The 57671-nt window shown below is 50.7% G+C and carries 40 protein-coding genes and 1 pseudogene (1 of these 41 running past the window's edge); 18 read left to right on the forward strand and 23 right to left on the reverse strand.

The genetic code is table 11. From position 1 onward, the window contains the following. Nucleotides 1–551 precede the first annotated feature (551 nt). Complete coding sequence (locus ACSIPU_RS11075; protein ID WP_032728844.1) at nt 552–1676, forward strand: ribosomal protein uL16 3-hydroxylase; 1125 nt, start codon at nt 552–554, stop codon at nt 1674–1676. A 66-nt stretch (nt 1677–1742) separates the two neighbouring features. Here ACSIPU_RS11075 and surE read toward each other — a convergent pair whose 3' ends face one another. Beyond that, nucleotides 1743–2618 carry a 5'/3'-nucleotidase SurE gene (gene surE / locus ACSIPU_RS11080; protein WP_004108710.1) on the reverse strand — a complete coding sequence of 292 codons (876 nt, stop codon included), beginning with the start codon at nt 2616–2618 and terminating at the stop codon, nt 1743–1745. Between the two features lie 494 nt (nt 2619–3112). Between surE and ACSIPU_RS11085 the strand changes: the two genes are divergently transcribed. Both ACSIPU_RS11085 and ACSIPU_RS11090 read left to right on the forward strand, forming a co-directional pair. After that, nucleotides 3113–3892, forward strand: coding sequence for a histidine phosphatase family protein (locus ACSIPU_RS11085; protein ID WP_032728842.1), 780 nt, complete (start codon nt 3113–3115; stop codon nt 3890–3892). An 84-nt stretch (nt 3893–3976) separates the two neighbouring features. Next, nucleotides 3977–5320, forward strand: a complete 1344-nt coding sequence (locus ACSIPU_RS11090; protein ID WP_049593823.1) for an OprD family outer membrane porin — start codon at nt 3977–3979, stop codon at nt 5318–5320. Between the two features lie 41 nt (nt 5321–5361). Here ACSIPU_RS11090 and ACSIPU_RS11095 read toward each other — a convergent pair whose 3' ends face one another. Then, nucleotides 5362–6726, reverse strand: a complete 1365-nt coding sequence (locus ACSIPU_RS11095; RefSeq protein WP_024273671.1) for an MFS transporter — start codon at nt 6724–6726, stop codon at nt 5362–5364. Nucleotides 6727–7290: 564 nt separating this feature from the next. On the opposite strand from ACSIPU_RS11095, the gene ACSIPU_RS11100 reads away from it, so the two are divergent. The 6 genes from ACSIPU_RS11100 to ACSIPU_RS11125 all read left to right on the forward strand — a co-directional run bounded on the left by ACSIPU_RS11100 (nt 7291) and on the right by ACSIPU_RS11125 (nt 13866). Further along, nucleotides 7291–8940 carry a signal transduction protein gene (locus tag ACSIPU_RS11100; RefSeq protein WP_032728841.1) on the forward strand — a complete coding sequence of 550 codons (1650 nt, stop codon included), beginning with the start codon at nt 7291–7293 and terminating at the stop codon, nt 8938–8940. Nucleotides 8941–9084: 144 nt separating this feature from the next. Next, complete coding sequence (locus tag ACSIPU_RS11105) at nt 9085–10536, forward strand: MFS transporter (RefSeq protein ID WP_004117633.1); 1452 nt, start codon at nt 9085–9087, stop codon at nt 10534–10536. A gap of 52 nt (nt 10537–10588) precedes the next feature. Then, complete coding sequence (locus tag ACSIPU_RS11110; RefSeq protein WP_004108723.1) at nt 10589–11692, forward strand: mandelate racemase/muconate lactonizing enzyme family protein; 1104 nt, start codon at nt 10589–10591, stop codon at nt 11690–11692. A 23-nt stretch (nt 11693–11715) separates the two neighbouring features. Next, the gene (locus ACSIPU_RS11115) at nt 11716–12543 is read left to right on the forward strand and encodes an SDR family oxidoreductase (protein WP_004108725.1); all 828 of its coding nucleotides are present in this window, start codon (nt 11716–11718) and stop codon (nt 12541–12543) included. Then, entirely contained in the window at nt 12537–13448 is a 912-nt protein-coding gene (locus tag ACSIPU_RS11120; RefSeq protein WP_023320264.1) for a dihydrodipicolinate synthase family protein, read from the forward strand. The genes ACSIPU_RS11115 and ACSIPU_RS11120 overlap by 7 nt, the downstream gene beginning before the upstream one ends. Beyond that, a complete protein-coding gene (locus ACSIPU_RS11125; RefSeq protein ID WP_023320263.1) occupies nt 13435–13866 on the forward strand; it encodes a GlcG/HbpS family heme-binding protein in 432 nt (143 codons plus the stop codon). The genes ACSIPU_RS11120 and ACSIPU_RS11125 overlap by 14 nt, the downstream gene beginning before the upstream one ends. A gap of 136 nt (nt 13867–14002) precedes the next feature. On the opposite strand, the gene ACSIPU_RS11130 is transcribed toward ACSIPU_RS11125, so the two are convergent. Together ACSIPU_RS11130 and ACSIPU_RS11135 are read right to left on the reverse strand one after the other, a co-directional pair. Continuing rightward, entirely contained in the window at nt 14003–15016 is a 1014-nt protein-coding gene (locus ACSIPU_RS11130; protein ID WP_004117622.1) for a LacI family DNA-binding transcriptional regulator, read from the reverse strand. A 210-nt stretch (nt 15017–15226) separates the two neighbouring features. Then, nucleotides 15227–16258, reverse strand: a complete 1032-nt coding sequence (locus ACSIPU_RS11135; RefSeq protein ID WP_196557840.1) for a DUF1176 domain-containing protein — start codon at nt 16256–16258, stop codon at nt 15227–15229. A 383-nt stretch (nt 16259–16641) separates the two neighbouring features. Between ACSIPU_RS11135 and ACSIPU_RS11140 the strand changes: the two genes are divergently transcribed. From ACSIPU_RS11140 to ACSIPU_RS11155, 4 genes are all read left to right on the forward strand, one after another. Further along, complete coding sequence (locus ACSIPU_RS11140; protein ID WP_023320261.1) at nt 16642–17436, forward strand: DNA/RNA non-specific endonuclease; 795 nt, start codon at nt 16642–16644, stop codon at nt 17434–17436. A gap of 288 nt (nt 17437–17724) precedes the next feature. Then, nucleotides 17725–18048: an endoribonuclease SymE gene (gene symE / locus ACSIPU_RS11145; RefSeq protein WP_014227722.1), complete on the forward strand. Its 324-nt coding sequence runs from the start codon at nt 17725–17727 to the stop codon at nt 18046–18048. 146 nt (nt 18049–18194) lie between these two features. Next, nucleotides 18195–18629 (forward strand): VOC family protein, encoded by a 435-nt coding sequence (locus tag ACSIPU_RS11150; RefSeq protein ID WP_154971536.1) that lies wholly within the window; start codon nt 18195–18197, stop codon nt 18627–18629. Nucleotides 18630–18794: 165 nt separating this feature from the next. Beyond that, nucleotides 18795–19538, forward strand: coding sequence for a hypothetical protein (locus ACSIPU_RS11155; RefSeq protein WP_196557838.1), 744 nt, complete (start codon nt 18795–18797; stop codon nt 19536–19538). A gap of 226 nt (nt 19539–19764) precedes the next feature. Here ACSIPU_RS11155 and ACSIPU_RS11160 read toward each other — a convergent pair whose 3' ends face one another. From ACSIPU_RS11160 to ACSIPU_RS11205, 10 genes are all read right to left on the reverse strand, one after another. Further along, on the reverse strand, nt 19765–20772 hold the full coding sequence (locus ACSIPU_RS11160) for a restriction endonuclease (RefSeq protein WP_049017154.1): 1008 nt from the start codon (nt 20770–20772) through the stop codon (nt 19765–19767). 258 nt (nt 20773–21030) lie between these two features. Then, nucleotides 21031–21372: a TA system toxin CbtA family protein gene (locus ACSIPU_RS11165; protein ID WP_032728834.1), complete on the reverse strand. Its 342-nt coding sequence runs from the start codon at nt 21370–21372 to the stop codon at nt 21031–21033. 20 nt (nt 21373–21392) lie between these two features. Next, nucleotides 21393–21734 carry a type IV toxin-antitoxin system YeeU family antitoxin gene (locus ACSIPU_RS11170; protein ID WP_243069284.1) on the reverse strand — a complete coding sequence of 114 codons (342 nt, stop codon included), beginning with the start codon at nt 21732–21734 and terminating at the stop codon, nt 21393–21395. 10 nt (nt 21735–21744) lie between these two features. Next, nucleotides 21745–22287 (reverse strand): RadC family protein, encoded by a 543-nt coding sequence (gene radC, locus ACSIPU_RS11175; RefSeq protein WP_190286931.1) that lies wholly within the window; start codon nt 22285–22287, stop codon nt 21745–21747. A 12-nt stretch (nt 22288–22299) separates the two neighbouring features. Next, complete coding sequence (locus tag ACSIPU_RS11180; protein ID WP_047667661.1) at nt 22300–22743, reverse strand: antirestriction protein; 444 nt, start codon at nt 22741–22743, stop codon at nt 22300–22302. A 30-nt stretch (nt 22744–22773) separates the two neighbouring features. Beyond that, on the reverse strand, nt 22774–23595 hold the full coding sequence (locus tag ACSIPU_RS11185; protein ID WP_265768289.1) for a DUF932 domain-containing protein: 822 nt from the start codon (nt 23593–23595) through the stop codon (nt 22774–22776). A 120-nt stretch (nt 23596–23715) separates the two neighbouring features. Beyond that, complete coding sequence (locus ACSIPU_RS11190; protein ID WP_435322001.1) at nt 23716–24189, reverse strand: hypothetical protein; 474 nt, start codon at nt 24187–24189, stop codon at nt 23716–23718. 70 nt (nt 24190–24259) lie between these two features. After that, nucleotides 24260–24712, reverse strand: coding sequence for a hypothetical protein (locus ACSIPU_RS11195; RefSeq protein WP_265768286.1), 453 nt, complete (start codon nt 24710–24712; stop codon nt 24260–24262). A gap of 35 nt (nt 24713–24747) precedes the next feature. After that, nucleotides 24748–25464, reverse strand: a complete 717-nt coding sequence (locus ACSIPU_RS11200) for a helix-turn-helix transcriptional regulator (protein ID WP_265768284.1) — start codon at nt 25462–25464, stop codon at nt 24748–24750. 243 nt (nt 25465–25707) lie between these two features. After that, nucleotides 25708–26583, reverse strand: coding sequence for a GTPase family protein (locus ACSIPU_RS11205; protein WP_265768282.1), 876 nt, complete (start codon nt 26581–26583; stop codon nt 25708–25710). Nucleotides 26584–27169: 586 nt separating this feature from the next. Between ACSIPU_RS11205 and ACSIPU_RS11210 the strand changes: the two genes are divergently transcribed. Beyond that, the gene (locus tag ACSIPU_RS11210) at nt 27170–28864 is read left to right on the forward strand and encodes an AAA family ATPase (RefSeq protein ID WP_435322003.1); all 1695 of its coding nucleotides are present in this window, start codon (nt 27170–27172) and stop codon (nt 28862–28864) included. A gap of 305 nt (nt 28865–29169) precedes the next feature. Here ACSIPU_RS11210 and ACSIPU_RS11215 read toward each other — a convergent pair whose 3' ends face one another. After that, entirely contained in the window at nt 29170–30087 is a 918-nt protein-coding gene (locus ACSIPU_RS11215; protein ID WP_048291789.1) for a hypothetical protein, read from the reverse strand. A gap of 416 nt (nt 30088–30503) precedes the next feature. On the opposite strand from ACSIPU_RS11215, the gene ACSIPU_RS11220 reads away from it, so the two are divergent. The 4 genes and pseudogenes from ACSIPU_RS11220 (at nt 30504) to ACSIPU_RS11235 (ending at nt 32728) form a co-directional block, all read left to right on the forward strand. Beyond that, complete coding sequence (locus ACSIPU_RS11220; RefSeq protein WP_435322005.1) at nt 30504–31082, forward strand: YagK/YfjJ domain-containing protein; 579 nt, start codon at nt 30504–30506, stop codon at nt 31080–31082. Between the two features lie 107 nt (nt 31083–31189). Then, nucleotides 31190–31396, forward strand: a complete 207-nt coding sequence (locus ACSIPU_RS11225; RefSeq protein WP_071996437.1) for a helix-turn-helix transcriptional regulator — start codon at nt 31190–31192, stop codon at nt 31394–31396. Nucleotides 31397–31491: 95 nt separating this feature from the next. Next, nucleotides 31492–32115 carry a hypothetical protein gene (locus tag ACSIPU_RS11230; protein ID WP_058771415.1) on the forward strand — a complete coding sequence of 208 codons (624 nt, stop codon included), beginning with the start codon at nt 31492–31494 and terminating at the stop codon, nt 32113–32115. Nucleotides 32116–32282: 167 nt separating this feature from the next. Continuing rightward, nucleotides 32283–32728 (forward strand): annotated as a pseudogene (locus ACSIPU_RS11235) (rolling circle replication-associated protein). Between the two features lie 423 nt (nt 32729–33151). Here ACSIPU_RS11235 and ACSIPU_RS11240 read toward each other — a convergent pair. From ACSIPU_RS11240 to ACSIPU_RS11275, 8 genes are all read right to left on the reverse strand, one after another. Next, a complete protein-coding gene (locus tag ACSIPU_RS11240) occupies nt 33152–35806 on the reverse strand; it encodes a DEAD/DEAH box helicase family protein (protein WP_435322008.1) in 2655 nt (884 codons plus the stop codon). After that, on the reverse strand, nt 35796–37697 hold the full coding sequence (locus tag ACSIPU_RS11245) for a hypothetical protein (protein WP_031518861.1): 1902 nt from the start codon (nt 37695–37697) through the stop codon (nt 35796–35798). The genes ACSIPU_RS11240 and ACSIPU_RS11245 overlap by 11 nt, the downstream gene beginning before the upstream one ends. Next, nucleotides 37694–39076 carry a hypothetical protein gene (locus ACSIPU_RS11250; protein WP_306586630.1) on the reverse strand — a complete coding sequence of 461 codons (1383 nt, stop codon included), beginning with the start codon at nt 39074–39076 and terminating at the stop codon, nt 37694–37696. Before ACSIPU_RS11250 ends, ACSIPU_RS11245 begins: the two co-directional genes overlap by 4 nt. 180 nt (nt 39077–39256) lie before the next feature. Next, the gene (locus ACSIPU_RS11255) at nt 39257–41380 is read right to left on the reverse strand and encodes a 3'-5' exonuclease (RefSeq protein ID WP_435322010.1); all 2124 of its coding nucleotides are present in this window, start codon (nt 41378–41380) and stop codon (nt 39257–39259) included. Further along, nucleotides 41377–47718: a DEAD/DEAH box helicase gene (locus tag ACSIPU_RS11260; protein WP_435322012.1), complete on the reverse strand. Its 6342-nt coding sequence runs from the start codon at nt 47716–47718 to the stop codon at nt 41377–41379. The genes ACSIPU_RS11255 and ACSIPU_RS11260 overlap by 4 nt, the downstream gene beginning before the upstream one ends. Next, nucleotides 47718–52640: a hypothetical protein gene (locus tag ACSIPU_RS11265; RefSeq protein WP_435322014.1), complete on the reverse strand. Its 4923-nt coding sequence runs from the start codon at nt 52638–52640 to the stop codon at nt 47718–47720. The genes ACSIPU_RS11260 and ACSIPU_RS11265 overlap by 1 nt, the downstream gene beginning before the upstream one ends. 2 nt (nt 52641–52642) lie before the next feature. Further along, nucleotides 52643–55501, reverse strand: a complete 2859-nt coding sequence (locus ACSIPU_RS11270) for a DEAD/DEAH box helicase (RefSeq protein ID WP_435322016.1) — start codon at nt 55499–55501, stop codon at nt 52643–52645. 252 nt (nt 55502–55753) lie between these two features. Further along, nucleotides 55754–57671 carry the 3' portion of a hypothetical protein gene (locus ACSIPU_RS11275; RefSeq protein WP_435322018.1) on the reverse strand. Its footprint extends 314 nt past the window's final position, so the window shows 1918 of its 2232 coding nt (coding positions 315–2232); its start codon lies off the right edge, out of view; it ends in the stop codon at nt 55754–55756.

Consider the following 57671-nt stretch of genomic DNA (forward strand, 5'->3'; position numbering starts at 1 on the left):
GAGACTTGGTATTCATTTTTCGTCCGAAGACGTTAAGAATCCATGTCACTTTGAGTGCCCACACAGATTGTCTGATAAATTGTTAAAGAGCAGTGCAACGCGGCTTTCGCTCACCGTTGCGAGGTGGCGTATATTACGCTTTCCTCTTTCAGAGTCAACCCTGTTTTTCAGGATTTTTTCTCTTCAACCAACCGGCTGTTTGTGTGAAGTGATTCACATCTGCCGTGTCAGTGGGAGCGCATTATAGGGAGCTGCCGGGATATAGCAACCCTAAAAATACAAAAAACTTATCAAGCGCTCATAATTTAAACTTTTCACGATTAACCTTTGCTACGAAAAACCGTAAGAACCCAGGAACTACAAGGCCTGCAGCGCATTTTAGCCAAAAATGAGATTTTGCAAAAAACGGCGTTACCCACTTCAGGTTTTCCCTCTTTTATGGTGCCGTTAGTTCAGATGATGAATTAAGCATCAGCCTTGACCCATGACAAAGCGGCTTGAGGGTGCATATTTCTATAATCAGGCCCGTTTCTTCTTATTGGTATAAACCTATGGCTTATCAACTCAACATTAACTGGCCCGAGTTTTTAGAAAAGTACTGGCAAAAGCAGCCGGTGGTATTAAAGAAGGCTTTCGCGAATTTCGTCGATCCGATTACCCCGGATGAACTGGCCGGGCTGGCCATGGAACCGGAAGTCGATAGTCGACTGGTGAGCCTTAAGAATGGTCAATGGCAGGCCAGCAACGGGCCGTTTGAACATTTTGATGGCCTGGGCGAAACCGGCTGGTCGCTATTGGCTCAGGCGGTAAACCACTGGCACATGCCCGCCGCTGAGCTGGTGCGCCCTTTCCGCGTACTGCCGGACTGGCGTTTAGACGACCTGATGATCTCCTTTTCCGTACCGGGCGGCGGCGTGGGCCCGCACATCGACCAGTACGATGTCTTTATTATTCAGGGCATGGGTAGCCGCCGCTGGCGCGTGGGCGATAAGCTGCCGATGCGTCAGTTCTGCCCGCATCCCGCGCTGCTGCACGTCGACCCGTTCCCGCCGATTATTGATGAGGATCTGGAGCCCGGCGATATTTTGTACATTCCGCCGGGATTCCCGCACGACGGAATCACTCACGAAACGGCGCTGAACTACTCCGTTGGCTTCCGCGGGCCAAACGGCCGCGATTTGATCAGCAGCTTTGCCGATTACGCGCTGGAAAACGATCTCGGCGGCGAGCACTACAGCGATCCGGATTTAACCTGCCGTGAACATCCAGGCCGGGTTGAAGAGTATGAACTGGAACGTCTGCGCGGCATGATGATCGAGATGATTAGCCAGCCGGAAGATTTCCGCCAGTGGTTTGGACGTTTTGCTACCACGCCGCGCCACGAGCTGGATATTGCGCCAGCTGAACCGCCTTATGCAGAAGAAGAGATTGTCGACGCACTCGAGGGAGGCGAAATGCTGACTCGCCTGAGCGGCCTGCGGGTACTGCACATTGGCGATGACTTTTTTGTGAATAGTGAACAGCTTGAGCCAACCGAGCCTGCGGCACTGGACGCGCTTTGCCGCTATACCCTGCTGGGTAAAGATGAGTTAGGTGAGGCCGCACTGCGCAATCCGGCCTTTATCGCCGAGCTGACCCGTTTGATTAACCAGGGCTATTGGTTCTTCGACGAATAGCGCTTCATCATCTGTTCATATAAAGAAGGCGCGAATAGCGCCTTCTTCTTTTATATCACTACGACGTTATTTTCCGAGCAGCGTCTCATACTGCGCCTGGAACTGCGGCGCGTTCCATGAACCATCAAACAGGGTGTAAGTAATATATCCTTTGTTGAGCCAGCCCGAGTCATTATCCCCTTCCGCCGGTTTTATCGCTTCCGGATTCATCGTCTGTTTTGCAGTGCCGTCCGCCAGCAGTTCATAACCAATCTGCGGCGCGGGGAACTGTTCATTCTCAATATAATGAACGCCCTTAATTTCAGCCGACGGCAGCGGCGGATAGTTAATGCTCAAACCGGACCCTTGCGGCAAAATCGGGCTTCCCGGTTTATGCGCGGCGTTAAGTTTATCAACCAGCGAGACAACGTAATCCACCGAGTCAGGCCAGTACTTATGCGTGCTCGGCCATTTGTTCTTCATCTCTTCTTCCGTGAATCGGTAGCCAATACTGGCGGCAATCGCCGGGAAGCCATAGCGAATGGCGCGGGCTGCAGCGCTAACGGTACCGGAGTTAACCTGCGCCATACCGGTATTGGGGCCGTCGTTAACGCCCGAGATCACCAGATCCGGCGGCGCGTCTTTCAGCACGCCCCACAGGCCGAAATCCAGCGCGTCGGCGGGCGTTCCCGGGAAGCAGTAGCGTTTGTCAGCGGCTTTTTTGACATCAAAGACCTTACCCGTCTTAAAGGTGATTGCCGACCCGATCCCGCTCTGATTCGTTGCCGGCGCCACCATCCAGACGTCATATCCTTTGGCCGCCAATTTTTCCTGCAGCGATGTGGTTCCCACAGACTGGCAGCCATCGTCGTTAACCAACAGTATTTTCAGCGGTTTTTCAGCAGCCTGTACGCCAGCGGCAGATAACGCCAGAATGGCGGCAGTCAGAATTTTCGTTCTCATCATCACTCCTTGTTAGGTAGCAGAGGTATTTATCAGGCGCAAAAAAAAACCTAAGACTCCTGCCGCACGCCAAATTGGCGGACAGGAGTCTTAGGTTTTGCCTGTGGTCAGTAACAATCCCAGAGTGAAGCGAAAATAACGCCAGTGCGCGGCAGAGTCCAGAGCGGACATCATTATTTTGTGACGGAGATCAATCCCCAATAATTATTTAAGTCAAAAACTGCCAATTATTCTGAAAATTAAACTTAAGATACATCTCAACCAGCAAAATTACCTTCATGAAGACGATCACATTTATTGACAATAACAATAAATAGAGGGTGTCTTTTTGCATAATTAGTGCTAACGTCGCCACTGTTGGATTGTTACTGTCAAGAACAGGCGAAACCTACGTCATAGAGTTCGAGCGAACATAGCTTTATTTATGCTTCGCGTCGAATATCTGACGTAGGTTTTTTTTTGCTTATAAAAAGACCATTCAGGTGGAGCGTTATATGAAGAAGTGGCTTATAGCATTAATGATAGCGGCAGGTGCGGCAACCTGCTCGGCAGCGGAAGTTAAAAACGACGATGGCGTGAATATCTATTTCGCTCGTCACGGCAAAACGCTGCTGAATACGTTTGACCGCGTACAGGGTTGGGCTGACTCCCCGCTTACTGAAGACGGCATTCGCGTCGCACGTTATCTCGGCGAGGGACTAAAAGGCATTCCATTTGATAGCTTCTATTCCAGCGATGCCGGACGTCAGCGTGAAACCATGCAGGTGATACTTAAGCAAGCCGGAGTAAGTGATTACAAACTTACTGAGCTAAGCGGCCTGCGGGAAGCCTTCTTCGGCGGTTTTGAAGGCGGCTATAACAAAGATATGGCCGACGCCGGCGCCAAACAGCTGGGGCTTAAAGATGGCGCTGCGCTGTTCAGCCAAATGAAAGCGGGCACCCTGGCCGTTGATACCAACCAGAATGCGCTGGCTGCAGCCGATCCCAAAGGCATGGCGGAAAACTATCAGCAGGTAAAAACCCGCACCCAGGCAGCGCTGCATACCATCGTTGAAAACGCGCAGGCCCGGGGCGATAAAAACGTGCTGGCGATTTCATCCGGTACCGCAATGCAGATCATGATTTCCGACTTAACGGACGATAACGCGAAAAACAAACCGCTTGCCAATGCCGCGGTGGTTAAAATTGTTTATAAAGACGGCAAATATACCGTTCCTGAAATCGGCACTATGAAATATGTCGAAGCCGGAAAACAGGCTCTCGATAAAAAATAATACCCACGCTTAATTATTTATTACGGCAGACTTCAGGCGAAAACACCTCGCCTGGATCGCTGCGTCCCTACTCTGGGGTTTATTATGAAAATCAATACTACAACAGTCGCCATTATGCTGCTGGCTATTCCCGCCAGCGCCTGGTCAGCTTCGACCACTAACAGTCTGAAGGAGCGCGATTATATCGATACCGTGCTCAACGATCCGTTATTCAGCCAGTCTCATCTGAATTTATCCTTTAAAAACTACTGGAAATATCTTAAGGAAGAAGAGACCGAGCCGAAGAAAGTCCATAATGCCTGGGGTCAGGGCGTCGCCGTCGATTATCAGTCCGGCTATTTTGCCGATATTATTGGCTTTGATGCCACATACTACGGGGCGGTAAAGCTCGGCGCCAGCGATTACTTTAACTCCCGCGGCGTACTCTATAACAACGGCAGCGGAAATAACAAAAGCAACGCTGAAGGCTTTTCCAAATTTGGTCAACGCAATATCAAGCTGCAGTATCGCCTGGCGGACACTCATCTGAACGCCCGCTGGGGCTGGCAGACGATGAAAAACTTTGGCGTCATCTCCAACTCGACCCGCCTCTCTCCAACCACCTACCTGGGCTGGACCGGCGCGGTGAACTACGGTCCCTTCACGCTGCGCGGCGCGTACATCGAAAGCGCGATGGATCGTAACTCGCCGGATAAGAAACGCTTCCAGACCAACAGCGGACAGTACATTAACCATATCGCCAGCGGCGATATTCTGTGGCAAAGCGAGCACCTGAACATGCAGTACGGCTATGGTGAAAGCGACAACTATCTGCGCCGCCATATTCTGTTTACCAATATTAAGCCGATAAAAGCGCTGAACATCGGTACTCAGGTCTACGCCACTCACGCGCTGGACGAGTATAAAGCGATGCCGGCAAATAAGCGTGACTTTGACGATGATGCCTGGCACATCGCCATGGATGTGAAGTGGCAGGCGGACAACTGGAGCACCAAGTGGGGTCTGGGCTATACCGATGCGAATAAGGCCAATGAAGTGGGCTTCTACCCGCGCCATATGAGTAAAAACTCGCGCGGGACCTTTATCTCAATGGCTTACGCCGGCAACGACTATATGCGCGACGGTGAACTGGTTCTCTCTAATATGTCGGACTATAACCTGACGCCGGAGCTGGCTATCGGTCTCGCCGGCAACATCGCCCAGTTTAACTACCGCGGCAACCACGTCCGTACCGGGGAAATTAACGCCTTCAGCCGCTGGGTGCCGACGCACCCGAGACTGAAAAATCTCACCGTCTGGGCGATGTTCGGGCCGGGCTGGTCCTATAAGATGAATGGCAAAACGCCGGTGCTTACCGACGGCCATTACAGCCGGGCCAACTCGCTCTCTTCGGAAGTGATTATCGAATATAAATTTAATCTGTTCTGATACGCCCGCCCCGCCGGTCATGGCGGGGCAGCCCTCCCCGGCTACTTCTTCACCTCATTAAGCTCATCGTTATAGCTTTCCCGCGTCACGCAGACGCACAGGATGGTAATTAGCGCCATGCAGGCGAGAAACAGCGAGATGGGCCACGATGCGCCACCGGACCACACCAGCAGTAAGGTACCGATCATCGGCGTTAAGCCGCCGACGATATTCGCCAACTGGAAGCCGAGCGACACGCCGGTGTAGCGCACGCTGGTGTCAAAAAGCTCCGAAAAGAAGGCGGGCTGGACGCTGAACATCATGCCCAGCCCCACGGAATAGCAGAAGGTGGTGGCGAACATAAACATCTTCACCGAGCCGGAGTCGATCATCCAGAACAGCGGGAAGGCAAAGATCAGCGTGATCGCGGCGCCGGCCAGATAGACCGGTCGGCGGCCAATTTTATCGGACAGCCAGCCGAAGAAAGGAAAGGTAAAAATGCCGACAAAACTGGCCAGCAGCAGCCCGTTCAGCGCCGTTTCGCGAGTAAAGTTGAGTTCCCGGGTCACGTAGGACATAAAGAACGCCACCGTCAGCCAGCCCAGAACAATCTCCCCCATGCGCATACCCATCGCCAGGAATACCGCTTTACGGTGATGTTTGAGCACGGTGAGAACAGGAAACTTCTGCTCGGCCGCTTTCGGCGCGTTCTGCTGCTGCTTCTGATTCTCCTGAAACACCGGCGTCTCTTCGATCCTTGAGCGGATAAACATCCCGACGAACAGCAGCGCGATGCTTAACAGGAAAGGCACGCGCCAGCCCCAGGACATCAGGTCATCCTCCGGCAGCATCACCACCAGCGCAAAAACGCCGGTGGCGATAAACAGGCCAAGCACGTTGCCCAACTGAACAAAGGTGCCGAAAAAGCCCCGGCGATGGCGCGGCGCATACTCGGTGATCAGCGTCGTCGCCCCGCCCCATTCGCCGCCGATGGCAAAGCCCTGGCAGAGGCGCAAAAAGATAAGTATCAACGGCGCTGCGTTGCCTATGGTGTCGTAGCTGGGGATTAATCCTATGAAAAACGTCGAAATACCCATAATCATCAGCGACAGAACCAGCGATTTCTTGCGGCCGATCTTATCGCCATAGTGGCCAAATACGATGGCACCGATGGGCCGGCTAACGAAGGTAATCGACAGCGTCAGGAAGGATACCAGCAGCGCCATCAGCGGCGAGAGGTTAGGAAAAAACAGCGACGGAAACACCAGCGCGGCGGCGGTGCCGTAGATAAAAAAGTCATAGAACTCAATCGTTGTGCCAGAAAGACCGGAGCCCAGCACGGTGAGCAGCTTTCTTCTTTCATGGGTTTGTTGCGATGTTTGTTCATTTTTTGCAGGGGCAATGGCGGGCGAGGTAAGCAGGGTCATCATTAAATCCTCTGTCCTGAATCATTATTGTTTAGTCGGGCAGCGCCTGGCTAACATCGTTGGCGAGGGAAAATCACCAACAAGCTAACTCGAATTAGCTAATTATAACAAGATACAGAAATTCACAACGTAAATGCTAAAAGAGTGTGACCAGGATCGGTTAAATTTTAACACTCCTGTCAATCACCCCAGACAAAATGCTCAAACGGAAAAATAAATAATTCAATAATTTCAATTCATTAAATATCAAACCTGAATTTACCGTCCTCGCTGCGCTTCCCGCCCGCCTTTCTGCCCGCCTTTAAACCGCCTCAGCAAACTTTCCTCGTCACTTCACCCCACCTTTTAAAATAATGTTTTTAAAATTAATTAGTTAAAAATTTCACATTGATAGCCATCACAAATCCCCGGCAAAGGGTTTGTCCCTGTCTTTTTTTTATCCTAATTTGCTAATTCGAGTTAGCCATAGAAATCAGTCTGCCTGAAGCGGCTGATGCGGCGCTAATCCCTGCGCAGAACGATCAACGATAACTAAGCGACCTACCCCCTACAGGAGAAATTCACATGTTGAATTTAACGTTACCCGCCGAAGCCGGGCTTATTACCCCGCAGCCAGGCGAAGTCTTGATGGTCACCAATGCGGATCTCCGCGAACCGGCTAACGTCACCTGCTGGCCCACGCAGAAGCTGTTTGAACAGCGTCTGGAAACGGCGCTGGAAACATTAGGCTACCGCCTGCGCCGCGCCCATCCGGTCAACGAACGCCGCGGCCACGGGTTTATCAGCAGCCAGAAAGAGGGTAGCGAGCTGTTTGCCGGGATCGATCCGGATGCGCCGATTATTGTCCTGCTTACCGCCTGGCAATACTCCCATCACCTTGCGCCTTCGCTGGTACATCATCGCGGCCCTATTTTGCTGCTCGCCAATTTTGACGGCACCTGGCCGGGCCTCGTCGGCATGCTCTGTATGGCAGGCTGCCTCACCAGCCTGGAGCGCAACTACTCGCGGCTGTGGTCGGAAACCTTCGCCGACGAGGCGTTTATTCGCGGCCTGGACACCTGGCTGCGCGATGGCCATCTCAGCCATAAGCTCGGCTATCTGCATCCGGTTGCGCCCAGCGCGCCGCTGCTGGCCAGCGAAGCCGGACAGATTGGCGTGAAGGTTGGGCAGTCGATCCTCAAACACAAAGCCATTGTCGGCCTGTTCGATACCTTCTGTATGGGGATGATCAACGGCGTGTTCCCGCAAAAAGCGATGATCGACGTAGGGATTCCGGTGGAGTCGCTGTCGCAATCGGCGCTGCTGGTTGAAATGAACAAAGTGCCGACCGACCTGCGCGAAGCCTGTCTCGACTGGTATGAGACCCGCGGCATGCGCTTCCGGTTCGGCGCCGACGGGACGAAGGAACTGACCCGGGAGCAGGTGCTGGAACAGTGCGCGATGATGATCGCCATGGCGCGCTTCGTGAAGCGCTTCGGCCTGACGGCGGTGGGCGTGCAGTATCAGCAGGGGCTCAAAGACAGCTGCGCCGCCTCGGATTTTGCCGAAGGCGCCATCGGCAACGCGGAACGTTTCCCGATCCCGGATGAGAACGGCGAGATCGTCTGCCCGGACGCGCCGATCCCCTGCATCAACGAGGTGGATATGGGCAGCGCCATCCCACAGGTGATGCTGGCGAAGCTGCTCGGCGCACTGGGCATGGCGAGCGAAACCACCCTTCACGATATCCGCTGGGGTAGCGAATACAACGGCACGTTCTACTGGGATCTGGAGATCTCCGGCGCGGTGCCGTTCGCCCATCTGAAGGGCGGGATCGCCGGGGCCACCGGCTATCGCCAGCCGGCGATGTTCTTCCCCTACGGCGGCTCGACCATTGCCGGTCAGGGCAAAGCCGGACGCTTTATCTGGGCGCGAGCGCATTACGAAGGTACCCAGGTGATCCTGCATATCGGCACCGGCACCGCCGTCGAACTGCCGCATGACGAATTCGAACGCCGCCGCCGGGCAACCAACTACGAGTGGCCATTACTCAACGCCGTTCTCGACGGGGTTTCGCGCGACGATTTAATGGCGGGCCACCAGAGCAACCATCTCAGTCTGGCTTATGTAGAAGAGGAGGTATTATCCGAAGTGCTGAACGCCTTTATTGCCCAGGCGCTGACGCAAAATATGAAAGTCTTTATCGCAGGCGATGCGCATTTATTAATGAAATAACAACTGATTCGCTTATGTAATTTTTACGTTGTTAGCGATCCTGGCAAACATCCGCTTCATTCGTCTCTTTATCGCCCATAAAGAGCGGATTAACGCGCATCTGTCCGGGCGGGCCCTCCGCCTGCCCGGATAAGAGAGGATTATATGTATCAGCAGCAACATATTGAATTTATTATCCAGAAGGCAAAGAAACGGCTCGATCAGCAGGAGGCCCCCGGCTGCACCAAAGCGGGATGGCTAATGATCACCGCATTATTAATTGAGTCATGGGATATTTATTCCATGGCGTTTATTTTATTCGCCCTGAAAGATATTTATGAGCCCAGCAGCTGGCTGCTTGGTTTTACCGCCGCCGGCACCCAGCTTGGCGCGGTGGTCGGCGCGCTGCTCGGCGGCTGGCTGACCGATAAGCTCGGACGGCGTAAAATTTTCCTCTGGTCGATGATCCTGTTCGCGATCTTCGCCGTTCTTCAGGGCCTGGCGCCCAATATGTACTGGCTGGCGATTATTCGCTGCCTCGCCGGGATCCCGGTGGGCGCGGACGTGGCTAACGGCTTTACCTACATCATGGAGGTGATGCCGAAGGGCAAGCGCGAAGTGATGGCTAACCGCTGGCAGTTTATGTTCGCGCTGGGGATTATCGCCGCCATTCTGCTGGTCACCACGCTGGTGGCGCTTGATGTTCACCCGGATATGATCTGGCGCATCGTGCTGGCGGTCCCGGCGATCCCAGCCTGCCTGCTGCTGTTTATGCGTCGGGAGCTGCCGGAGACGCCGGCGTGGTTCGTCGAACGCGGCCGCTTTATCGAAGCGAAACAAGCCTCCCGTGACTATTACGGCGAACAGGATGGCCGTCTGCTGGACGATATTCTGCCCAACGAAAACGTCACCATCGCCGACCCGACGCTCAAAGAGACGCTGCACGATCTGTTCCGTCGTCCCTTTACCCGCCGCACCACCCTGTTCGGCTGGTTCTCCTGCGCCGTGCAGTCGTTTGAAAACTACGCCTTCTCCTTCTTCCTGCCGCTGATCCTCGTCACCATCGGGATTTCCGGGCAGATCCAGAATAACCTCGCCCTGCTGGCGGTGAACTGTATCGCCGCGCTCTCGGCGTTTGTCGGCCCGCTGCTGTTGCCGAAGCTCGGGCATAAGGGACTGAGCAAATACGGCTTCCTGCTGGTCACCATCGGCATCTCAATTTCGGCGTGGGGCGTCTACAGCAGCAGCTTTGGTTTTATCATTTTCGGCGCGGCGCTGATGCTGTGGGGCCATTACTGGGATTCCGAAAGCGGCATGACGGTGATCTCGCTGGTGGCAAAACCGCGCTATCGCGGCGTGGCCTCCGGCATCGGCTACACCATCGTCAAAGTCACCGCCTTCGTCACCACCCTGGTCTTCCCGGCCCTGTTTGAAGCGGTCGGCGTACCGGTCGCCTCAATGATTATCGCTATCGCGCCGTTCTGCGCCTTCCTCGCCTCGATCTTCCTGCTGCCGGAAGTCTTCGGTCATGCGGTGGGCGACGAGAACGATCGAGAACATGATGCCAGCCCGGCAATCGCCCTGGAGGGGCATGAATCCCCGGCCTCCAAACATTAACCGCCCGGGCCGCAGGGGCGGCCCCCGCTGAACCCATAAAGGAAGGAATCAGATGAACAGCACAAAAATGCCCGTGATTGAAAATATCGAACTGATGACCGCCCGCGTTCCGCTGCCGGAAGGCCCGTGGGGAGATCAAATTCACCACGTCACCGATATCGAAGTGGCGATAGTTGACGTCTACGGTTCTAACGGCCACGTCGGCACCGGCTTTAGCCACACTTCCGGCTGGTGCGGGAAAACCATCTCTGCGTTGATTGCCGAGATTATCCCTGACGTTATTGGCCAGCCGCTCTCCCCGCGCGGCCTGTGGCATCGCTCGTATAAACACGTACACGACGTCGGCGGCGCGGGCGTCACCACCCATGCCCTGGCGGCGCTGGATATTGCCTACTGGGATCTGTTAGGTAAAACCCTCAACGCGCCGATTATCGACATTCTTGGCCGCGTGCGCGATCGCGTTCCGCTGTACGGCAGCGGCATCAACCTACATCTGTCCATTGAGGAAGTGATCGACCAGGTCAAGCGCTGGAAAAGCACCGGCTATCTGGCGGCGAAAGTGAAAGTGGGCAAACCGACGTTGGAAGAGGACGTGGAGCGGCTGCGTAAGATTCAGGAGGCGGTGCCGGGCTTCCCGCTGGCGGTGGACGCCAACCAGGGCTGGAACTTCCCGCAGGCGCTGCGCGCATTCAAGCTGTTCGAGCCGCTTAACCTGCTGTGGATTGAGGAGCCGCTGCCCTCCGACGATATCGCCGGCCACCTGCGGCTGCGCGAGCGCAGCGCCACGCCCATCGCGCTGGGAGAAAACGTCTATAACTTAAATCAGTTTACGCAGTACATCGAGAGCGGCAGCGCGGATTACATCCAGGCAGATCTCGGCCGCGTCGGCGGGATCACCGGCTATCTGGATATCGCCGCCGTCGCCCGTGCGCACAACCTGCCGATGACGCCGCATTTTGTTATGGAGCTCAGCGCCAGCCTGCTGGCTACGGTGCCGAATATCTCATACGCCGAGATGACCGACGGCGGGCGCTGGAAAGATCTGCGCATCATCGCCGAAGCGGGCGAAGAGGTGGACGGCTACTACGTACCGAGCGAACGGCCGGGCCACGGCATTATTCTCGATCGTGATTACCTCGCAACCCACAAAATCTAACCACGCAGTGAGGGGAAAGGACAATGGAAGACACGTTATTCTCGGTTAAAGACAAGGTCATCATTGTGACCGGCGGCCTTGGACAGCTGGGGGCGCAGTACGTGAAGACGTTACACGAACGCGGCGCGAAAGTGGCGGCGCTGGCCACCCGCGTCGATGCCGCGCGCGTCGACCGCGTGCTGGGGGCGATTAAGGACTCCGACCGCCTGCTGTGCGCGGAAGTGAATATTACCGATAAAGCCAGCATTAACCGGGTGCTGGACAGCATTGAAGCGAAGTGGGGCGTGCCGGATGGCCTGGTCAACAACGCGGGCGTCGATACCCAGCCCAGCGCGCCGCCGGAAGTCTCCGGGCCGTTTGAGGAGTTCCCGGAAGAGGTGTTCCGCGAGGTGGTGGAAGTGAACCTGGTTGGCACCTTCCTGATGACCCAGCAGGTCGGCAAACGCATGAAGCAGGCCGGCAAAGGCGGCTCGATCATCAACGTCGGTTCGATCTACGGCGTGGTCTCTCCGGTGCAGGATATCTACAGCTACAAAAAAGAGGACACCGGCATTCCGTTCGTCAAACCGGTGGCCTATTCAGCGGCAAAGTCCGGGCTATATAACTTTACCCGCTACTGCGCCACCTACTGGGGGCGCGACGGCATTCGCGTCAATACCCTGACCCTCTCCGGCGTCGAGCGCAGCGATCAGGACCCGCGCTTTCAGAAAAACTACACCCACCGTATTCCCATCGGGCGGATGGCGAAAGCCCACGAGTACAACGGCGCGGTGGTGTTTTTGCTCTCCGACGCCTCGGTCTATATGACCGGTTCCAACGTGGTGGTGGATGGAGGCTGGACCGCATGGTAAGCGATAAATGGCAGCGTTTTCGCGGCATTATCTCCGCGGTGGTGACGCCGATGCACGCCGATGAGTCGGTGAACTACGCGGCGCTGGACGCGCTCGCCCGCGCCCAGCTGGCGCGCGGGGTTGAAGGCTTTTACTGCTGCGGCTCCTCCGGGGAGGGACCGTTGCTGCGTTTCGATGAGCGCAGGCAGGTGCTGGCGACGCTGGTGCAGTCGGCGGGCGGTCAGGTGCCGGTGATCGCCCACGTCGGGACGCCACGCACCCGGGACGCCGTCGAGCTGGCGAAGCACGCCGAGCAGGACGGCGCCAGCGCGGTGTCGCTGGTGCCGCCCTACTACTACAAATATAGCCGCGAGGAGATTATCGCCTACTACCGTCGGGTGCTGGACGCCATTTCGATTCCGGTGATTTTATATAATATTCCGCAGTTTACCGGCGTCGAGCTGGATGCCCAGAGCGCCGACGCGCTGCTCGGCGAAGAGCAGGTTCTGGGGGTGAAGCATACTTCGCATAACCTCTATTCGCTGGAACGCATGATCGCCCGCTACCCGGAGAAAGTCTTTTTTAACGGTTTCGATGAGATCTTCCTTTCCAGCCTCGCGGCGGGCACGACGGCCACGGTTGGCACCACGGTTAACCTGCAGCCGGAGCTGTTTCTCGCCCTGCGCAGCGCTTTCCAGCAGGGCGACATCGCCCGGGCGCAGCGCCTGCAGCAGCAGATCAACGAGGTGGTGGAGCAGCTGGTCGCGCGCGGCGTGTTCCAGTCGGCGAAGTATCTTACCGCGAAAGAGACCGTCGATACCGGCCCCACCCGCGAGCCGTTTGTGGCGCTGACGGCGGCGCAGAAAGGCGAGCTGGATGACCTCTATCTGCGCTTAAGGGGGTATATCGCCGATGCCGGACAATGACGCGTTCTGTCCCCAGGTCCGTCTGAACGATAGCGTTGTATGCCAGCAGGTCGCGCGGTTTTTACAGGAGACGGAAAGCGATGCGCGAACCCGGGGGCTGGCAGTGGCGGTTGTCGGGCCGGAGGGCGAGCTCATCGCCTTTGGTGCGCACGCTCGCTGCCCGCCGCTACCGCGCCAGCTGGCGCAGCGCAAGGCCTGGAGCGCCCTGCGCTTTCGCCGTCCGACGGCAACGCTGGCGCAAGAGGTCAGCGCCGGCGCCCTGCAGCTGGCGGTATTTAACGACCCGCAGCTGCTGGCGATGCCGGGCGGCGAGCCGGTGATCGTCGACGGGCTGGCCATTGGCGGCGTCGGGATCAGCGGCCTGCCGCCAGAGCTGGACGCCGGGCTGGCGGCGCGGTTTGTTCAGCGATTGACTTGATGAGGGATCGTTAAGGGTTCCCGGATTGCGGCGCCCGCGCCTTATCCGGGCTACCAGCGCGCGCAGGATGCGGTATTTGTAGCCCCGGCCAGCATAGCGCGGCCGGGGATTGACGTGTTCACACAAGCCGTGTCATTTACTGGCTCCGCTGCTTCTCTACCGACAGCGGGCGATGAATCAGGGTCATCGGGACGGTGATCTTCACATCGGCATTTTCCCCCTGCAGCTTCTGCTGCATCAGATGAAACGCGTGCTGTGCCCAGGCGTCCTCATCCTGGCGCATCGACCATACTGCGTTCGGCAGAAATCCCAGCATCTGGTGTTCATCGAAGGTGCCGATGGGAATATCCGACGGAATAAAGCCGTAGGTTTCCCGCAGCGCGCTCAGCGTCCCTTCCAGAATGGGCAGGGAGGAGGCGATAAACGCCTTCGGCGGTTCGCGATGCTGACGGAGAAAATCGAGCATCAGCTGCTTGCCCTCTTCCTGACGGTTATGACTGGCGGACAATATCCACTCCTTCCCGGCGGGCAGCTCGCTCAGGTAGCCCTGCAGACGACGCTGGATCGACGGCTGCTGGGTATCCCCGGCGATAAAAAAAATCGGCGAGACGTCCACCGCCTGGGTCATCGCCTGCACCAGCTTTTTGCTGCCATTGTAGTTATCGCTCACCACCAGCGACACGTCGCTCTCGCCAAAATCGCGGTCGAGCAGCACCAGCGGCCGCTTGCGCGCTACCTTCTGGTGATGCAGCTGCGTTTCCCGGGTAGAGGGCACCACGAAGAGCCCGTCAACGTTGCGCGCCAGCAGTCCTTCAACCAGACTGTTTTCATGCTCGCTGTCGCTGTAGGTGCAGGCAATCATTAGCTGATACCCCGCCTGACGGCAGCAGGCTTCGAGCTTTTCCGCCAGGGTGGAGAAAAACAGGTTGGATAAACGCGGGATCACCAGCCCTAAGGTCTCGGTTTTATTGAGCTTCAGGCTGCGGGCGATATGGTTAACGACCAGCCCGTTTTCGGCGATGTAATCATTAATACGCTGCTGCGTTTTGGCGCTGATGCGATACTGCTCAGCTTTGCCACCCAGCACCAGGCGCACGGTGGTAATCGAGATTTCCAGCGCCCTGGCGACTTGCTCAACGGTTTTGGCCATAAACTCATTTTCCATAACGAACAGAACGGCTTAATCATAAACTAATTCGAGTTAGCAATACATTAGCCGCGCTGTTATTTTGAACAAGGCGTCAGTTTTCTGCCGCCTCTGCCGCTCTCGATCGCGATCCTGCTACGCTGGCGATCGTTAAGATCCTTCTCCGCCCTCTCTGTCGACGTCTGTGCCGGGAGAGATTCTGGCCGTGCTATTTCACTTTACCGGTTTAACCTCGGTCACCCAGGTGGGGAGATCCCATGTCCCGCCGAGGCGAAGATAGCGGCACATCCCGGTGGTCGCTTCACGGCTTTTGCGGAACGTTGTGCCATCCCAGAGCCAGCTTGCCGTCCCCCAGCAATCGCCGAGCCCTCGCCCTTTCTGGCTCATAAAAATCTCGCCGTCACCATACTCAGAACCGGAGACCGTGATAAGCGTCGGATTGCCCTCAAGTTTGCTATCCACAACCCAATAGCCATATCCCTCGTTATAGGCCGCCCGCCAGCACAAGGTCGAAATCAGAGAATGGGCGTGATCCAGCGGCGTCAGGCTAATAGTTTCAGCCTTCTCACCCTCCTCAGTCTGGAGGCGATCGCACCAATCATCGTTATTTAGCGTGGCCAGAAGCTTCGGCTTGAGCACCGCCAGCTCAGGCGCGGTTAACGCTCTCTCCTGCGCCTTCTCAGGCATGACCCGGTGAATGACCGGGGCGGGAATCGCCGCCCGGACGCTGCTTTCCGGCCCGTCGCCTTTTTTGGTCAACGCGCCCGGCGTGCCGATTCGCCCCTGAACATCGTCCATTTTCAGCAGTACCGCGTAAGCGCCTTCGCCGGAAAGCTCAAACGGCGCCTCCCCGCCTGTAAATTCGACCTTCCCGCTGCCTTTGATGGCGTTAACGATCGCCCGGGCCTGTTTCTCCGACAGCGGCCAGCTCTCTTTTACGGGCTTCACATCGCCTGCCGGCTGGCCATTGATCCACAGCGTCAGTTTGCCCGGCAGAACGTCGCTGTCGGTCACCTCCGCCAGCATCAGCTCTCCCGAGACGGCGGTGCCCGCTCCGGCCTGGCGGGTCAGCAGCACCGAACCTCCGCTTCCTTCTTCAGCGCTGTATCCCGCCGCCCGGCAGGTCAGCGTGTTATCACACACCACTTCCCAGTCTTTGTGGCTGAATGACACGCCTGTTTTAGCCATCGCGGGGAGGCTAAGTACGGCCAGTGCCAGCACGCCTCTCCAGAGTTCCTTTTTCATACCTTCTCTCCTTAATCGGTCATCCGCGTAGTCTGAATAATCCCCCGCTCAGAGAGAAGCGTTTTCCCCTGCCGCGACATTTTTCAGACAACGTCATGGATGCCGCACCGCTTTACGCTTCGTCGAGCATATTCCCACCCGTTCAGCCCGGCTGAAAATAGCGGGCTTGAGAGTCTGGTCACCTCATTCAACATCATTTCTGGATTCACAAAATAACATCCGCCGTGATGTTAAATCATCTTGTGATATTCCGCGCAGCTGCGACCGGCTAACTCTTTTTACGCTCTCACTTCATCTTTGCGATTCATAGCTGAATTCCGCTCTGGTTATTCAGGGGGTTCTTTTATGCATCGGTTCATCTTTTCTTTGACGTCATCAACAACATGAAGCTATTCAGAATATTCAGCGTTCTGCCGTCGCTATTTTTTACCGCCGCGTGCGCTGCCGGGTTATCCCACGTAGATAATTGTGAAGTGGGCTGTCCGACCGGTGGAAGCGACCAGACGCTGGTTCGCGAAGCCTATACGCTCAATAACAACAGCCACCGCAAATTCGCTAATTGGGTGGCGTATAAAATCACCAAAGCCAGCCTGGCCAGCGGGCGTTCGCGCAGCTGGAAGCGCGATCCGGATTTACCCGCTGCGGATACCCTTGCCCCCGCGGCATATAAAGGGGCCAGCGCAGCATTGGCGGTCGATCGCGGGCATCAGGCGCCGCTCGCCGGGCTCGGCGCCAGCGCAGACTGGCCGGCGTTAAACTATCTTTCTAATATCACCCCGCAGGCCTCCGACCTGAATCAGGGGGCGTGGGCGCGGCTGGAGGATAAGGAGCGCGCCCTCGCCGAGCGCCGCGACGTGGCGGCGGTGTGGTCCGTTACCGGGCCGCTGTTCGAACGGCATATCGCTACCCTGCCCGCCGCGCCCGAGGTGGAGCTTCCCAGCGGCTACTGGAAGATTATTTTTATCGGCTCCAGTCCGGATAAAGGCGAATACGCGGCGTTTTTGCTGGATCAGGCAACGCCCAAAAGCGCCAGTTTTTGTGATTATCAAGTGACGGTGGAGGAGATTGAGCGGCGGACTCATCCGGCGCTCTCGTTCTGGTCCGCCCTGCCGGCAGGTATCGCCCGCCGCCTGAAGTCCCGGAAGGGGACGCTGGCTAAAGAGATGGGGTGCCCGTAATTGGGCATGGCATTCTGTTGCGCGCATTATCTCGCTTTTGTTTTTTGAATCTGCTTTGCGGTTATTTCAGCAATATCAGGAAAGTCATTTTCAACAGGCGCTAATTAATAGCATCACGTATTCTGTTAATTCTTAATTTGCGGTTAAAGGCGTTTATTATGTCCGATTAAAGTCTGGACTTTATTTTTATTACTGGTTAGGTTTACAGGTGTTATTTAGCGCGGTGCGAATGTGCGCCAACACACCCGCACCGCTGATCACAATTACTATTTCGCGAGAATAGCAACCATGACTAGTGCTGATTGTATTGTAGATTCGTTTGATCCAGAAGTGTCGCCGAAAAATAAGCGTCAGTTGACGGTGAGTTATGTGAGACGTTTGCCAGATCGTCGTCTTGTTCCGGCGCTGATCATGAAGGGCGAGTGGCTGGCGGCGGCAGGGTTTTCGACCGGCACCCGGGTGGAGGTGCGGGTGATGGAGGGCTGTATTGTGCTGACGGCGGTTGAGCCGGAACCGGAGCTGGAAGCCGCGATGCGCAGGGTAGAGAAGCTGTCGGCCAGGAAGCAGAAGCAGGTCAGAGAGTTTATCGGGGTGATTGGGGGACGGGGTTGAGGGGTCAGGATTGCGGTGACAGACAGGATTTTAATGCCATGCTCTATATCGCCACTCCGGACCTGTACTCATCCATCAAATCCGTACAACGTTCGTTTTAGATAACGGATAATTACCTGTTAATACGACTGAATGAGGAAACCATCATGGAGACTTACCGATTACATCGCGGCAGGCTTATCGACCATATCCAGCTTGTGGTAAATGATTTCGAGGCCAGCAAAGCGTTTTATACAGCCGTGCTGGCGGTCCTTGAGATCCCTGTCGTGAATACCTACGACGATTATTTTTGGGCTGATGAGCTTGTTGTTTCATCCATTAATAGCCCCGGTTCCGCAGGTAAGCCGACAGGACGCCATCATCTGGCTTTCCAGGCCAGGGATCGTGAGACGGTGGATGCTTTTTACCAGGCAGCGCTGGCACACGGCGGCAGTGATAACGGAGCGCCCGGTGAGCGAACTTATCACCCGGGCTACTACGCGGCCTTTGTACTCGATCCCGATGGTAACAATATCGAAGCGGTTTACCATGGCGAGGGGGAACGCAGTACGGCATCGGTGGAGATTGGCTTCAGTCTTTAAGTATAACGGCCTCCGGGCAGGGGCCGTATTGGGCGGTTGGCATTAAGTCAGACCAGGAGCCAGCCCAGGAATTAGCTATATCGAAGCCCTCATAATAATGAGGGCTACATAAAATAAATTCAGTGTTGTAAATTCATTGCGTATTCATTTTATAAAGGAATAACGATGGGAGCCATTAACGAGATAGATATTGCAAAGCTGGTTTTGCTACCCGCGATTTTATATGTGGCTAAAAAGATCATCGACTGGGCGGGAAAAGTGATGTCCAGCCCGCCAGCAAAGCGAAAAATTCGCTTCGAAAAGGTACCTATTGAAACGAAAATAGAGGTGCTGAATAAAATCGCTGAGATAGCGAACGCTGAAATACCCGACACTAAACTCTCGAGGACGCATCAGACGGTACAAATGAAATTTTTGTATGAGCAGATCGGGATAACGCTTCCTGTCTGGCACGCCCATCAGCTGATCGCGTGTATCGCTGATAAAAATATCGGCTCATATGATATACGATTAATAAGTTTCCTTAAAAACCCATCCTTATATCGTTGTGAAGAAAATCATTTTTCTGTAGATGATAAAAAAATTAAAAATTTTCACATCGTTAGCGGGGGGTTCTGGGTATTTTCAATACTCATTTTTGCTTACGCCTGGTGGACGACAATACAATCGTTACTGGCCAGCGGGGGCGTAAATTCGGCTATCGCATTTTCACTGTTTTACTTTATTTCCGCTATTGTGGTCACTGGCTTTATCTTGAGCCAGGTTGGAGAAACCTGGCAAAGCGCCAGATTCGCCAGGCTGTTTGAAAGGTGGTGTGAGGAGGAAGCGCGGGTGGAAAGTGGGGAACGTACTATGCTAGCCACATCGGAGCCAGAAGAACAGAGGCCTCAACAGGAGGTTTTCACATGATGAAATGCAGATACAAAAAAGTATTTTAGTGGACTGATTGGGGGGGGGGCGAAGGCCGGACTCGAATTTCACACCTAATAGACTGATATCAATGTTTTTTAGAAACAGGGTTAAATAGTTATACCCGCACTTGTACCCACACGTTGTAATCCGTATAAAAAATAGACATTTCGAGTGGGTATAAAGCCATAGCAGTAGAACACTGTTATGGCTGTCGAAGCAAGACTCAGGCAGGCAGGAACGTTTTCTTCAGAGGCACCAAAAGTTTAGTCTCGATATCAACTTGTTCGTAGTTCTCAATAAGCGCACGGACGAGATCATCAAGCGTCCAGAGCGTTAGTGGTATCGTCGAACGGTCGGCTTCATATCGAGCATCTTTTGTAAAACCACCGGTACTGACATAAAGCCCGCGATCATCTTTATGGCGACCTCCGATAAAGCTGCGGATCTGTTGGCTTCCCATTTGCTCCCTGCGATGTTTTACCTCAACGATAATACGTGGATTTTCAAAACCGAATCCATCAGGTGAAGCAATGATATCTTTACCCCGATCGGCTCCCGCAGGTGACACCTGCGTTTTATAACCCATACTGCGTAAAACTCCGGCAACCAGATTTTGCATCTCGTCCCAGTCAAGAGAGTTGATGCGATCTTTGATACCTTCAAACGCGAGCATTTCCATATCGCGGAGCGGATCAGAAACGACCTCATCTTCATCCATCGCAATTGGATTCTGTGTAATCACATCTACAGTGGGTTTCTTATCCTGCAAAAGCTCTTCTAGAGCATATTCTGGAAGCTGGAAAACCGTCAGCGTAGAGCCCAATGTGTTTTTGGTAGCAACAGACAATCGATCGCGATCGATTTCTTCAGTATTCCATTTTACCTGTCGAGCGATTCCCATCCCCTCTTCCACCCATTCAGGGTGGTACTGGAAATCAGATGTAACTTTACCTAGCAGATAAGTACGGTTGGCTGGCGAATAGGTAATAACCCAATCACCCTTTTGGATTTCGTTCACAAAACGCCAGACCTGCGATGCACCAGAACGCGCAGTTCCCAGCTTTGTTAATGGATCTGCCTCCTGGTATAAGGCGAGTAACTGAGCTCGGGACAGGCCGGGTTTGACTAATGGAGCCAGCTGAGACCAACCGATGCCTACAATTTGCTTATCGCGAAAATCGTCATAGAGCTTGCCGCCGTCACCACGGATCATCCACATTCTGTTGCCCATAGCCGTCCCTTCATGAGGAAAAGAAATTAAGCTGGATCATAAGCTTGTTCGCAGTATGCGTCAAAACCATCAATAACGACGGCCCAGCATTCCCGGATTGTGCTTGCGATAATGTGCCCAGTTAAAATTACAGCTTCAATTTGCATGATATTTCGTCCATATAAGCAAAAGCACCGGCCAGTATCGGCAGGTGCTTTCTGGAATGAGTAAATAAGTAAGGAAAGCTGCAGTGTGAATCAGAAAGGTTATTCCCAATGTTCACTGTGCCGCGCTAATACGATTTCTTTTCAATAAACCAGTTGCCTGCCGCGCCCGCAGAATATCGACTGCCCGCAGATATGGGGACTGTTCCTGCCAGTTGAATCCCCTGCGATCGATACGAACCAGTTCGTACTTTTCTACCAAAAAGTTAACGGCATCGGCCAAAGTTATACCGGCATCGATATGTTCCTGAATTACCGTTTCATCACTGAATGGTGTGTCGTTGAGTGTCAGGCCATAATGTTGTTCCAGCAGGCGTGCAAGCAGCATTTGCCACACTGCCACGGGCGATAGACATAGCGTCGCCGCCTGCGGAGTTGTTGCAGGTAGAGTTTTCATATTTGCTCTTGTGGAGTTAGTTAACGTTGAGTGGGGTAAACGGCGATGTATACATAGCCGCAACTGCCAAGTGTATCGGCTTCGCAGGTGAAACCGTTGTGGTACAGGGTGACGCAGTGGGCATAGCGAGGATTCATTTCACTAGTGGTCAACATCGATTCCATCTGGCTGATAAAACGTGGGAATACTTCATCCAACTTCAAAGATTCTGCGTTACTGAATTCACCGGTAATGCTGACCCGGTCAGCCAGATAGTGCAGTTGGTTTCCCTCCTGTACCAGACGAGCGCCAAAGCAAGGCGTCACATCACGATTCAGCCCCCACTGGAGAAATGAATCGTTCTCTGAGCCAGTAGATTTCATTGAAGTACCCTCATATCCAGCCTCGCTCTGCAAACGACACAATGCCATCTGAACCGACAACCAGATGATCGAGTATGTTCACATCAACTAGTGCCAGGGCTTCTTTAAGCCTACCCGTAATGTTGCGATCGCATTGGCTGGGCTCCGGATCACCGGATGGATGGTTATGCGCCAGCACGACAGCTGCAGCATTGAAGCGAAGCGCTGACTTCACTACCTCTCGAGGATGGACCTGGACATGGTTAATCGAACCGGCAAATAGCGATTCACTCTCCAGTAAACGGTGCTGGTTATCGAGATAGAGCACCATAAACACTTCCCGTTCTTGTCCTGCCAGATGTAACCGAAGCCAGTCACGGGCAGCAGTACTAGAGGTAAAGGATATACCGGGCTGGCGCAGATATTTATCCAGCAGGTTGATGGCACGACGAATGGTGCGTTGGGCATAGGGGGTTAATCCGGAGGTCGCGGAGAGCAAACAACCATGCTGGGCCATAATCGCCAGTGGAAAGAGTTCAGGCTGCGATGACTCCGGGGATAATACAGTATTCATGTCAGGCATTCCTTAGTCTATAAGATGCATAATGGCGCTGCATTCCGGATGGTTTAGCGCGTAGTCGCGTAAGCGATAATAGTGTCCAGTCATAGCGTCACACTCGGTGCGGCAGGCGTGGTGGCTGTAAGCCATCAGGCAGGCTACCATCCCTGCAGCTTCACTGGTAAGCTCTGCGCCATTGCCGTTCATGCTGTTGAACAATGTCCACTTCTCATCGTGCTCTGACTCGGGAGCCATAAAAGCACCGCCGTTGCTGAGCGTCGAAAAGTTCCAGATACCACCGTGGTAATCGGCACACAGCCGATCCATCCAGGCGAAAATGCGAGGTTCAAGGGTTATCCATTGTGGGATGGAGCCAAAGTGCTGCGGCCAGAAGCCGATGCGTAACTCGTCCGGGACCACTGAGGCAGTAATTGCGGTATGCTCCGCGAACTGATGATTTTGTGTATTCATTAAACTATCTCCTTATGCCGGAACGGTTGTTTAACGCCCGAAAAAATCGAGCATGTTTTCTGCCATAACCCACAGGGCGCGATTGAGTTTCACATCGCCAGCGATGCCAGTAACGGCACGGGTGCGGCTGCTTTTCCCCTGAGCGGTTCGCCCTGACAGACCACCTTTCATCAGGTTCTCCTGCACGCGCTGGTAAACGGTCCACAGGTCATCGCTGTAGTCCTCCCGACGACGCGGAGTCAGCAACTGCGATACCGTGACCGGCTGGTGGTCTTCACCAAAGCGATACTTCAGCGCGGCATTCGCCAGGGCGTTACGGGCTGGTTCTGGCAGTGCCAGTGACTGCATTGCATCGCGCTTCTCCTCCACCCGGTCAAACACACCGAGCACTTCGTAAGCCCCTTCAATCACCTTCTCGACGACATTGCCTTTATGCGGTACCCGCACTTCTCCGAATGACTGGCCGCAGACCAGACCGTTGGTACAGACGCCTCGAAATAGCCCCGGCAGCATCTGATAGCTTGAGGAGCCGTCATGACTGTTGAGCAAAATGATTTCCGGAACCTGATGCCCGGTCAGTTGACCGGCACGACGCAGGCGAAGCATGTGTTTGGTGTGTTCCCGCTTGCTCTGGTCGCGAACCTTTGTCTGGCAGGCAAAGAACGGCTCAAAGCCTTCACGCTGCAGGCTTTCGAGGATGGTGATGGTCGGGATGTAGGTGTACCTGTCTGAACGAGATTCATGCTTGTCAGTCCCGAACACGCTGGGCACATGACTCATCAGCTCTTCGTGGGTCAGAGGCCGGTCACGGCGTATCTGGTTTATACGGCCGAAGCGGCTGGCTAATCGCATAGCAAACTCCTTATCTGATAATCAAATAAAAACAAAAAAGGCCATGTTCCCGAAGGAGCATGGCCTGTCGCTATCTGGTGTTGGTGCGTAGCGGGCTGGAGAGGTCTGAAATGTGAATAATTAATCGCTGTAGTGTGTGGTCCGACACTCACTGAGGTCAGACAGCTCTTTTTGCGTATTTTTCAGGCCCGGACTAAAGGAGCCAACTTTGTTATTGTTGACGTAGACATCGAAATTAGACGACTGACCCAGCGCGTCAATAAATGACACCCAGGCGTTGTCGCCATTCCTCCAGCCGAGGGATGAAGGTAACGGATACTGGCTGTTATCCATGACCACCGTTATTTCTGTCCCGTCATCGTGAGAATCCAGCATCGTACCATTGGGCAGGGTTACTAATACGCCATGCTGCAGATTGTTTTGCTCATCCGGATTACCGGTGCAATTGAGGTTAAAAATGACCTTCTCGGGGCTACTGATAATGTATTCTGTCACCCCCATCCCAAAACCACTCGTCCACATATTGGGAATAGCCTGTGCTGTTGATGCAGAAGCCAGTATAGCTGCTGTAAATATTACGTAAGGCAGTCGCATAATGTTGTCCTCAAATCATGTAATAAAGCTTTTGTTGTTCAAACAATAAAGTAATGAATAAACAGTTGGGTTATTTTATTTGTTTGTAGCGAAACGCTTCTTTCCCGGCATAAATCCCGACGAGATCGTCATAACGAGGGTCCTTTTTATTCGGGCGGAACGTTACTTTCATATCCGGACTGCACATATCCTTCATGGTGAGATTGAATTCTTTACCTGGAGTAATCGTATAGCCTGTTGCTACACCGTCTTTACTAGGAGTGATCCACCCCCATATGCCACCCGGACAATCTCTGGAAGGTTTTGAGCGGACAACAATAAACCATCCCCTTGAATCCACTTCCGTCGCTGTACATAGTTTTCTGACCTGTCGGTGGGCATCACACCAGAATATATTCCCACTCTTATTATTCACTGCCGCAGGCAGGAACCCGCTATAAGGACGTGCTGCGTGAGCATTACCTGCGATAAGTAAGGGGAGCAACATGATTGGCAGTAAAGACAACAATTTCAATTTTTTCATTACATTAACCTTACATTTAATTATGGAGACCATCTCTAATCAGTTTGTCCAGATTGCCCCCGACTTTCTGATGGAGAAAATGAATTCAGCGACTGTTGAATAAAACGGAAATGAGGTAAGGCTGAGATAAAATGTTTGTCCTCCGACAGCTGATGGAGAAGCTCACTGCGAATAAATGTTTCCCGGGATGGCCTTACCAGATGAATCTCATCCAGCCGGAAGACACGTAATTGCCTGTTATGCTCAGCGACCAGATACCAGTAACCGTCCAGAGCGATTAGCCGGTAAGGTGCAACGGCCTCATGACGCTCCCCTTCAGTCAGAATGGTGATGCGCTGACATCCCGAAATAGCTCTGACCAGCCTGTAGAAGCAGAGCTTTCCTGACGGGGGATGAGGTCTGTCCTGATGCCATACCAGACAGGGTCGCTCATCACAGTCCAGCAGGCTGCTGACCAGTCGCCGGTCAAAGCCCGGGAAAACCCCGGCCAATCCTGTGCGGTGAGCAAAGGTCAGAATATCTATTTCCTGCCGCGTACTGTGAATATCTGAGCGCAGACTGCACTGCCCCTGGTAATAATCCAGGTCGAGATACATTAGACGTTCCCGAAAGTCACGACGTAACGTGCGCTCTGACACCCCGAATTCAGTTGCCAGTTTGCGAATAAACAGAGTTTCACCGGACACCAGACGGCTGATAATCAACGACAACCTGACGGCAAGCCGGTCATGTCGCCGTTCCTGAAGCGTCATGAAAGATTTCTCCTGAGAAGTTAACTCTCTGAATTAATACTGATTACTTTAAAGGAAGGAGTGGACAGGGTATGGACAACATCGGAACTATTTTTTATGAGCAGTCCAGCCTTGTGGGCGCTCGTCTGACAGATAATGATACTTCGCCTGATTTAATTGATGATAAAACGTAGTGGAAAGGACGTGTCCACAATCAACACATCATTAACAACCAGTTCATCATTCGCAGAGAAAATTGCGATATCAGAAGAATATCCAGACCCAGACGGCCCGTGCGACCGACACCACCGCATCACGCACGCTACGAATCACCGTTTTCAGCGATGCAGGCATGAACGAAGATGATTCTGCTGTATCGAAAACCCGGCCCACAGCTTCACCGAAATCGTTACGGGCTTGCGACTTTACCGGCTCTGTGCATAGCCTCCCGTGCAGTTGTGTCGCTACCGGGCTGGTGGCGCGGTCAGGCAGACATCGCATCATGGCTGCCACCATCTCCTCAATGCCCCAGCCAGTGCGGGCTGACACCACACAGACCGGATGATGCGGTTTAAACATCGCCATAATTGCAGCCTGCTTCGCTTTAAGATTTCCCAGTTGGTGCGGTGAAGGTTTGCTGGTGAGGGTATCCCATTCATAACAGGGTTCGATTTTGTCGGCCTGGTTAATCACAAACTGTACCTTTTGCCTGTAAGGTTGCATCACGCCGTGCCAGAACTGCTCGTCCACGGTCAGTGCCCTATCATCGGCCTTAATGATCCACAGCACCAGATCCAGCTCCGGCAGGATTCGACGGTACAGGGCCCGGTACTCATGATCCCGTCGCCCGCTTTCACCTACACCCGGTAAATCGACAATCACCAGACTGTGACAACCGCTGCACAGCCGGAAGCGCAGTACGTCGCGAGTACAGGCGTTCACGTCACTCACCGGGGACACCTCGCCCCGGAAAAGTTCGTTGCAGAGAGAGGATTTACCAGCACCACTTTTGCCCATGATGCCAATCACCGGCTCGTAGTGAGTCAGGTTCTGGATACGTTCAAGAATAAGCTGGCGAAGCGTGCACGGAAGCGACGCGAGCGGTTGTTCAAAGGCCTGAAGGCCGTCAGGTTTATTCATACAGTAGTCTCAGCGCGAAAAATTAAAAACCCCGCGATCCAGTCAGGAAGGCGGGGGGTTCACAGAGATGATATCTATCTGAAATTATTTTGAATTTTAGATTAATACGTAAAGGACTTTGTGTAGTCTAGGGCTGAAAGATGTCCGCTTCGTGCCAAAAGCGGAAGTTGCTTACATCGTTCTATGTGGATTTACTTGAAGAAAGCGGAAACTTAATATTGGAATTTTAATAAGAATATCATATAGTTATTCTTGGAAGTATTGAGAGATTAGGTTAAGTAACAATGAGAATAGGCATTCCTACTAAGAGTGATTTTTTTACAATGGCTGAGCATATAGTAAATGAAGCTTGGGAAAAAATTGCTCATTTAGCTTATGATTTTAGAGAACTCGACATATGGAATAGTTGCTATAAAGAATCCGAATATTTCTCAGATTCAGATGTAAGAAAAATACCTAACACCATCTTTACTCTGATAGGGCTACTATCCATTAGTAAAATAGAAAATCAGTTTATGATTTTGAATGTTAACACCTAAAATGATGAATTAAAGTTTTGCACCTTTCATTAAAAAAGGAAAAGAAAATGTTCATTAAGTCTTTGTCTGTTAGTAAATTCAAAAAAATTGACACAGCAGAAATCACCCTTAGTGATATAAATGTATTAGTAGGAGCAAATGGCTCAGGTAAGAGCAGTATTCTGCAAGCTATACATTTTTCAGTATGCGCAGCTATTGCAGCTCGGCAACAAAGTCAACAAACATTCTCCACTGAACTTTTAATGTATAATATCACCCCGGACTTCACTGTTTTAAAGAACGGCGAACCTTATAAAAACTCGAGGTCGCCTGGCAATCAAAGTGTGTTGAGTCTTTTGGGATATGATGAACTTGCTGATCGACAATTAGAATACAATATAATTATATCTAAGGGACGAAATCATGGAAATATGTCATGTGAAAGGACCGGTGATTATACCGGATTCGGTTCAGTAATCACCGATGAAAAAAATCTCTTTAGTATATATGTCCCTGGTCTGGCTGGTATATCACAGAAGGAAGAATTAAAATCACCAGCAATAGTTAGAAGAGGAGTGGCAAGTGGTGATGCAAATTTATACTTAAGAAATGTAATATATTATCTAAACAAAGACAACCGCTTGGTAAATCTCAATAGTATGCTGCAAGTTGTATTTCCAGATATAGAAATCGAAGTGGATTTCAAAGAGGATAAGGATACTTATCTAACCGTTAATTTTAAAGAAAATGTAAGTGGAAAAACTTACCCTATCGAGTTGGCGGGAACTGGATTACTCCAAACATTACAGATATTTGCATATATAGTATATTTTAAACCTAAATTATTACTCTTGGATGAACCGGATTCTCATCTTCATCCGGATAATCAATATATTCTCACTGACTCATTAAATTTAATATCAGAAAGTAACAAATCAGAAACTCAAGTTATACTTTCCACTCATAGCAAACATATAATTGATTCATTGTATGGTGAGGCGAATTTTATTTGGATGAAAGATGGTAATGTTCAGAGTCAAGGTATGAACTTGGACAAAATATCAATGTTCTTAGATTTAGGAGCTTTAAATGACTTGGATAGAGTAACTGAGGGGGTTGTGGAGAATATATTCCTCACTGAGGATAGAGATAAAAAATATTTCAAGGCCCTTTTGCAGCATAATGGTTTTGATATGGAGAGAACTGCAGTCTATAGCTACAAAACATGCACAAATGTACAAGGGGCAATTGTATCTGCTGACCTTCTTAAGGAAATGTCCCCTAATTGCAAGGTTATAATTCATCGTGACCGCGATTTTATGACTGATGGTGAAGTAGAGATAGTAAAAGCAGAAATTCAAAGAGGCGGCGCCATTCCATTCATTACTGAAGGTAGTGATATTGAGAGTTATTTTACTAGAATAGAGCATTTATCTCATATTACAGGCTCTTCTGTGCAAGATATACAAACATGGATTTCTGATATAGCCACACAAAATCATGTTGTCATCCAGTCTGATTTTCAATCCAAAAGAGATGTGATTAAATATAATTTATATAAGGGGAGGTTGGAAGAATGTCCTCGACACCTAACATTATTTGGAAACCAAATTCCGACATCAGTTGATAACATTAAAGGAAAATATTTATTAAAGAAAATACGCGGAGGAATGCAAGAGAAATTGGGGAGGCAGTATGATTTAACTCAAATGAGCCCCCACCTGCTCATTAACGAATTAAGCTCAATTATAGAGACCGATTAGCAGACCTACTGTTCTGGTAGAATTTCTGTTAAAAGGGGGCAATCCCTTGAATAGCCCCCTTCAAATATAAGTAAAAACACAATAATGTTGATAATGTCTTCAATAGCAACAAGACGTCGTTATCAATGAAAATTGCATTTAAGGACCGCTTTTCGCTCACAGCTGACCTTCAACTCAGTTAGCTTATACGCTTCGAGCCAGAAGCAGACACTCTAGTAAGCATGCAACCGCTCCAACTTCCATACCTCGCCATATTAATCCTTCACAATGAGAAATCAGACGAAGAAACCACTGGGATCACAATGCTATTTAGCAGATCGCCGATAAGATTTTGCCGCCTGCCAGGCATGTTTCATCTTCTCAATAAACTCCAACTTCTCTTCAGGTTGGACGTTCCACACATCTATAGCCGCAATAATCATGTCATAACGCATAGACGTATTATAAGGGCGAAGATAGCCCGCTATTCGTCCTTTTCCTTTGAGATAGTCCCAGAGATATACTAACTGAGTTTCATCATCTCGTGACATCCAGTCAAAATCTGTCAGAAAAAAATCATATTGCTCAAGCCAACGCTCATGCAGTTTTCTGAAATAAGAGATCTTATCTCCAAGTGAGCATGGAGCTTCATCAATATACCTCATCACACCATTGATGAGTTCACGCTCAGTTACCGGAGTGGGGTTGTACAGATCGGTACTTGCTCCCGCGTTCAGATAAAATCGGGAGAAAACACGTTTCGGTTTTTTCGAAGCAGTAGCCTGTGGATTTGTTATCAGGTCCCAATCAATATCGTCCAGGTCGAAATTAAATTTAGAGAAATCAAGCTCTGTGAGGATATTATCGTTCATTAAAAGAGAATTAAAACCACCTGAACAACCGACGTCATTCCCCAATCCACCAAGTGTCAACCCTGCAGATTTTACTGGGTATTCGAAAATATAATGGTGAGCAAACCACGATGCTCTTGGTGAACCTTTGAAACAATCAAAATAATCTTTATCAATCAGTTGCAGGTCGGCCCATTCTTTAAGTGTTTTCCGCGCAGCTTTGATTCTGTCCTGATCGCCAAGAAAATGTCGTTCAAGTATCTGAGAGATCAAACGTCGAAAATCATCCGGCGTATCATAAGTACTGCACAGTAACGAGTGATCTGTATTGAAAAAACTATCCAGCGCTTTTAGGTACATTATCTCGCTGCGGATCATATCGTAATGCAACATCGTCTCTTCCCTCTGCTTCTGACTCCCAAAAACAGATTAGCATGAGTACCTTTTTGTGTGGTGGAGTCTAGTCACAGACCTGAAGAATGACTGATTTTTAACTGATATCCTGCTGATTTTATTGTGATAATGCTCTGACTTATTACTGCGTTATTCCTGTGGTTTTTACTCTACGAATCTTCTCTGTTCACCTCATTAGAATCGTTCAACAGCAGATATGAACATTTGGGTTTTTAGTATAATTAAGGGGCACTTCCTGTTTCTATACCACCCTGTTCACAACGCCTTCCCCCAATCATTAACCCTGTCTGTCATCCCCTGGATACACAGTTCCCTGTATCTGCCATATCTCCGCTTCTCTTAAAAATTACATCTCATCCCAATCCTTTGTACTCCACCTGACAAAGGATAAATCAATGCACACACCTTACCCTTTCAATTCCAGATACACGATGAACTGGTTTCTACTGTCTCTACTCAATGACCACCTGAATCAGCTACTGAACCGATACTCCCGAATACAGGCACTCAGACTCGACCTGTTCTATCAGAAAGGTACAGAGCGTTATAAACGTCATTCATGGTATGAAACCGAGCGAGAGGTACGCATGCTGGTTGAACGCACCATGCAGCACACAAATCTGGCTGGGTATTTCTGGGTACTAGAGAATTCTGTAGACCACGGCTGCCATGCCCATATCGTGTTCTATCTCGACAGGCACCTTAACCAGGCTACCTACCCAATAGCTGAGAGAGTAGGAACAATATGGTGGGAAATAACGCGACGAGAAGGCTATTACAACCGCTGCGAATACAAACCCTCTTATGAAGTCAGTATTGATAGACCGGTGAACTACGATGATACCGAAGCCATTGATAACCTGCGCTACATTATCAGCTATCTCGCCAAAGAAGAGCAAAAGCACGGTCACTATCACTACGGAGCCAGTGAGGTACCGCCCCCCAGTGGACTGGGGCGTCCTCGCACGTTGTAACTTACGTTCTGCACTTTTTTACGTATCAATCCATTGATGTGGAAGGGCTGGTAGTAACGAGCAATCAACCACCAGCTCAGAATAATCCCACAATGGAAGACAGCATTATGACAGAACAAATTTCTTTGCTTGATGACCAACTGGTGGATATGCGGTTCCTCACGAAGCTAACGGGACTTACGGATAAATGGTTCTATAAGCTGATTAAAGATGGTGACTTCCCCAAACCAGTCAAACTGGGGCGCAGTTCTCGCTGGTTAAAGAGCGAAGTAGAAAACTGGCTTCAGGAACGCATTAACCAGTCCCGTAAATAACACCACTGTGACCTAACCCCCGGCAAAAAAATAACTATCCGACTCGTTCGGAGGTTTTCTGCTGTCTGTCATTAAAGCCAGAAGGAATATGAACAATGAAAGATTACAAACCACGTTACGAAGAACTTTATAAATATTATCAGGTCTGGTTGACTGATTTTACGAAGCTGACGGTCAGATCGGGTATGTGTCACCAGAATATCTACCACCATCATACCCTGACGGTTGGCAGCCTTAAGTTTCCGGGAGAGGAAGAGGTTATTGCTATTGTCCCCCAGTGCCTGCACCGGATTATTTATGGCAGAGCAGCAGCCCCACTGACTGTTAATGATGACCTGAGTGTCAGTTTATTTACCCAGGAGCATCTGCTGGCTCACCATCCAATGCTGGAGGGGGTTTTGCTGTCTGAGTGCGTGCGTTTAAAACAACGCCCTCTGGCAAATAAGCTCATCAGTCTGTTCCGCCAGTTCGGCGGTAGCGAGCTGCGTCTGAAGCTGGTCTGGCTGTGCTGGTACGATTTGATGCTGGGTAATTGCCTTGATGACTGGACCGACAACCTCAGGTTCAAAAAAGACAAGGAGATGGATATCTGGATCAATGACCGGCAGGCTGAAAACCCTGCGCTGACCAGTCTGATGGACGAGTATGTCTGCTTTGCATGGCGGACGACAGCGGAGCCACTGAATCAGGCTTCATCCATAGTCATGCAAGGGATTTGAGGGTTATTGGGGAGTGAAAATTAAATTAGGTTAATTAATATAATTAATAGGCACTCCCTTTTTACAACCATCCTCTTAATCCATGCGGTTCCCCTAGCCATGGCTCTTCCTGAAGGCCAGGTGCATTCCATTGACTGGCCCTCGCCAGCACTAAAGAAATTCATCCTATGCAAAACAAACAACGATGGGAGCCAGACTGGTTTCGACAGTTACTTCTGAACAACCATATCGACAAACTGATAGAGCGCTATTCCTGCCTGCTGGCACTCCGAACAGATCTGTTTTACCAGGATCATACCGCTAAGTTTTTCCTGCGGGATCATCGGCAACTCGAATGAGATATCCGAAAGCTGATGAACCGTATGATGCAACTCGAAACGGTGGTCGGTTTCTTCTGGGTTATCGAATGGACAGAAGACCACCACTACCATGCTCATGTCGTGTTCTGGCTGGATGGTAGTAAAACTCAGAATACCTATCCCTGGGCACAGCAAGCCGGTTTGTACTGGTGTATATGACCAAAACCCAGCAGAAATATGGGCTGTTACTGTTCGGTTGCAATGAGGTCCCCGAACGACCTTCAAGCAGACGGCCACGTAAGAATGTCTTCTAAGTAAGGCAATTTTTTACGCCAGCATCTCATCGTGTGAGAACCACACTACTCCCCCCCTCATAACACCTTTAAACCATCCAACCGCACGGTGTCTGTCAGTCCTGCTGGGACGGTTAGACCTGCAAATTGTCTGGTAGGAACCAATACTATTTTTGCCAACTCCTTGATTGCTTTCGACGATAACGCTCTGGCACCCTCAGGGTCAGGATGATTGCCGACAAAGAAAACTGAGATTTATGCTGGCAGAGCTGGTGTCTGCACCACTGTTTTTTTCTGGCACTGCGTTTTATGTAAAAATGATTGCGATGGAAAAAAATACTGCCTGACCTGTGGTGTTGTGACCCCAGTTTCTATTTAAAACAGTTTCCTGCAAAAAACTGCTCGTAACCACCTGATATATTATTACCGCATAAATGATAAACACTACTGATCAAACTTGGCTGGGTAAGGATCTTCTTTATCTTTATCCTTACAAGGATGCCGTAGCCATTTTTGCCAACCTTGAGGATCCTCCTGAATATCAATTTCGCTGTCAAAATCCTCCAGCTCGCAACTATCTAACTTCTCTTCAACACTGTGTTTATGGCGTATAAATGATGCCAACTGATCCTGGTCGAAGGTACCTGCAAGGTAGGGATAATTGATAATCATCTCAGCCGCCCCCTGGACTTGAAGCATTGTATTGATTCGACCAAAGAGGCGATCAACCCGTCCATTCCTCTGCTCGTTATCACCAGGAGTCCAGGCGATGCCATAATGATGAACTTGATTGCATTGAAGATGAAGATTCACGCCTTCCTGCAACACAGAGGTTGCTACCAGCACATTAGGGAAGAAAGGTGAATTAAATCCACGAATTAAACGTTCACGATTTTTTGACTGCCCGCTGGCATACCAACTTGGACTACTCAAGCTAGTGAACTCGCGCCAAGTATATTGAGTATTATCTAGTTTCTGGCCAACAATTTTCACACATAGCGTTTCGAAAGTTTCAATGGCAGCCACAAAATAACGTAGCATCAGTGATCCATTCAATTTTGGGGTGACCCATTCTACAAAATGCTGATATCGCTGCTGGACCTCACCTGTTTGAGGTCGACGGTTGAACTCTGTAAACCAGCAATAGAGCTCAATGATCACAGGGCTGGCAAACAGGTAACCCGTGCGAAGATAGTTGGCAAAGTTCTCAATAATTGCCATACCGTTAGGCTGGTCACGCCACTTAATCAATTGCTCTTTTGCTGGCCGCGGCAGCTCATGAAACATCAATCCCCAGGCTGTGGGCAAAGCAGTGATATATTTGATTTTCTGAGCTGTTGTCGACTGCTGCAGCCGGGCATCTCTCGCGGCATCACCATAGCTGTCACGTTGACGTTCACCAGACTCTTTGCGGTAATGATAATGATAGGTCCCGGTCGTACCATCCAATGCAGGCTCAAGAAATAATGAAAAGAGGCTTTCAGGGCGACGGAAACGCAAACTAACGTTGGCGCAGTCGGTACTGCGCAGGCCCGTTTTCTTCATAACAAATAGCTCGGCAATTTTACTTGAAAGCTTTAGCTCGTTATCCGTTTCAGGCTCATCTGTCTCCCCGTCCTCCAGCATATGCTCATCAAAATCGGACTTTTCATTGGATTTTTCCGATAAAAGCTTAACAAAAATATCTCGGGACCAACCCGACTCTCGCCATTCTGCCAGCGCCTTTGCAGGTAGCTGCCAGACATTCATCAATCGCTCAGCCATTATTTCATCATAACGTGCGTTGATGCGCTGAGTAATTTCGCGTACAGATGGTATTCGACGAACAAAAACCAAATGCTTACTACAATGTAGCGGCTGAGACTGCTTGAACGGATCACTGGTAAAGCAGGCCTCTACCAGAGTGTCGTATTTGGGATGATCTGGAAAGCGGTTATAGATATCGTGAAACTGCCGGGTCAAGCTATTGAGCAGAGCAGAATCCGGCGCGTGGTTGAAGTCATTATGGATTTGCCCCTCTTCATCACTACTATTATCCCGCTCACTTGCGGTACTGCCCGTTGATTCAAACCCTTCAAGATAGCCATATAGCATGCGCCTGCCGCCACCTGCCTTTTTCTCTTTGTCCAGTTGAACCACGAGTTGTTTCTGATATAGAGCAAAAAACAACTCAGCATCCATCTTATTAGTAAAACTGGAAATGCTAGCGCGCTCATGACGATATTCATATTTGCTGTGGCTGCTCTCTCTGCCCTGCATTTTGCGCAGTCGGCGGATGGCAAAATCATTCATCAGCGCACGGACATCATCCTCTGCATAACGTTTTGGCATGTCACTGAAGTAGCTAAATATGTCATAAACATTTCGCGATGCTGAGGGATTTGGAGTTGCCGTCAACAACAGTACATTGCTCCCCAGCCGGCCCTGCGCATCACCAAAGAAGGCCTGAGCGGCGGCGGCACGCTGTGATCCGCTTCGGTTACGAAAGTAATGAGCCTCATCGATTATAATTAAGTCAAACCCTCCTTTTCCAAGAGCTTGCTTAATCTGCTGACGATATAACACGCCATAAGACGCGGCAGCATTTAAAGCATCTTTTTTTTCATCTGGAGGGACCAGACCGCTTAGTGAATGGATAGTAGTAAGGTAAAAATGGTGAGATTTTTTCTCCACAGCGGCCGCCAGCTCCGCCAGTCTGCCATAAATTTGTGGGGCATATTTTGTCTTACCCTCTAAAGTGGTAAAGGCATTATGTTCAGCCCGATAGTGTATCTCTGTGAAAATGCTAAATTCTCTCTCCCAGTTATCACAGAGCGTCCTGTTAGGTGCCATAACCAGAATGCGTGCATCAGGTTTTGCCTGCCATAACAACAACATTACTCCCATCGCCTGATAAGTTTTCCCCATGCCGACTTCATCAGCAAGGAGTGCCAGTCGTTGTTTATTCAGCAAATTCCACAACCCAGCCACCCCCTCTGCCTGCTTCGCCGCCATGCTGGAAGCACCGGATTGATACTGCCAGTGCGTATCAGTCGCATCGAAATTCATCACGGCTGAAACCTCAACCGGGGTAATGATCTGTTTTAACTTATTCGCCATAACTACAGTCTTCCATGATAGCAGCGAGATAACGTAGGCTAGTGGCATCGCTAGTTAGGGGGGGAATTGCAACCTGTAGAGACTCCCACAAGTGCACAGCCACAGATATGGCTTCAGCCCCTTGTTTGTGACGTATGCTTTTAACACGCTTTCTTGCCAGAGCGGCCAGAGTGTTAACTTCTTGGGCCAGAAACCAGTTAAATACTAGCTGAGTCGGTTGATTTATACGCTCCCTAGCTATTTCAGCCAATTCCTGTAAGCAACCTGGTTCACTGAACAAACGACGATACAGCTGAGTGCCATCGTCCGCGTCTGCTAGCCAGTTGCGCCGTTGTTGGATAGCCTGAAAGAGGCGGAAATAGCTAGTGGCATCTAAATTCATGGCTTGCGCCATCCCCTCACTTTGCTCTTCATCCTGCGCTCCAGCACAGCGCAGCATAAGGCGATCACTCAATGCGGGATCCACTGAATTCAGATAGCTGTTAAGTAAGTCATCTAGCGACTTAAAGCTCAACGCACGCCGGTGTTCAATACCGCTTTCAACGATCATGCCCTGCCAGTCGGTTATTCCAGTTCTACGAAGGGTATAAAAAGGGTTATCCAATACGGCATTGCTTTTTAATACCGTCAATTGCCGGGGCGATTTCAGACCTATACCGGTAGCTTTCCATACCAATTCATTTGCCCCGTTGATACCGGGCAATATCAGTTGATAACCTGACGCAGGCTTACCACCGAACCATTGCCCGGAAATCTGATACTCACATCGAGTCCAGTCAAAAATAACGCTCAGATCGAAAGGTTGAAGTTCATCAGGCTCCAGCGCCTCTTCCTCCAACAATGCTTCACTGGCGAAATTCTCTTCATTAACATCATCCCATTCTTTGCCGCAAATCGTGATGTTACGAGAGACCGGATGCACAATTCCCGCTTCTACATTCCAGTTTGCCTCAGGTAAGCTGCTGCAACCCGGGTTGGTGAAATTCCAGGACCCCACGGCAAGTTGCGTACCGGTATTGCTTTTCGCCAGCCAGAGCTTGGCGTGGGTCATCAATGCCCTATCGTCCTTGGGCACTGGAGAGCGATACACGGTAAGCTTTTTATTTGTAATCATTGCCTGAATACTGTCACTCCATCGAGTGCGGATATAACGTCCCTCAACCAAATCCGGAACCAGTTCTACGAGCACTTCATGCCCAATATTGTCGATAAACCCTGCTAAATCCTCAGCAAGATAAGGCGACCAAACACTGAGTGTATGAATCTCACCGCCGTTTTTTAATGCATCTAGCAGTGTGCAACCAGCCAGACTGTGAATAAATGACCAATCAGGATCATCACCGAGAAACTTGCGACGGGTTGGGAAAAATTCTTCATCATTCAGACTGTTATCAATTGTGGTAAAAAATCGTTTTACCTGCTGGTATTGGGCATTACTTGCAACACAACGAAAATCCACAGTTTCTTGATTTCGCCCCCACCCACTAAGCGTAAGGTTGGCACTGCCCGCACCCACAATAATCTTTCTGTAGTGATCTTCGAGATAAAATACTTTTGGGTGAAACAGCCCGCGCTCTTTATCCAGATAAGACTCTTCGCTTTGAGCCAGCTTACGCACCGACACCGGATATACCGCAATGGAGGTACGTTTCGGCTTTTCTTTCGCAATCATGCGCGGATCGCAGTAGATGCGGAAATCAATACCACTCTCATTCAGCGCACGCTGCAGACCTTCGTAATCCATACGACTAACGGGCGGGTCCATACCCAACACAGCAGGAAGTACCCACGTTTCAACAAAAGAGATATCCAGATTAAAGGTGGTGAGCCAGACACGTTTCAACATACCCATATCAGCAATTTGCTTTTTGAAGACATCTAACAGCTTCATGCAGAATGCCCCCATAAACCGTTCAGCAAATGTCTGAACTGTGGTAGATAATAACGGTTTACCCAGTCGCTATTCTGACGATCTTCGCGTAGCGAACATGGTGGTACCTGCAGCAAAATATCATCACCTTCAAGCAGGAGCCACGGGAACTGCCCCCTTGACTCCATTATCTTGTGATGATAATCCAGCAAGCCTCGAACCTGATCTTCCAGCGACGGCATACAGGCCAGTGCTAATAGTTGCTGAAAACGTCTGGCGGGCGTACCGGAAAGCGAGGAAAGGAGCACATCATTTTCCAGAAGCTGAGTCGCCCTTTGTGGCAGATCAAGTTCCGTAAGACCGCGCGACTGCCAGAATTGACGAAATTCTGCCAAAGTCTGACTACTCTGTCGGCGTAAGCCTGAAAACATCAGGTCGATCAGGGATAAAAATGGCTCCGCCTGACTGATATGTTGTAACGCCCTGAGGTCACTTTCATTCATTTCAGGCATACTTTTCGCCTGATGCATGGCACGTTTGAAAACTTCAGCATCTGTAAGCTCTAACTCGTCCAAACGTTCCTGCTTGAGTACCCGATAAATAGCACCCGCTGCATATTTATCTAACCCCGTTCTTTGTAGCCAGAATATTCGCGAATAATCCCCGACCATTTTCGGGTCGCGGAATGCCTTTACATACGCCTTTTTTAGGCCGACAGGAATATCTTCGAAAAATGGGTTGAGGTCGCGCTTATGTGAGGCCTGCATTTTCAATTGCATGTAAGTCAATGCCGCTGCATGTAATTTTTTCAGCTCTGGTACATTCCGAATAAATGCCTCTGCTGCCTGCCACACTGGCTTGCTTTCCGGCAGATCATAGCGATAATCAGTAGAGAAAAAATGCATTTTCATCATTGGCGATTTATAGCGCCCATTGGTACCAAGAGCGATCTGATTAGTCAGTAACTCACTACTTTTCTCATGACCAAAAAGTATCTGAGGATTTTTATTTGCAGCGTTCCATTTAGATCTGGCTTTATTAATACCCTGCACACCAGTGAGAGTGACACCTCTTTTTTCAGCCGCCAGCATGGAGTAGATATAAATATTTTCCAGATGGATCAGACAGGCAACTCTAAACTCATGTAATTGCTTTTTGGGATACAGACCTTTCATCACGCCTGAAGTTTGCAGCTTTTCATCGACCAGTATCTGGCGCAATACGCTGTGATGCAGCAGATTCAGCGTATATTGCCGTACATCATTTGCGATAGAAGTAATACGGCTATGAAAGATGTCCTGCCCCCAGGACGACCAGATGACTAATTGCCCAAGCGGATCCACATTCAACTCACCCGTTAGCGAGTCATCGTATTCAGTCAGAAATTTCTCGATGTACATTTCGTTGCGTCAGTCGCTTATGCCCACAGGGCTAACAACACGCAATCAGTGCACTGCGAAAGCCCTTCCATGTTCCACTTTCTTTCCTGGCACTTACCAAATCAGCAAATCAGTGGCCGATATTGATGAGTGCTAAAATGCAGATAACCAGAAGCTGTAGCTTCTGGTTATCTGGCTGGATTACTCGCTTTCAGGCTCCAGTAAGAAACTAGGTTTACCGTAAGATGAAACAAACAGTCCTTTTACCGCGCGGGTTGCAGCCACATGGAGCAGCGCACGTTCATTAAATAATGCATCACGTTGTTCAACAGGATCGTCAGATGCTATGGCTTTTACTTCCGGTACAACGCCATCGTTGATACCCGCAAGGAACACATACTGGAACTCTAGCCCTTTAATGCGGTGCATTGTTGCAATGCGAACACCGGCCCGTTGATCACTGTCGCCACTATCATTCCCTAAATTAAAAGTTTCAATTCCCGCTTCATTCAGAGCTGACACATAGCGCTCATTCGTATGCCTCGTGCGGGAAGTAATGCAGATATCCTGGGAACGGACATCATTGGCTAACAGCGCCTGAATTTGCTTGATAATCGTCTCAGCCTCTTCCTTAAAATCTGAAGCATTAGTAATCATGGGTTTTTCACCATGAAGCAATGATAAATAATCGTTGCAGGAATCAGTTTCACCATCCAGGTTGTCAACCTTAACGCCGGTTAATAACCCGACGGCAAACTGTCGCGTCTCTTCTGTAGTCCGATAGTTAATTTTCAGTTTTTTACTACGACGCCCACGAACATTAATCCCACACTGACCGAGCACGACTTTATTGCGGTAAATACGCTGATGTCCATCACCCACGATAAAGAGATCGTTAGGAGACTCTGGAACCAGGCTACGAATAAGGGTAAAGGCCGGTGCGCCTATATCCTGAGCTTCATCGACTACGATACTGCTATAAGGCAATTGCACCTGCTTTTCTTTAAACAGAATGATTGCCTCATGCATGGCATCACCCATCTCTCGCAGTTTGGCTCGCGCCATTTGTGCCCGGAACTCTTCGAACACAGGCCAGATTTTCGCACGCTGAATACGGGATAACGCCGTGCCACGACCAATACGACTCACCTTCAGATATTCTTCACGGCTGTAAATCGCATTCGGCTGAACAACACGTTGCCACTCTTCAGAATAAAAGTTATCCGGTAATCCCAATTCAGCAGGAACTTGCTGCAAGGCATAGTTCCAGCATTTACGTCGCCCTTCATCGCTGTCATAGACCACGCGGAAATCATATCCATGGCGTTTAAGCTGCTCGCTCATCCAGGCATCAATGTTAACAACTTCAATACGCGCCATCTCCTCACGGCTACACAAACGCTGGAGGTTGGCGCGAATATCCGCCGCCAGGTTACGGGTGAAGGTTGTGAACAGAACTTTTTTACCGGGTTTATCGGCCAGGCGTTGGGATAACCAACGTGCACGATGCATCGCAACAACTGTTTTACCCGTGCCTGCACCACCTAACACTCGCACCGGACCATTTGCCGGAGACTCCACCAGTTTTCGCTGGCTCGGGTGCAGGAATACACGCCATTTTTCCAGTGGCGCATTGAGCATTTGCAGTAGCTCCTGTTCATTTTCAACGACATGGAAACGACGTTTACTTCTCTCAATTGCCTCAATAAAGTCGTTGGTATCAACAGGCTCATCACGGTGATCGTTAAACTCCTCCAGCACTTCCTGGTAATCCAGACCTTCTGCCAGCCAGTGTAGGGGCTCCCAGGCTTCTGCAGGCATCACGCTTTCCAGCTGATTCAGCCCTGTGGTATCCACAAGAGCCATCACCTGCTCAATAAACACAGGAGGAACACCCAGCGCGAGGATCTGCTCTGCCGTATACGCAGCAAAGAGTTTGGGTTTATCAACAACAGTCGGCTCGGGGGTAGGTTTGATATAGCTGGTATCAATCACCTGAATCGCACCGGTTACCGGGTGAATCGCACATTCGTGTCGCCGCGCCCAGTCGTAGGCTTCGTCGTGCTTATCCACCCACATCAGCATATACAGAGCACCCTGCTCAGGTTTCAGGACGATCCCCCGGTAGGTTTGGTCTATACGCACGGAATGCACATTATTGCTGCGTGCATCGTGGATCTTTTCGTAGTTCAGCCCATTACTCGTCGGATCCTGGCGGAACTTAGAGATGAATTCCTGGACCTTTTTTTGCTGCGCTTTAGGAATCCGCGCAAAAGCCCCCAGAAAACCATCAGAAAGTGCCACCTTTGGCGTTGGAATCGTCATTTGTCACCTCCGGACAGATGCTGCAATGTATTTTCGTCAATTGGCCCGAAAGCAACGTGCCAACCCTTACTTTCGAATAAAGCAGTAAAGCTCTGATTATCGATAATCAGGGCTTGCTTTTGTAATGGCCAGGCGAGATCGGCTTCTGCAATAATTTCGCCATCGTCATCCTGTAATTCATATCCGACTGTCGGTGCCGGAAGCGATAACGACTGAAGCAAAGCGATTTCTTCTGCGCTCAATAAACCAAACTCAAGTATATCCGCCCAGCTCTCGTCAGGCTGAATATCCACTACCACCGAAGTCTGCATTTTTACCGCTTCAGGCTTCTGCGGTAAATGGACCGCTTTACGGCTGGTGAATGTCATATCTGGCAGGAACTGCAGTAAATTCACCATCCACCAGAAACCATTAAATCCGGCTTCATAGCCATTATCCTGGGGATAACGATCGTCAAAGCAAATATGCAGCCTCAACCAATTTCGCATTTGTTCAATGCTTGTCGTTGATTTAATGGCTTGTTGCGGTACAACAGCTGCCAGCTCAATGAACTGTTGTGATGAACTACAGCTATCCAGTAAACCTCCAAATACAAAAGGTTCATCAGGCAAAAGTGCATTCAACCGATAAGCGGGAGCGTTCTCCTGCATTTCATAGGCATACTTTTGTTTGGCTCCGGTATCCTGCGACTTTTTAGGATCCAGCCACACCCAGGCAAAGGCAGCGGCCATTTTCTGCCATAGCAGAGTTTTATTACCGGGATCAGAGAGATAATCGAGTAGCAGTGCAAAACTGTTTCTCTCCCTGAATGAACCTTCAAGCGTAGCAAAGTTTGTATCATGGAACGGGTTATAAAACTTAGGCTGTTTCATATCCGGGTTATGACCAAGCCCCATAACATTCTGTACATGTTTAATACCTTGTTCTTGAAGGTCTGCCCAGGTCACTGTCCATACCCAAAAATTACCGCTGTCTTTAATCGCCTGCCGTTTTTGGACATCATCCGACACGCTATCTTTATGAAAAGCAAAACCATCCAGGAAAATTGCTACCGGTTTTATCTTTTCTGACTGCATCAGAGGATAGAGCACATAATCTGGTCGGCTAAGGATGCCTACTCCTTCTTTAACCCCTAAATCAACCTGTGCTTTGAGATGCCAGCTCATCGCCGGTTCTGTACGGGTATTAATAATCCAGCCTGCATTCTGATGGGCATAACTCCGGCTCACGAGAAGATTTTTGTTATCCTGCAGGCAGTGAATGAACCGTTTTTCCAGTTCACTCCCCATCATGGCATCAAGCGAAATGTTTTTGATGGAATCAATAACGCGTATAGCAGCACTGGCCTTCAGGATTTTCGCCAGTAAGAGACGCGCCTGATCTCTTGATACATACTTCATACGCCCGCGGTCACGGTAAGCGTAAACACAGCGATAGCAGCCGTCTTTATGCGTATCATGGTTGCAGCTGCATTCCACTAGCGCCTTGTAGGCCAGCTCAAGTAATTTCAGAAGGTTGTCAGGTGTACGCATCAATTCTTTGAGTGAGCCGGTTCCCCCTGGTACGGTGTCGTAAATCACCAGATACTGACGCCAGGATTCGCCCTCATTTTCCGGCTCGCGATACACCACGCCTTTCAGATGATCCACGTTACCTTTGAAGTAATGTTTAAGCCCAAGCTGAATGGCTGCCCCCAGGGAGGCTTCCACCACGCGATCGTTGCTGTAGCTGGTCACTGGCAGCAGGATACGCAATGCCTCAGATTCCAGTTGGCGATAAAGGTAGAGATAATCTTCAAACTTCGCTTTTTCGGGTTCAGCGCGATATTTACAGCTCAGGTCATGACGTGGTTCATGATCTCGAGGGCGCTGCACCATGCCGCAACCGAGGCAAACTTTAAACCCGGTGCGTTTCTTTGCCTCTCCTGCGATCATCAGCTCATTGGCATCATCCGCCATTTTGCCAAAGTTGATATCTCGCAGAGTCACTTTGCTCAAAAACTCAAAGCCAAACGGGATTTCTCCTTCATCAATAGCATAAGCGGCCGATACATCCTCTTTTTCGAAGCTGACCAGTAGCTGTCGCTGGAAGAATGCCGGTTCGCGACTATCGCTCTCATCACTGATCTGGCTGTCACGCGCGCTTGAGCGGGCATAAACCTGACGAAGCTTCAGTAATGTCGTTTTTTGCCCGGCATCAGCCCAACCTGGTGTGCCGCATTTTGGACAGTATTTATGCTGATCGCCGGTCTGATCGATATTCTCGCTGTAGTTACAGTGGCTGCAAATACGCCAGTTTTCAGGCTCAGACACTTTCAGATCAATCTGTTCGATTTCAACTTTATGCCCACCCGCATAGAAGTTATTCAACGGGGCAAGCTCAGCCAGCGCCGTTGAAGCCGGACGTTCGTATTCGTAGGTCGTGTTCTGATACTCACGCGTTTCCCCACCGTCCTTGCGCCGCCACAGCACAGAACGCAGCGTAATACCGGCCTCCGGGAAGGCATAGTTGGGAAGTAATCCTTCATCGGTGAGGAAATTAAGCGTTTGCTTGTTATTGATCTGGTTCACCAGCGTCATTAGCGCCTGACGTTCCGAAGTCAACTCGCGCATATCGCTGTCAAAGTTTTGATCGTGCGGATCGCTCTCCAGCTTGTCGATACTGCGCTTGAGTTTATCAATCCGGGAACGCAACGATTTGCGATCTTCCACCAGCAGTTTTAATGCTTGTTCGATACGTTGAACCAGAGAACGCTGCCCTGATGCCCCTTGCAAATATGACAGTAACTGTAGACGAGTGTCTTCCGTAAGATCCGGGAAGATGGACGAGAACTGCTGAGCAATATCCGCATGATGTTGTTCAACATAACGCAGGAAGTTATAAGGGAACCCAGACTTGTGTCCAAACTCCAGCTCGTCCAGCATCTGCTTCACGTTTTTGCTGATAGCAGATGCCGGGACGCCGGTTTTCACCCAGTTGTCCATGCAGAATGCGGCCAGCTGACGCTCCAGGATAGCCGTTGCGTTCAGGAACACACCAGGGGCCTGTACCTGCCCTTGCATCATCTCCAGAGGCTCTTCAAAGAAGAACTGATCGTGCGGGTTCCCCTCAGCCACCGTGATGTTAAGTGCATTGCCGTCTTTACGCCCGGCACGACCAATACGCTGTAAGTAATTAGCCTGCGCGGGTGGAACAGAACAGAGTAATACCGTAGAAAGGTCACCCACATCGATACCCATCTCCAGCGTCGGTGTTGCCGAAAGCAGGTTTATATTCCATGGCTGATTACCGCGGTAGAACGATTGTTCCGTAGCCTCACGATCTTCACGGCTCAGTAATCCGGTATGCTCTGCCCCCTGAACACGAGCGATGTCCATATTATCCCAGTGCCAGGTCACTGTATTTTCAGTTTCCTGATAGCGGCCTTCACAGCGCAGAGAAAGACATGGAGCGTTTCGCCAGTGCCACCCCTGATCGGCCGGTGCCCGAACAACCTCACGACAGCAAGAGCAGTTTAGCTGAACAACATCTCGGCTCACTACCAGCGCTGAAGGTACTAGCCCCCAAGCTTCTTTGCCTTTTGTGTCAAAGTCTTTTACCAACCCGGCCATTTTTAGTGTCGCAAACAGACGTCGTAAAACCGTCTCGGCCAGGCTGCTGATAAACAGATTATTGCCGTTGCTGAGCGTTCGGTTGATCCAATGCTGATACCAGCTGGGGTTGGATTTCGCACCAATCAGGCGATGGAAGCCATTTATTTTTTCAAACGAGGCATAGGCCGGTTTACGCGTTTTCGGACCAATAGATGGCATATAGCGTGAAGTTCGCTCCTTCTGTGTCATCATAAAGGTCTTACCCTCACGCCGATAACTTTCGAACGCCGGATGCAGAACAGCTCCCGCCTGCCGCTGATGCCAAAGAACGCCAATCACCAGGTGTGCCACCTGCTCAACGCTGACCCCAACCATTTCATCACCCAGCTCTTCGACAAGCTGTTGATGAAGCGCCGTTATCGCTGAATTGAAACGTGCAACATCAATTCCTGCAGCTGCGTAACCGGTAGCCTCCAGCGTACGTCCAATTCGTGCGCGTAGGGTAAATTCGCTGTATACCTCCCAGTCGAGACGAAGAGAAACCAGCTCCGGTAAATCGGAACTCTCTGCCAGCAGGCCTTCGTTCTTCAGCGTCTGGTAATCGTTCATCCACTGCATGTTGGGCGCGATGAAGCTCGCGGCAAAATGAGCATCATCCGGTGAACGCTCACGCGTCTGCCGACAGACGCGTGCCGCAAAGGTATCCAACGGTAACGTTTCTTTTTCACCCAACACGCTGGCGATTTGTCCGCGTACCATCAACGGCCAGGTTCGGGCGGTAAAGAAACTGGCGCGGTGTGCGGCATCCTGTACCGAGTCAGAAAACGTAATCAGCTTTTTATGTTCGTTGAACTGGCTGCCATAAAGCTGATGGATCATCACCGCCGACAGGCTGGCTGCCTGTGACCCAAGAATCGAAATACCCTGTTTGCTGTTGCAGTACGGGCATTCGTTGGCAAATTCCAGCTCATCCTTACGCTCTTTGAGCATATCCGGGATAAGTACTTGTAGCAGACCAGTATGGCCACAATGCCCGCACTGCACGTTAGATTGCTTATTGAGCTTTAAACAGGAAGGGCACAGCTTCTGGTGAACACCGCTGACAGGTTTATCGTTGTTATCCGGGAAGGCCAGTACAATAGAACGGCCTTTTTCGAAGAACTGACGATAAATACCGTCCAGATCAGTTTCGAGTTGAACGCTCTGACCATGGCGCAGGCTCGCCCACCCGGTAGCATGGCAGTCACGACAGTGAATAACGGGAAGATAATGTTCGCGATCTTCCACCGCGACATCATCAGCAAAAACAAGCTCAGGTGTTTTTGACACGCTGGCGACCAAGCGGCGCATCTCGCGCAACCACAGCTGAGAACGTAGTTGCACAAAAGGCAGAACGGGACGTGCTTTATTCACCTGTAGGCGCTTTTCCCGATCTTCCTGTTTTTCTGGAACCTCCAGGCGTGCCTGGGCAATTAGTGCCAGAATGCTTTGCAGCACGCGGGTTGCATGCCCGGCGCTTTCCGCCAGCATCACCTGGAGATTTTCCAGGCACTGCTGTTCCGACAAAATTCCCCCCTGCAAATCCTCAAGGAGTACGTGCAGGATGCTGTGGCGACGTAACAATGAGCCCAACTCAATACGCTTTTCACGTCCGAGATCGCTGTCCAGATCGGCAGGTAATTGCAGTGAACTATCCGGGAACCACAGCGGAATTTGTCCGTTCAGATAGTCTACCGGGCTGGCGTACGCTTGCGGATCCAGCACAGCGCTGGCCTCCTGGCCCGGATACTGACTGTACTCAATGGTATAACCCTGCAGATACTCTGCCGCCGTATAGCGATCTTCTCGAATAACCGCGTCATCACCAAATGGCTGATCAAAGATCGTTTTCGCGTAATCGAGTAGTTGCCCCAGTTCGTCACCTACGGTAGCCGACGTCCCCACGCAGGCAAAACGCTTGTCATCGACACCAATATGATGCTTTAAGCGGCGCACCAGACAGGCCAGATCCGATCCCTGCGCACCATCAAACGTATGCAGTTCATCCACCACCAGATAACGCAGTGACCCTGGCTGGTTATAGCGCCAGAGTTTCTGATCGCCGGGGCGCATCAGCAGGTAATCCAGCATCTTATAGTTGGTTAGCAGGATATCCGGCGGATTCTCACGCAGGGTATGTTTGCAGGTGATGACTTTATCCGCAGACATCTTTTTGCTGGGCTCGATTTCACTGTCGCCGACAAACAGGCCGACGGTCACTTTGCCATGCAGTTGCGGATCGCTGGCGATAATTTTAGCGAAACGGCTGGCCTGATCGGTTGCCAGGGCGTTCATCGGGTAAATGATGATCGCTTTAACACCGGCCTCTGATGCCCCAGCACAATGGTTAAGCAGCGGGAACATAAAACATTCCGTTTTACCGGAACCCGTCCCGGTCGCCACCAGCGTCGGCTGAGGCACCTCGATACCCAGGCGCTGGAACGCCTGCGCCTGATGCGCATGTGGTGGGAACGGCAGCGTCAGGTTGGGAAAGAAATTCAGCGATAAGTCACTTTTACGAAACGGCAGCTGAGCGGAAAGATACGGACCTTTCAGCAGCGTTTCCGGCTGGGCCAGAAATTGCTCCAGCATCGAGACGTTATTGTTTTCTTCACCATTAAACAGCGGGCTGTTAAGCGGGAAGGCTGCCCGTAAAAAGGAGGCAACGCTGTCGGCAACCTGCCGACTGACAACGGAAGGCAGCATCAGGCGCTCTCCTTATCTTGTGCAAAGAATGACCAGGCGACTTTATAGTCGTCTTCACGGTCAGGTTTGATAAAAGGTGCCTGCCAGGTGACAGTACGGCGCTCGCCTTCGTCGCTTCGGGTATAGTCATCAAAAGTGACGCTAACGGTACCGGTTTGCAGATGCTTGACATCATCCCAGCCGATGGCTTGATCGGTGCAGTCGCCGCCGGTCCATTCAGGGCTGTCGACGTTAAAGACAAAACCGTTTTTCAGGTCGGATTTACGCGCGGTACGCGGTAGGCCAACGCCCACCAGCCCTTTGCTTGGGGTAAAGATGATACGGCCATTTTGATCGTACCAGGTATCGGCTTCGTACTGGCGCATTACCGGGAACTGAACACGGTAAATAGTGAGCAGTTCTTCAAGGGTTAACCCCAGCGCCTGCGCCACTAGCACGTCTATTTCCACCAGCGCCTGACGGCGACTGTAGTCGGAGCGTAAAGCGCAGTTACGCTGCCACTCTGGAGTCAGATTGGCGAAGAAATCTTGTGGAAGTTGCGGGAGATTTCGGCTCCAGCGCTGGGTGTTGAAATCTGGGGTATAGCAGGATTGCCAGAGCTCGGCGTATTCACTTGAAAGAGCATTTAATAATAAGGTCCTTAGTTTTACACCAAATATTTCTGTATAAACGAACCCACCGAGTTGCGCACCATACAGATCTGATTTTCCAGTTGATTTCAAAATGAAATCATAAACAATTGAATGTGAAAGGCCGGTGAAATTAACCAGCATATTAGTTGACTCAAACGCTGTCGCGACACATGTGTTGATGTTTGCAAATCCCTTGGGAAGAATTGCAGAGATAAAAGATCTCTCAGAAGACCCACCAAACATTCTCCTGTTAACAAAACGATAATAATCTGTCACCTTTCTCGGTTCATCTTCACCCGGTTCAGTCCACGTAACGCGTGGTGTACGTTTAGCATATTCCTGCACATCACATGCCGGAATATAGTTAGTGCGCGGCAGGTAATCGTCGGGCAAAGTTAGCAGGTCCAGGCAGTCATAATCGCTGTTTAACGTACAATTTTCGCGTGGAGTCTTGTAGAACGGCGTCCCAACAAAGAAGTGCGGGCCAGATAATACCCATTGTGATGCTTCCTCAGGGAACTGCGTCTTACGTTCAATAGTGCCGTCTTTCTGCTGGTTTGTTTCATGCCACATTTCCAGGGATAAATATTGCCCCTGTAAATCCCCCAATCTCTTCGGCTGATTAGCAAACTTTTCCAGAACAGCAACAAGTTGTTCTGCGTGCAAAGCTGGTAAACGAGCCTGCCATGCAGGAGTTCCTTCACTGTCATACAGACGAGCAAATAAAGAGAGCTCCTTCAAACCAATATGAATTAGCCGTGAATGGTGGCCCGACGTATTCCAGGAAACTTTGATTTTGCCTTCAATTTCCTGCTCATCTTTGATACCAGGAACAGGGCCTGCATTGTTGTGTTCAAAAGAGGCATCAATAGCGCTTACTGCGTAAACATTTGACATATTAATAAAGGACGGCGTTGTATTCTGCGGTCCATATACGTTAATGCTGAACATCGTTGCATGATGCACTTCAGCAAAAAGACTCAATTCGTTATGAAATTGAAAATGTGTCCTCAGCCTCGGATATACCGCCGCACGTAATTGCCCGCCTTTTGGATCATCATAAATCCCTTCCGGGTGCAGGAAACCTGCCACGCCTTTCTGCGCCCCTAAGCGCCATGCCTGCGGCAGGAAGCATTTATACAGATTAGTCTGCACACCACGCAGTACAGGGTAATTCTGCTGCGCATTCAGGAAGTTTTGCATCCCTTCACAGCCTTCATACTCGCTGCGCCATGCATCTTCCAGCGCCGGAATGGCGCTAAAGGTATCAACACGCAGTGTCGCCAGCTTCGAGGCGCTCAGCTTACGCAGCACGAACTCCGGCTCGTAGTCGCCCAGCACGCCAGCTTCCTGCCATTCCACTTTCAACCACGGCGGGTTTCCGAGCATCAGGTCAAAGCCGCCGCGTTCGGCAAACAGATCGCAGAACTCCAGATCCCAATGGAAGAAACGGTGTTGCTTCTTCAGCGCATCAACAATCGCCAGACGCGGCAAATGACGGAACAGTACTTCAGTTTTCAGGCGGCCTGCACCGGAAAACAGCGATGATTCTTCACGCACAATATCCTCTTCGGCAAACAGATTGCCGGTGGCCTGCTCTGCAACTTCAGTGACTCTTTCCGTGACGACAATACCGTCGATCAGCGTCTCCATCTCCATCAGCCACATACCGCGGTCCGGCAGTTCATTCGCTTTGTCGATTGGCCAGAACCATAGCGCACACCAGTAGTCCATCACCCAGCGCAGTTTCTGATAGGTACTGTTATCTTCGAGGCGGCCGCTGAAGGTTTCATCTTTGCTGCTTAAAGAAGACCGAACTTGAGCCGTGTTTTCCGCAGGCCATACCGGGTAATTGTCGGCGGTTTTCTGACGCTCGGCTTTCAGCTGCTGACGGAACGTGTTCCAGAGCGCTTCCACTTTGCCGCTGAGGCGTTGCACATCAACAATCTCATGTGGAGCAAAGCTTTTAGTAAACTCTTTGCGCCAGCTGTCCAGCGCTTTGAAATCATCCGGATAGCGCTGCTTAACGGTTTTGTCGCTGTAGTTGGCCATGCCGCTGTCCGGTAGCAGGAAGTGGAAAATCTGCTTCTCTTCGCGTGGAATATTCATCGCCAGCTCGGCCGGTTCGCTGTTAAGCCAGCTCGGACCTTTCGCTTTTTTGTAGGTCAGTTCGCTCTTGTTGAACACCTGACGGCGTGCGCCCACCAACGAGTTGCCACAGTGCAGCTGGTAGCCAAACCACGGTACAAATGCATCGCCGCTGATGGCGTTCAGCCACAGCGACACTTCCGCCAGTTCCACCGCCACTGGGTTCAAGTCCACGCCGAATACGTTGTTGTCGGCAATGTACATTTTTACCCGTTGCAGCTCCTGGGTGTAGCGATCCTGAGGAATGCGGCGACCTTCCGCCTGCTGTTTGTGGAACAGATACGCTTCCGCCAGCTGGTTGATGGCTTCGTTAAGGAACGCTGCGCTGCCCATCGCCGGTTCGCATACGGTGAGGTTTAAGATGGCATCAGCTTTGGCATGAGGATCGGTAATCGGATCAATCTGCTCTTTAAACAGCTCTTTCAGTGCATACTTGACTAACGAGCGGGTCAGTACTTCCGGTGTGTAGTAAGAGGCGGATTTTTCGCGGTCGCGCCCGGCCATGCGATAGATAAAGCTGCCCTTACGGTGAATACGCAGGCTGCCGTCTTTTTCGTAAACCTTCTCGTCGTCGTGGTATTTGCCGATCTCGTCTTTGCTGACGAAGTAGCCCGTTTCCAGTTCGTTAAACTCTTCTCCGGCTTTTTTCACCTCGTAGAGGTCATCACTGGCAAAGAATCCTCGGTAAGAGAGCAGCGCTTCATACACTGCACCTAACTGGTTGATACCCAATTGGCGATAGGAGATACGCCCCCGGCGATTAAAACGTCCTTTACCCGGGCGGCTTAACGACATCGCCTGAATAATTTGTTGCAGGGTTTCGTTGCGGAACACCACACGGTTAAGAATACGGGTGTTATTCGCTTCAAACAGATGGCTTTCCAGACGCGGCACGCTGAACTGATGGCTGTGAATAGTGATCTGGTCGCCGCTCTCCAGGTCGCTCTGCATTTTCACGCCGCCGCTGTAGCCGTCACGCACCAGTTTGAACAGCATATTCAGGCTATCGTGAAAGTAGCGCCCGTTGCGATCTTCTTCGCTGGTCAGCGGGATCATCTCCAGATCGCGCAGCGTTTCCAGGCTGTATCCTTGCAGATAGGTTTTGGCGGTCATCGGCGCATAACCCAGTTCCGGGCGCGCTTCGATATAGAACAGGAATAACAGGCGATACATATACCGCAGGCATTCGCGGCTCAACTCATCCGGGTTAATAGCTCGTTTCCCGGTGTAATAAGCCAGCTCGTTGTTGATGAGATAACGCATCGCTTCATTGCCCAACAGCTCAATGCTCTCACGCAGGGCATATTTCAGATCTTCCGACACGCCAAACGCATGTTTGTGCGAATTGTCATCCAGCGAATCGAGGTACGGCGCACCGCTGCCTGGCAACAGCGAATCTTTGTGTAGCAACACCGACGTCGCTTTCAGGGTATCTATCTCGCGACGACTTAAAATTTCTTCAAAGTCAAAGCGCAGCAGACGGTTTTGCGCCCACTTAGTACGATCCAGCAATAACAGCTGGCGGTTACCGAGCAGCAGCACAAAACGCGGCGGTTCATTTTGTGTAAAGACCACCGTGGAGAGCAGATCCTGCCAGCTGCGGTATTCGCCGTTCGCTTTTTTACGCAGACTGTCGCGCTTATGTTTATCGGTATCTGCCGGGAACTGCGCGGTCAGTAGCGACAGCGCCAGCGGATCCAGCGTTCCTTCATCCTGATCATGTGCTTCAACAATCCACAGCCACGGGCTGCCGTCGGTACTGTTGTAACGAGCCAGTACCGGCAAAGGCGTATCGTCATCCAGCATCTGAATGTGCGGATTGAGTTCATAACCCAATGCCTTTAACAGCGGCTGCCAGCGACTGCGCTGATCGGCTAGACGCAGCGGGATCTGGCGCTGTTTTTCATGTTCAGTGAGTTTACGGAAAAACTCTGTCGCCAGGCTGTTAAGCTGGTTCCACGGTGCGCGGTAGCCCGCCTCAACCTCTTTGCCCTGTTCGCGGGCAGCGCGTTCAGCTTCGCGAGCGGCATTTTCCTGCTCAATCCAGGGTTCCAGTACATCGCGAATATCGCTGGTAAAGACTTCGCCCAGATAGTGGTTAGAGTAAAACTCGTTTTCGTTATTAATACCGACCAGCGCCATGATTAGCCCTCCGCTCCGGTGATTACAGCAATAACCTGGATGTATGGCTCTTTTTCGGTGGTCATGGTGTCCTCAATCCATTGGATGTAGCTGTCAAAATTGTGTTCGATTTCGCGCTGACGTTGTTCTTTGCGGCTCTGTTTCACTGAAAGCTGCTGTTTATTATCGGCAAAATCCAGCTCCAGTTGACTCAACTGACGCCCACGCAGAACGTCCAGCTTTTGCAGATGCTCATTGAGCTGCTGATTGATATGCTCCTCAAAAGCATTTCGATCGTGAACAAACACATCCCGCGCATGGGCGATTGCCGCTTCCAGCAGATCCTGCTGACGCTGGTGGTTACGATCTTTACCACCACTGTTAGTCAGTTTGCTTCTCAATTGCGGATGTCGTTTCAGGAACTCAGCAAAGGGCAGGCTACCGCTTAACGTTTCGCGGTTAAAGCTCACCACCAGCCACGGGTTCACCATCGGGTGCGACTTACGGTTCGGGAAAAGCCCGGAAAGGATGAAGTGATCCTCATCAGGCTCAAACAGGTGCGGCAGGCGCATCACCGGTGCCTGGTGGCGACCAAAGGCGGACTGAATTTTGTCGTCTAACCACTGCACGACCGGGTTAATTTGCCAGAGATACTGCACATCGGGCCAGGCATGTTGCTCACCGCGCGCACGCGAAATGGCTTCCGTGATAACGGTTTTGTCCTGGCTTAGATAAAGCTGCCAGTTTTCCGGCGCAATTTCCGGCGGTAACTGGTTAAAGCGACGGCGTAACTCCTCCGGTGCGACCAGCGATAAGGTGTTATCAGGCAAGGTATCGTATTGCACGGTCTGGCCGCAGGCCTTCAGATAGCCTAGCGCTTTTTCGCAGTATGCCTGCTCATTATCAAACAGACTAATGTCGCTTTCGGTCACGATCGAAGCATCGCTGGACACTGCGCTGCAGATTTCGCCAAACAGGTCGTGTTCAGAATTTTCAGTGACATTGCTATTCAACAGGTCGTCGAACAGGCTGGCGCCATCGTCCTGCATCATGAATTCAGCAACCTGCTCCTCTTCCTCTTCCTGGGTAAATTTGCCGGTAAATTCGGAACTGTCGCCAATATTCTTCTGCGCCTGTTCGTCTTTATTGATCAGCACTTCCAGCACACGCATATCACCGTTGATCTGCGGTTCGCTGGCTTCAGTCAGCAAGTAGCGGATCTGTGGCTGGTGTTTTTGCCCATAGCGGTCAATACGTCCGTTACGCTGCTGGAATACCATCAGCGACCACGGAATATCGAAGTGAATCATTTTATGGCTGAGGTGATGCAGGTTGATACCTTCAGACGCCACATCCGAGCAGATGAGCAGGCGTAGCGGAGACTGGGTTTTGCCAAACGCTTCGACGGTTTCCATCAGAACTGTATCGCCCTGATCGCCTCGCAACGTGGCAATTTGATCGTCTTTCAGCTTGAGATCGGAGCGCAGTTGCTGCTCAAGGAACTCGAGCGTTTTGATACTCTCGGTAAAGATCACCAGACGATCTTCCGTGTTATTCGCTTTCCAGCAGAGATCGTTACGGATGGTCTCCAGCAACAACTGATACTTGCTGAACTGGCTGGCATCAATATTATTGAGCGCCAGCAGCAGTGACTCTAATTCGTTAATCTGGCTCTGACTGTTTATTTCTTTGCGGTTCTCAAGCCGCTTCAGGCGGTTAGCCACCACGCTGGCACATGCCATTGGACTGGAGAACAACGCTTTTTCGAGCGTAATTTTGAACAGGCGGCCTTTATTTGACCGCGAGTCTTCATCATCATCGTCACGGAACTGACTCTCAACCAATCGGCGGTAGGCTTCCTCTTCAGCTCCGGTTGCCGGGCGCATCAATTTGACGATATTACGTTCCGGAAACTCACCAGCCATCTGATCTTTTACGTCTTTTTTGAAGCGACGCACAACCAGATTTTTATCGGCAAAATCGGCGTATTCATACTCTTTCGGATTGGCAATGGCCGTCGGGTCGAGCATGTTCATCAGGCTGGCAAAACTTTCAGCCTTACCGTCATGCGGCGTAGCTGAAAGCATAATCAGCGTATCGCTGCGCCCGGCGAGCAATTTTGCCAGTTTGCTGCGCAAAGAGCTGATCCCACGTTCAGCGACATTATGCGCTTCATCGATAACAATAATATCCCACCAGGCGTTTTCCAGGTGATGGCGATATTCGATGTCCTGTTTCAGGGTATCGATGGATATAATGGTCTTATCGAAATAATGGAACGGGTTGTGGTTGGTTGGGATACGGTTACGCACCTTTTGTAAACCAGCGGAGTCAAGCCGCGTCAACGGAATAGCAAAACGGCTCCAGAACTCTTTCTGGAATTGCGTGAGCATGGATTTAACCGCCAGCACCAGAATGCGTTTGCCACGTCCACGGCGAATCAGCTCTGAAACCAGGATACCGGCTTCAAGCGTTTTACCCAGCCCTACCGCATCAGCAATTAATATCCGCTGACGCGGCTGCGCCAGTGCCATGCGCGTGGGATCGAGCTGAAAGGGCATGGAATCCATCGCAGCCTGATGTCCAAAATGGACTTTGCTGTCAGTCGGGACGCGTTGGCGTAGCTGGCTCTCTATGTACAATTGAGCCGCCTGGTAATTGGCCGACTCATCTTCCACCAGATTTGTTTTTGCTGGATCGAGAATCTCGACTTTTTGCTCCAGCTTTGTTAGAAACAGCCCTTCTTTACCGCGTACCAGCTCCGAAATGCCATCACAGGTCAGCAGGTAACCACCATCTCCGCTGTCATCCGCCCGGCGAATGCGCCACTCTGCATCACGAATAACCACCCGCATTCCAGGTGCATAATTTTGCTTATTCATCGGTTTTTCTGTCTGTATGAGGCAGTGGTGATAACACTATCCCGAGCGATATGTCGCTGCACACTGCGATAAAAAAGAGGGCTTTAAAGATAACATGAAGGGCCGCGTCAGGGGGTATAAAATGGAATGTAATGCGCAGAAATCACGTATAAATTTCAAACAACGATAGTTAAAAAGTGAGCTGAGTCAACTCCCCCACACTGAGTCAGTGGGGGAGAATTCGTGATTAAGGGACGAAGGTTATAGACCGTGTTAGTTCTCAACCATCAATCGTGAAAGCTTGGCAAAAATCGAACTCTTACTACTTTCGCCGCTCCTTAGCATATCCAGGGTGAAGCTATTGAGGTAAGCACCAGTTAACGGGTGATTAAATACATCTACGGCCTTACCTTGGGCATCCCATATCAGCAGATTTTCTACCAGGTTAGGCCGTGCAATAGTAGGATTTGTAGGCTGAGCATCGCTTACCAGAACAAACACTCCATTCTCATGCGGTTGCAGGTAAATATGGTGATGCTTCATCTTTTGAGTTTTAGTCAACGAGTCGTATTTCGAGCGGCCCGGTGATATCAGATAGGGCAGTACGTTTTGCTCCAATTTTGCTGAGCGAGTGATAGTATACCCGTTAAATTTATCACCTTGACGCTCCGCCAGCGCTTTTTCTTGTTCCTGATAAGCGTATGAATCGACGATATTAAATTGCGCCGGGCCAATCAGGCGCGGCACGCGGGAGCTGTTATAGGTGGTAAGCAGCACATCTGCTGTATGGTCGTAGAGATAGAAGCTTTTATCGAATAATTTCTTTAGTCGTCCCAGAGCTGGATGATCAACAGATAGATACTCGAATTCACCTTCGACGATCCCGGTATCAACCCCCCTAAGTTGGCCGTGCTCTATTTTTAGTTCAACATACCCAAGCAGGTGGATATTACTTTTCGTTTTGCGTACCGCATAGGCGGTATAGTGCCCGTTCGCCAAGTCTGGCAGTGGAATGTGATGTTGATTGAGTAAGCTCTCTTTGAACCATAGTTCAGTTTTCGTTCGGCGTACCTTACTTTTCAATAAGGTAACTGCTGACTTGAGACGACTGTGTGGTTTCGTAAGTTCGATTTCGTATTGAGCAGGGTTGCTTATCAATTGTTCATTAATAAAATCAATCGCATCCAGCAACTTACGATCAATGTTCATTCCTTGTAAAACCACAGGCAGTGGTTGTTGATTTAGCCACCCTTGCAAACGATCTAACTTAAGCTGGGTATAAATATCCCAGTTGAGTTCAGGTTGTTTTCGGGCGTCGGCAAAGGCTGAATAGAAATCATTGTACTCAACAGATTCATTCTCTTGCTGCCGGATGCTGTTGCTTCGTTCTTCCTCTACCGCATTGAGTACCAGAATAGATGTATTAGCAGGCAGCTCAGCAAATCCGGTTTGTCGGGAATGTTTAAGCGATGCCAGAGACCAGAGTTGATACCCGGGGAACTGGTTGGCTAATGCATCAAAGAAATAAGCTTCTTGCGTGACGCTGAATTCGACGCCGTTATTAACCACCAACAGCGTATTAGCCAGCTGTTGATCGAGGTCGGTAGCAAACTGATTGACCTCGTGTGTAGCCTGAAATGGGATAGGTTGATGGGGGATCTCTAGTTCACTGAGCCGCTCGCAGGCAGCATTCATGACCACGTTATAGGTATAGGCCTGGCATTCGCCATAACCGCTGCGCTCACGAAAAAAATCCAGTTTGCTATCACGGGCATCAAGTTTGCGCCGAGCTTTAAGCCGACGATTATCGATGCTAAACCACACGCTGGTATCGTCCAGGGATAGGTGCATCTCATCCGACGGTTCGACCAAGAATTTTCGTTTGTGCAGGGTAAAAGCGAGTTCATTATATTCTGAGGCATAAATGTCGAGCTCAAAGGCTTCCATCACCCCGGTGCCTTTTTTTTGTGTGACGGGCTGACTCAGACGAGCGTTAAGGTAAAGCGTTGAGTTGAAGTAAGTCGGCGATACCGAAAAGCGCTCACTGGCTTTTTCCAGCATTACCATTTTCAAATGCAGGCTAAATAATCCCTGAATCAGGCGAGATAGGTCATGATTTTCAGCGGTGAGTTGCTGACAAAGCGTTTCAATACGTTCTGCCAACGTCCTGTGAGCCTGACTGTTCGGGTTA

This window comes from Klebsiella sp. HN106 (assembly GCF_051209435.1).
Lineage (GTDB): Bacteria > Pseudomonadota > Gammaproteobacteria > Enterobacterales > Enterobacteriaceae > Klebsiella > Klebsiella oxytoca.

Bases quoted from the DNA above. Each gene is read 5' to 3' on its own strand.
- ACSIPU_RS11075 (WP_032728844.1), top strand. From the start codon at position 552: ATGGCTTATCAACTCAACATTAACTGGCCCGAGTTTTTAGAAAAGTAC.
- surE (WP_004108710.1), bottom strand. From the start codon at position 2,618: ATGAGAACGAAAATTCTGACTGCCGCCATTCTGGCGTTATCTGCCGCT.
- ACSIPU_RS11085 (WP_032728842.1), top strand. From the start codon at position 3,113: ATGAAGAAGTGGCTTATAGCATTAATGATAGCGGCAGGTGCGGCAACC.
- ACSIPU_RS11090 (WP_049593823.1), top strand. From the start codon at position 3,977: ATGAAAATCAATACTACAACAGTCGCCATTATGCTGCTGGCTATTCCC.
- ACSIPU_RS11095 (WP_024273671.1), bottom strand. From the start codon at position 6,726: ATGACCCTGCTTACCTCGCCCGCCATTGCCCCTGCAAAAAATGAACAA.
- ACSIPU_RS11100 (WP_032728841.1), top strand. From the start codon at position 7,291: ATGTTGAATTTAACGTTACCCGCCGAAGCCGGGCTTATTACCCCGCAG.
- ACSIPU_RS11105 (WP_004117633.1), top strand. From the start codon at position 9,085: ATGTATCAGCAGCAACATATTGAATTTATTATCCAGAAGGCAAAGAAA.
- ACSIPU_RS11110 (WP_004108723.1), top strand. From the start codon at position 10,589: ATGAACAGCACAAAAATGCCCGTGATTGAAAATATCGAACTGATGACC.
- ACSIPU_RS11115 (WP_004108725.1), top strand. From the start codon at position 11,716: ATGGAAGACACGTTATTCTCGGTTAAAGACAAGGTCATCATTGTGACC.
- ACSIPU_RS11120 (WP_023320264.1), top strand. From the start codon at position 12,537: ATGGTAAGCGATAAATGGCAGCGTTTTCGCGGCATTATCTCCGCGGTG.
- ACSIPU_RS11125 (WP_023320263.1), top strand. From the start codon at position 13,435: ATGCCGGACAATGACGCGTTCTGTCCCCAGGTCCGTCTGAACGATAGC.
- ACSIPU_RS11130 (WP_004117622.1), bottom strand. From the start codon at position 15,016: ATGGCCAAAACCGTTGAGCAAGTCGCCAGGGCGCTGGAAATCTCGATT.
- ACSIPU_RS11135 (WP_196557840.1), bottom strand. From the start codon at position 16,258: ATGAAAAAGGAACTCTGGAGAGGCGTGCTGGCACTGGCCGTACTTAGC.
- ACSIPU_RS11140 (WP_023320261.1), top strand. From the start codon at position 16,642: ATGAAGCTATTCAGAATATTCAGCGTTCTGCCGTCGCTATTTTTTACC.
- symE (WP_014227722.1), top strand. From the start codon at position 17,725: ATGACTAGTGCTGATTGTATTGTAGATTCGTTTGATCCAGAAGTGTCG.
- ACSIPU_RS11150 (WP_154971536.1), top strand. From the start codon at position 18,195: ATGGAGACTTACCGATTACATCGCGGCAGGCTTATCGACCATATCCAG.
- ACSIPU_RS11155 (WP_196557838.1), top strand. From the start codon at position 18,795: ATGGGAGCCATTAACGAGATAGATATTGCAAAGCTGGTTTTGCTACCC.
- ACSIPU_RS11160 (WP_049017154.1), bottom strand. From the start codon at position 20,772: ATGGGCAACAGAATGTGGATGATCCGTGGTGACGGCGGCAAGCTCTAT.
- ACSIPU_RS11165 (WP_032728834.1), bottom strand. From the start codon at position 21,372: ATGAAAACTCTACCTGCAACAACTCCGCAGGCGGCGACGCTATGTCTA.
- ACSIPU_RS11170 (WP_243069284.1), bottom strand. From the start codon at position 21,734: ATGAAATCTACTGGCTCAGAGAACGATTCATTTCTCCAGTGGGGGCTG.
- radC (WP_190286931.1), bottom strand. From the start codon at position 22,287: ATGAATACTGTATTATCCCCGGAGTCATCGCAGCCTGAACTCTTTCCA.
- ACSIPU_RS11180 (WP_047667661.1), bottom strand. From the start codon at position 22,743: ATGAATACACAAAATCATCAGTTCGCGGAGCATACCGCAATTACTGCC.
- ACSIPU_RS11185 (WP_265768289.1), bottom strand. From the start codon at position 23,595: ATGCGATTAGCCAGCCGCTTCGGCCGTATAAACCAGATACGCCGTGAC.
- ACSIPU_RS11190 (WP_435322001.1), bottom strand. From the start codon at position 24,189: ATGCGACTGCCTTACGTAATATTTACAGCAGCTATACTGGCTTCTGCA.
- ACSIPU_RS11195 (WP_265768286.1), bottom strand. From the start codon at position 24,712: ATGAAAAAATTGAAATTGTTGTCTTTACTGCCAATCATGTTGCTCCCC.
- ACSIPU_RS11200 (WP_265768284.1), bottom strand. From the start codon at position 25,464: ATGACGCTTCAGGAACGGCGACATGACCGGCTTGCCGTCAGGTTGTCG.
- ACSIPU_RS11205 (WP_265768282.1), bottom strand. From the start codon at position 26,583: ATGAATAAACCTGACGGCCTTCAGGCCTTTGAACAACCGCTCGCGTCG.
- ACSIPU_RS11210 (WP_435322003.1), top strand. From the start codon at position 27,170: ATGTTCATTAAGTCTTTGTCTGTTAGTAAATTCAAAAAAATTGACACA.
- ACSIPU_RS11215 (WP_048291789.1), bottom strand. From the start codon at position 30,087: ATGTTGCATTACGATATGATCCGCAGCGAGATAATGTACCTAAAAGCG.
- ACSIPU_RS11220 (WP_435322005.1), top strand. From the start codon at position 30,504: ATGCACACACCTTACCCTTTCAATTCCAGATACACGATGAACTGGTTT.
- ACSIPU_RS11225 (WP_071996437.1), top strand. From the start codon at position 31,190: ATGACAGAACAAATTTCTTTGCTTGATGACCAACTGGTGGATATGCGG.
- ACSIPU_RS11230 (WP_058771415.1), top strand. From the start codon at position 31,492: ATGAAAGATTACAAACCACGTTACGAAGAACTTTATAAATATTATCAG.
- ACSIPU_RS11240 (WP_435322008.1), bottom strand. From the start codon at position 35,806: ATGGCGAATAAGTTAAAACAGATCATTACCCCGGTTGAGGTTTCAGCC.
- ACSIPU_RS11245 (WP_031518861.1), bottom strand. From the start codon at position 37,697: ATGAAGCTGTTAGATGTCTTCAAAAAGCAAATTGCTGATATGGGTATG.
- ACSIPU_RS11250 (WP_306586630.1), bottom strand. From the start codon at position 39,076: ATGTACATCGAGAAATTTCTGACTGAATACGATGACTCGCTAACGGGT.
- ACSIPU_RS11255 (WP_435322010.1), bottom strand. From the start codon at position 41,380: ATGACGATTCCAACGCCAAAGGTGGCACTTTCTGATGGTTTTCTGGGG.
- ACSIPU_RS11260 (WP_435322012.1), bottom strand. From the start codon at position 47,718: ATGCTGCCTTCCGTTGTCAGTCGGCAGGTTGCCGACAGCGTTGCCTCC.
- ACSIPU_RS11265 (WP_435322014.1), bottom strand. From the start codon at position 52,640: ATGGCGCTGGTCGGTATTAATAACGAAAACGAGTTTTACTCTAACCAC.
- ACSIPU_RS11270 (WP_435322016.1), bottom strand. From the start codon at position 55,501: ATGAATAAGCAAAATTATGCACCTGGAATGCGGGTGGTTATTCGTGAT.